Source organism: Aquitalea sp. ASV15 (assembly GCF_016429115.1).
Lineage (GTDB): Bacteria > Pseudomonadota > Gammaproteobacteria > Burkholderiales > Chromobacteriaceae > Aquitalea > Aquitalea magnusonii.
In genome coordinates this window covers 1-57,671 of sequence record NZ_JAELTZ010000021.1, presented here as the reverse complement: position 1 = coordinate 57,671, position 57,671 = coordinate 1, and the positions used below count along the sequence as shown (strand labels likewise).

54 protein-coding genes (1 of these 54 running past the window's edge) are annotated in these 57,671 nt (G+C 60.8%); 16 read left to right on the top strand and 38 right to left on the bottom strand.

Annotated elements, in window-relative coordinates; all coding sequences use genetic code 11:
- From JHD64_RS11475 to JHD64_RS11460, 4 genes are all read left to right on the top strand, one after another.
- Positions 1–203: the 3' end of an NUDIX hydrolase gene (locus JHD64_RS11475; RefSeq protein ID WP_059286799.1), read on the top strand. The gene continues 244 nt to the left of window position 1, outside the view; only the last 203 of its 447 coding nucleotides appear in the window; the start codon falls outside the window, past its left edge; its stop codon occupies positions 201–203.
- Positions 204–226: 23 nt separating this feature from the next.
- Positions 227–784 (top strand): hypothetical protein, encoded by a 558-nt coding sequence (locus JHD64_RS11470; RefSeq protein WP_146215978.1) that lies wholly within the window; start codon positions 227–229, stop codon positions 782–784.
- Complete coding sequence (mnmA, locus tag JHD64_RS11465) at positions 781–1,857, top strand: tRNA 2-thiouridine(34) synthase MnmA (RefSeq protein ID WP_059286801.1); 1,077 nt, start codon at positions 781–783, stop codon at positions 1,855–1,857. The genes JHD64_RS11470 and mnmA overlap by 4 nt, the downstream gene beginning before the upstream one ends.
- A 151-nt stretch (positions 1,858–2,008) precedes the next feature.
- The gene (locus tag JHD64_RS11460) at positions 2,009–2,491 is read left to right on the top strand and encodes a hypothetical protein (protein ID WP_199053305.1); all 483 of its coding nucleotides are present in this window, start codon (positions 2,009–2,011) and stop codon (positions 2,489–2,491) included.
- 103 nt (positions 2,492–2,594) lie between these two features.
- Here JHD64_RS11460 and JHD64_RS11455 read toward each other — a convergent pair whose 3' ends face one another.
- Complete coding sequence (locus JHD64_RS11455; RefSeq protein ID WP_199053304.1) at positions 2,595–3,371, bottom strand: helix-turn-helix transcriptional regulator; 777 nt, start codon at positions 3,369–3,371, stop codon at positions 2,595–2,597.
- A gap of 178 nt (positions 3,372–3,549) precedes the next feature.
- Here JHD64_RS11455 and JHD64_RS11450 point away from each other — a divergent pair, with 178 nt between their 5' ends.
- Together JHD64_RS11450 and JHD64_RS11445 are read left to right on the top strand one after the other, a co-directional pair.
- Positions 3,550–4,365, top strand: coding sequence for a carbon-nitrogen hydrolase family protein (locus tag JHD64_RS11450; protein ID WP_199053303.1), 816 nt, complete (start codon positions 3,550–3,552; stop codon positions 4,363–4,365).
- Between the two features lie 85 nt (positions 4,366–4,450).
- The gene (locus JHD64_RS11445) at positions 4,451–5,785 is read left to right on the top strand and encodes an APC family permease (protein ID WP_199053302.1); all 1,335 of its coding nucleotides are present in this window, start codon (positions 4,451–4,453) and stop codon (positions 5,783–5,785) included.
- 71 nt (positions 5,786–5,856) lie between these two features.
- Here JHD64_RS11445 and speA read toward each other — a convergent pair whose 3' ends face one another.
- The 5 genes from speA to JHD64_RS11420 form a co-directional block, all read right to left on the bottom strand.
- Positions 5,857–7,737, bottom strand: coding sequence for an arginine decarboxylase (speA, locus tag JHD64_RS11440; RefSeq protein ID WP_199053301.1), 1,881 nt, complete (start codon positions 7,735–7,737; stop codon positions 5,857–5,859).
- A gap of 462 nt (positions 7,738–8,199) precedes the next feature.
- Entirely contained in the window at positions 8,200–9,489 is a 1,290-nt protein-coding gene (locus tag JHD64_RS11435; protein WP_110313495.1) for an FAD-binding oxidoreductase, read from the bottom strand.
- A gap of 186 nt (positions 9,490–9,675) precedes the next feature.
- Positions 9,676–10,857, bottom strand: coding sequence for an ABC transporter ATP-binding protein (locus tag JHD64_RS11430; protein ID WP_110313494.1), 1,182 nt, complete (start codon positions 10,855–10,857; stop codon positions 9,676–9,678).
- Positions 10,858–10,969: 112 nt separating this feature from the next.
- Complete coding sequence (locus JHD64_RS11425) at positions 10,970–11,143, bottom strand: hypothetical protein (RefSeq protein WP_158527737.1); 174 nt, start codon at positions 11,141–11,143, stop codon at positions 10,970–10,972.
- 307 nt (positions 11,144–11,450) lie between these two features.
- Complete coding sequence (locus JHD64_RS11420; RefSeq protein ID WP_199053300.1) at positions 11,451–13,265, bottom strand: GGDEF domain-containing protein; 1,815 nt, start codon at positions 13,263–13,265, stop codon at positions 11,451–11,453.
- A gap of 197 nt (positions 13,266–13,462) precedes the next feature.
- On the opposite strand from JHD64_RS11420, the gene JHD64_RS11415 reads away from it, so the two are divergent.
- From JHD64_RS11415 to astE, 3 genes are all read left to right on the top strand, one after another.
- Complete coding sequence (locus JHD64_RS11415) at positions 13,463–14,251, top strand: alpha/beta fold hydrolase (RefSeq protein ID WP_059285856.1); 789 nt, start codon at positions 13,463–13,465, stop codon at positions 14,249–14,251.
- Positions 14,252–14,294: 43 nt separating this feature from the next.
- On the top strand, positions 14,295–15,080 hold the full coding sequence (locus JHD64_RS11410; RefSeq protein WP_059285857.1) for an enoyl-CoA hydratase-related protein: 786 nt from the start codon (positions 14,295–14,297) through the stop codon (positions 15,078–15,080).
- A 100-nt stretch (positions 15,081–15,180) separates the two neighbouring features.
- Positions 15,181–16,194: a succinylglutamate desuccinylase gene (gene astE, locus JHD64_RS11405; protein WP_199053299.1), complete on the top strand. Its 1,014-nt coding sequence runs from the start codon at positions 15,181–15,183 to the stop codon at positions 16,192–16,194.
- A gap of 75 nt (positions 16,195–16,269) precedes the next feature.
- Here the strand turns inward: astE and flgL are convergent, their stop codons facing one another.
- The 12 genes from flgL to JHD64_RS11345 form a co-directional block, all read right to left on the bottom strand.
- Positions 16,270–17,184, bottom strand: coding sequence for a flagellar hook-associated protein FlgL (flgL, locus tag JHD64_RS11400; protein WP_059285858.1), 915 nt, complete (start codon positions 17,182–17,184; stop codon positions 16,270–16,272).
- A 15-nt stretch (positions 17,185–17,199) separates the two neighbouring features.
- Positions 17,200–18,999: a flagellar hook-associated protein FlgK gene (flgK, locus tag JHD64_RS11395; RefSeq protein WP_199053298.1), complete on the bottom strand. Its 1,800-nt coding sequence runs from the start codon at positions 18,997–18,999 to the stop codon at positions 17,200–17,202.
- Between the two features lie 46 nt (positions 19,000–19,045).
- A complete protein-coding gene (gene flgJ / locus JHD64_RS11390; protein WP_199053297.1) occupies positions 19,046–20,005 on the bottom strand; it encodes a flagellar assembly peptidoglycan hydrolase FlgJ in 960 nt (319 codons plus the stop codon).
- A gap of 89 nt (positions 20,006–20,094) precedes the next feature.
- Positions 20,095–21,192 carry a flagellar basal body P-ring protein FlgI gene (locus tag JHD64_RS11385; protein ID WP_199053296.1) on the bottom strand — a complete coding sequence of 366 codons (1,098 nt, stop codon included), beginning with the start codon at positions 21,190–21,192 and terminating at the stop codon, positions 20,095–20,097.
- Between the two features lie 26 nt (positions 21,193–21,218).
- Entirely contained in the window at positions 21,219–21,902 is a 684-nt protein-coding gene (locus JHD64_RS11380; RefSeq protein ID WP_199053295.1) for a flagellar basal body L-ring protein FlgH, read from the bottom strand.
- An 80-nt stretch (positions 21,903–21,982) separates the two neighbouring features.
- A complete protein-coding gene (gene flgG / locus JHD64_RS11375; RefSeq protein ID WP_059285862.1) occupies positions 21,983–22,765 on the bottom strand; it encodes a flagellar basal-body rod protein FlgG in 783 nt (260 codons plus the stop codon).
- Positions 22,766–22,818: 53 nt separating this feature from the next.
- Entirely contained in the window at positions 22,819–23,559 is a 741-nt protein-coding gene (locus tag JHD64_RS11370; protein WP_199053294.1) for a flagellar basal body rod protein FlgF, read from the bottom strand.
- Positions 23,560–23,598: 39 nt separating this feature from the next.
- Positions 23,599–24,864 carry a flagellar hook protein FlgE gene (gene flgE, locus JHD64_RS11365; protein ID WP_059285864.1) on the bottom strand — a complete coding sequence of 422 codons (1,266 nt, stop codon included), beginning with the start codon at positions 24,862–24,864 and terminating at the stop codon, positions 23,599–23,601.
- A 41-nt stretch (positions 24,865–24,905) separates the two neighbouring features.
- A complete protein-coding gene (locus JHD64_RS11360) occupies positions 24,906–25,610 on the bottom strand; it encodes a flagellar hook assembly protein FlgD (RefSeq protein ID WP_082693428.1) in 705 nt (234 codons plus the stop codon).
- Between the two features lie 15 nt (positions 25,611–25,625).
- Entirely contained in the window at positions 25,626–26,036 is a 411-nt protein-coding gene (flgC, locus tag JHD64_RS11355) for a flagellar basal body rod protein FlgC (RefSeq protein WP_059285866.1), read from the bottom strand.
- A gap of 2 nt (positions 26,037–26,038) precedes the next feature.
- Positions 26,039–26,449: a flagellar basal body rod protein FlgB gene (flgB, locus tag JHD64_RS11350; RefSeq protein WP_059285867.1), complete on the bottom strand. Its 411-nt coding sequence runs from the start codon at positions 26,447–26,449 to the stop codon at positions 26,039–26,041.
- Positions 26,450–26,706: 257 nt separating this feature from the next.
- Positions 26,707–27,123 (bottom strand): OsmC family protein, encoded by a 417-nt coding sequence (locus tag JHD64_RS11345; protein WP_059285868.1) that lies wholly within the window; start codon positions 27,121–27,123, stop codon positions 26,707–26,709.
- A gap of 122 nt (positions 27,124–27,245) precedes the next feature.
- Here JHD64_RS11345 and tsaD point away from each other — a divergent pair, with 122 nt between their 5' ends.
- The 3 genes from tsaD (at position 27,246) to JHD64_RS11330 (ending at position 31,390) form a co-directional block, all read left to right on the top strand.
- Positions 27,246–28,271, top strand: a complete 1,026-nt coding sequence (gene tsaD / locus JHD64_RS11340; protein WP_199053293.1) for a tRNA (adenosine(37)-N6)-threonylcarbamoyltransferase complex transferase subunit TsaD — start codon at positions 27,246–27,248, stop codon at positions 28,269–28,271.
- A gap of 43 nt (positions 28,272–28,314) precedes the next feature.
- Entirely contained in the window at positions 28,315–30,231 is a 1,917-nt protein-coding gene (locus JHD64_RS11335) for an ATP-binding cassette domain-containing protein (protein WP_199053292.1), read from the top strand.
- A 433-nt stretch (positions 30,232–30,664) separates the two neighbouring features.
- Complete coding sequence (locus JHD64_RS11330) at positions 30,665–31,390, top strand: SDR family oxidoreductase (protein ID WP_199053291.1); 726 nt, start codon at positions 30,665–30,667, stop codon at positions 31,388–31,390.
- 73 nt (positions 31,391–31,463) lie between these two features.
- Here the strand turns inward: JHD64_RS11330 and JHD64_RS11325 are convergent, their stop codons facing one another.
- The 16 genes from JHD64_RS11325 to leuC form a co-directional block, all read right to left on the bottom strand.
- Positions 31,464–32,855: an FAD-binding oxidoreductase gene (locus tag JHD64_RS11325; RefSeq protein WP_199053290.1), complete on the bottom strand. Its 1,392-nt coding sequence runs from the start codon at positions 32,853–32,855 to the stop codon at positions 31,464–31,466.
- A gap of 119 nt (positions 32,856–32,974) precedes the next feature.
- Positions 32,975–33,844, bottom strand: a complete 870-nt coding sequence (gene accD / locus JHD64_RS11320) for an acetyl-CoA carboxylase, carboxyltransferase subunit beta (protein ID WP_059287192.1) — start codon at positions 33,842–33,844, stop codon at positions 32,975–32,977.
- 82 nt (positions 33,845–33,926) lie between these two features.
- A complete protein-coding gene (trpA, locus tag JHD64_RS11315; RefSeq protein ID WP_059287193.1) occupies positions 33,927–34,715 on the bottom strand; it encodes a tryptophan synthase subunit alpha in 789 nt (262 codons plus the stop codon).
- Positions 34,716–34,733: 18 nt separating this feature from the next.
- On the bottom strand, positions 34,734–35,936 hold the full coding sequence (gene trpB / locus JHD64_RS11310; protein WP_110313488.1) for a tryptophan synthase subunit beta: 1,203 nt from the start codon (positions 35,934–35,936) through the stop codon (positions 34,734–34,736).
- On the bottom strand, positions 35,923–36,546 hold the full coding sequence (locus JHD64_RS11305) for a phosphoribosylanthranilate isomerase (RefSeq protein ID WP_199053289.1): 624 nt from the start codon (positions 36,544–36,546) through the stop codon (positions 35,923–35,925). The genes trpB and JHD64_RS11305 overlap by 14 nt, the downstream gene beginning before the upstream one ends.
- Before the next feature lies 1 nt (position 36,547).
- Positions 36,548–37,336, bottom strand: a complete 789-nt coding sequence (gene truA / locus JHD64_RS11300; RefSeq protein ID WP_059287194.1) for a tRNA pseudouridine(38-40) synthase TruA — start codon at positions 37,334–37,336, stop codon at positions 36,548–36,550.
- A 225-nt stretch (positions 37,337–37,561) separates the two neighbouring features.
- Positions 37,562–40,225 (bottom strand): FimV family protein, encoded by a 2,664-nt coding sequence (locus JHD64_RS21990; protein WP_233170448.1) that lies wholly within the window; start codon positions 40,223–40,225, stop codon positions 37,562–37,564.
- Positions 40,226–40,374: 149 nt separating this feature from the next.
- Positions 40,375–42,720: a FimV/HubP family polar landmark protein gene (locus JHD64_RS11290; RefSeq protein ID WP_199053288.1), complete on the bottom strand. Its 2,346-nt coding sequence runs from the start codon at positions 42,718–42,720 to the stop codon at positions 40,375–40,377.
- A gap of 158 nt (positions 42,721–42,878) precedes the next feature.
- The gene (locus JHD64_RS11285; RefSeq protein WP_199053287.1) at positions 42,879–43,880 is read right to left on the bottom strand and encodes an aspartate-semialdehyde dehydrogenase; all 1,002 of its coding nucleotides are present in this window, start codon (positions 43,878–43,880) and stop codon (positions 42,879–42,881) included.
- A 136-nt stretch (positions 43,881–44,016) separates the two neighbouring features.
- The gene (gene asd, locus JHD64_RS11280) at positions 44,017–45,123 is read right to left on the bottom strand and encodes an aspartate-semialdehyde dehydrogenase (RefSeq protein ID WP_082693311.1); all 1,107 of its coding nucleotides are present in this window, start codon (positions 45,121–45,123) and stop codon (positions 44,017–44,019) included.
- A 142-nt stretch (positions 45,124–45,265) separates the two neighbouring features.
- The gene (gene leuB / locus JHD64_RS11275) at positions 45,266–46,330 is read right to left on the bottom strand and encodes a 3-isopropylmalate dehydrogenase (protein WP_059285085.1); all 1,065 of its coding nucleotides are present in this window, start codon (positions 46,328–46,330) and stop codon (positions 45,266–45,268) included.
- A gap of 70 nt (positions 46,331–46,400) precedes the next feature.
- A complete protein-coding gene (locus JHD64_RS11270; RefSeq protein WP_059285084.1) occupies positions 46,401–46,685 on the bottom strand; it encodes a hypothetical protein in 285 nt (94 codons plus the stop codon).
- Between the two features lie 19 nt (positions 46,686–46,704).
- Positions 46,705–47,265 (bottom strand): pyridoxamine 5'-phosphate oxidase family protein, encoded by a 561-nt coding sequence (locus tag JHD64_RS11265; protein ID WP_199053286.1) that lies wholly within the window; start codon positions 47,263–47,265, stop codon positions 46,705–46,707.
- Positions 47,266–47,280: 15 nt separating this feature from the next.
- Positions 47,281–47,919 carry a 3-isopropylmalate dehydratase small subunit gene (leuD, locus tag JHD64_RS11260; RefSeq protein WP_199053285.1) on the bottom strand — a complete coding sequence of 213 codons (639 nt, stop codon included), beginning with the start codon at positions 47,917–47,919 and terminating at the stop codon, positions 47,281–47,283.
- Positions 47,920–48,002: 83 nt separating this feature from the next.
- The gene (locus JHD64_RS11255; RefSeq protein ID WP_059285082.1) at positions 48,003–48,140 is read right to left on the bottom strand and encodes an entericidin A/B family lipoprotein; all 138 of its coding nucleotides are present in this window, start codon (positions 48,138–48,140) and stop codon (positions 48,003–48,005) included.
- Positions 48,141–48,159: 19 nt separating this feature from the next.
- Positions 48,160–49,566, bottom strand: coding sequence for a 3-isopropylmalate dehydratase large subunit (gene leuC, locus JHD64_RS11250; protein ID WP_059285081.1), 1,407 nt, complete (start codon positions 49,564–49,566; stop codon positions 48,160–48,162).
- Between the two features lie 232 nt (positions 49,567–49,798).
- On the opposite strand from leuC, the gene JHD64_RS11245 reads away from it, so the two are divergent.
- Positions 49,799–50,581 carry a helix-turn-helix transcriptional regulator gene (locus tag JHD64_RS11245; protein WP_199053284.1) on the top strand — a complete coding sequence of 261 codons (783 nt, stop codon included), beginning with the start codon at positions 49,799–49,801 and terminating at the stop codon, positions 50,579–50,581.
- On the opposite strand, the gene JHD64_RS11240 is transcribed toward JHD64_RS11245, so the two are convergent.
- Genes JHD64_RS11240 through JHD64_RS11230 form a run of 3 tightly spaced genes read right to left on the bottom strand, consistent with a single transcriptional unit; the run spans position 50,565 to position 52,869 of the window.
- A complete protein-coding gene (locus JHD64_RS11240; RefSeq protein WP_199053283.1) occupies positions 50,565–51,755 on the bottom strand; it encodes an MFS transporter in 1,191 nt (396 codons plus the stop codon). The two genes, JHD64_RS11245 and JHD64_RS11240, sit on opposite strands and share 17 nt — an antisense overlap.
- Positions 51,756–51,811: 56 nt before the next feature.
- On the bottom strand, positions 51,812–52,219 hold the full coding sequence (locus JHD64_RS11235; RefSeq protein ID WP_059285079.1) for an RNA-binding S4 domain-containing protein: 408 nt from the start codon (positions 52,217–52,219) through the stop codon (positions 51,812–51,814).
- Positions 52,216–52,869: a fumarylacetoacetate hydrolase family protein gene (locus JHD64_RS11230; protein ID WP_199053282.1), complete on the bottom strand. Its 654-nt coding sequence runs from the start codon at positions 52,867–52,869 to the stop codon at positions 52,216–52,218. The genes JHD64_RS11235 and JHD64_RS11230 overlap by 4 nt, the downstream gene beginning before the upstream one ends.
- A 446-nt stretch (positions 52,870–53,315) precedes the next feature.
- On the opposite strand from JHD64_RS11230, the gene JHD64_RS11225 reads away from it, so the two are divergent.
- Together JHD64_RS11225 and JHD64_RS11220 are read left to right on the top strand one after the other, a co-directional pair.
- Positions 53,316–55,019 (top strand): PHA/PHB synthase family protein, encoded by a 1,704-nt coding sequence (locus JHD64_RS11225; protein ID WP_370540953.1) that lies wholly within the window; start codon positions 53,316–53,318, stop codon positions 55,017–55,019.
- Between the two features lie 84 nt (positions 55,020–55,103).
- Positions 55,104–56,285 (top strand): acetyl-CoA C-acetyltransferase, encoded by a 1,182-nt coding sequence (locus JHD64_RS11220; protein ID WP_199053281.1) that lies wholly within the window; start codon positions 55,104–55,106, stop codon positions 56,283–56,285.
- A 229-nt stretch (positions 56,286–56,514) separates the two neighbouring features.
- Here JHD64_RS11220 and JHD64_RS11215 read toward each other — a convergent pair whose 3' ends face one another.
- Positions 56,515–56,862: a YkgJ family cysteine cluster protein gene (locus tag JHD64_RS11215; RefSeq protein WP_059285096.1), complete on the bottom strand. Its 348-nt coding sequence runs from the start codon at positions 56,860–56,862 to the stop codon at positions 56,515–56,517.
- A 76-nt stretch (positions 56,863–56,938) separates the two neighbouring features.
- Here JHD64_RS11215 and JHD64_RS11210 point away from each other — a divergent pair.
- The coding region (locus JHD64_RS11210) for an alkaline phosphatase family protein (protein ID WP_199053280.1) at positions 56,939–57,671 on the top strand (733 nt) is incomplete at its 3' end.

Sequence of the window (57,671 nt, the reverse complement as noted above, 5' to 3'; positions counted from 1 at the left end):
TGCGCTTTGCCTTTGCCGCCCGCGCCATTCGCCATCATCCGGCAGAAAAACTCGACACAGGCATTGTCAGCGCGCATTGGCTTACCTACGATGAGATCGCCGCCTGCGCATTGCAACACCGCAGCCCGGTGGTCATGCACTGTCTGGATGACTACCGGCTCGGTAAACGTTTCGACCTGGACCTGATCCACCATCAACCCTGAAACTGGCGGCAAGAGAGGAAACCTTGCCTCGACTTTGCCTGTTACTGCGCCACTGCCTGTGGCTGGCCATGCTGCTGGCGACCGGGACGCTACATGCGGAGCCCTTGCAGCTCTGTTATGATTACGGCTGCGCCAAACAGCTGGAAATGGAAATTTCCGGCGAGGCCCGCGACTGGCTGGCCGGACTGTTTGACGACCTGCATGACGCCACCATCGAACGCAGCCAGATCCAGCACGCAGTGCAGGCCCTGTATCTGCTGGCCGCCCAGGACAGCCCGCTATGGCACGACAAGGGGGGCGACCGCTTCGACAACGATGCCGATGGCCGCATGGACTGCATCGACCACAGCCATAACGACTCGGCCTTTCTGCACTATCTGGCGGCACAGGGCTGGCTGCATTATCACCGGGTCGACGACATCGTGCGCCGCACCCGCTATCTGGTGGCACAACATTTTGCCAGCCATATCACCGAGCAGGACACCGGCCAGGAATGGGTGGTGGACAGCTGGTTCAATTCATTCGGGGAACCACCCGTGGTGGTGCCCCTGGCTCTCTGGAAAGAAGGATTTTCCCCGTGACGGGTAAGAAACGTATTGTCGTCGGCATGTCCGGCGGTGTGGATTCGTCGGTAACCGCCTGGCTGCTCAAGCAACAGGGCCATGAAGTCATCGGCGTGTTCATGCAGAACTGGGAAGACGACAACGACGACGAATACTGCTCCATCAAGCAGGATGCGCTGGATGCCATGAGCGTGGCCGACATCGTCGGCATCGACATGGAAATCGTCAATTTCGCCAAGGAATACAAGGACCGGGTGTTCTCCTACTTCCTCAAGGAATACTCGGCCGGCCGCACGCCCAATCCGGACGTGCTGTGCAATGCCGAAATCAAGTTCAAGGCTTTTCTGGACTACGCGCTGGAACTGGGTGCCGACTGCATCGCCACCGGTCATTACGCCCGCAAGATGGAAAAGGACGGCCTGCACTACCTGATGAAGGCGGTGGACCACACCAAGGACCAGAGCTACTTCCTGTACCGCCTGCAGCAACACCAGCTGGCCAAAGCCATGTTCCCGCTGGGCGACATCCGCAAGACCGAAGTACGCAAGCTGGCCGAGGAAGCCGGGCTGCCTACCGCCGCCAAGAAGGACTCCACCGGCATCTGCTTTATCGGCGAACGCCCCTTCCGTGAGTTCCTGCAACGCTATCTGCCCACCCAGCCCGGCCAGATGATCTTGCCGGATGGCAAGGTGGTGGGCGAGCACATGGGCCTGATGTACTACACCCTCGGCCAGCGCAAGGGCCTGACCATCGGTGGCAGCAAGGATGGCAGTGGCGAGCCGTGGTTTGTTGCCGGCAAGGATATTCCGGGCAACAAGCTGATTGTGGTGCAGGGGCACGACCACCCGCTGCTGCTCAAGCCCACGCTGGCGATGAGCGATTTGTCGTGGACGCTGAATGGCGCGCCGGCTGCCGGCGAATACGCCGCCAAAAACCGCTACCGCATGGCCGATGCCGCCTGTTCGCTGTCGCCGGTGGTGGATGGCCAGGCCACCCTCACCTTCCGCGAAAAACAGTGGGCGGTGACGCCGGGCCAGTCGGCCGTGCTGTACGACGGGGACATCTGTCTGGGCGGCGGCATTATCCAGTAAGCAAGCCCGGCATCACCAGCTAAAAGCCATTGCCAAAATACGCAATGGCTATTTGTGTCATTGCGCATCGCTTCAATCATTGTTGAGAATCACTGATTCAATTGGCCACCACCACTCATGGTGGCGGTCCAATCATCACAATGGAGGCGATATGCTCAGAATACTCGTGGCGTTGCTTGCTGGCCTAACCAGCTCTGTTTTCGCAGGCAACGCTGGCAAGATGCAAATCTTCGCGACTGCCTTTCTGGATGTACAGGGTTTATTCCCGAATACGCTGCAATCCTGCTCAGACATTGCCCCGGCCAGCGTAGCCCCCTTGCAAGCCGCGTATGCACAATGGCAAGCAAAACACGGTGTATATCAACAGGAATTGCAGCAGATCATCCGCAAAAATCTGCTCCTTGAAGTTGGTGCGGAACAAACAGAACAGGCCATTGCCGCTTTCAGATATGCAGCAAGCCAACAAATCGCACCGATTCATTTCCCACAAAACTACCATTTCAAGGATGACTATTTCTGTACCCGTTCCTTACTCAGGGAATTTGCCGAAGGCACAGGTGATAGCGGTGGGCTCCCTTTGAAATTTGCCGACTATGTCAGGGAATGGAAGCAGCAATCGATACCGGCAAAATGATCAAGACTAGGTCTGGATAAGCCAATACGACATCTTTCTGGGCGGCGGCATTATCCAGTAAGCAAGCCCGGCATCACACCAAGCCTGCCACGCGCAGGCTTTTTCACGCCCGACTGGCGCGCAGGAACACCGAAAACAGCTCGGATTGCGAATTGATGCCCAGCTTGCTGTACAGGTGTTTCTTGTGCACGCGCACGGTTTCCACCGATATCTGCAAGCGCTGGGCAATCGCCTTGCTGGAATGACCACCCAGCATCAGCTGCGCCACCTCATTCTCGCGCAGGGTGAGGCCCTGCCCCTCCAGCCCGACCGGGGCTGCCTGCGGGGCGGCTACAGCAGGCTTGCTGGCCGCCAGTTGCTCGAAATGCAGGCGCTGGCGCATCAGGGCCAGCACCCAGGGCTGCAGCAGGCTGAGCGTGGCCATCTGCTCCGGCGCAAAACGCTGCCCCGCCCCCAGCGACAGGCACAGGGTGCTGCCCTCCTCGCCGGGCAGATTGAACTGCACCTCATCCTCCACAATGTTCAGGCGGAAATAGCGCTGGTAGTAATCGGTAAACGGAAAGCGGTCTGGCGCCACCTCATCCAGCCGCAACAGCCCGGCATGGCGGTACTCCAGGCTGGCGACATAAAACGGGTCCAGCCGGTACAGGCCCTGCAGATAATCCTGAAACAGCGTATCCACCCCGCCATCGGCCATGGCCTGCTCGGCCAGCACCGTGGGCGGGCGATCCGGGTAAAACAGCAGCACCACCCAGCTGTCAAAGGCCACGTAGTCGGCCAGCACGCCCAGCAAGGCTGGCCAGAACACCGGCTTGTCCAGCTGATCGATCAAACGCCCCACCGTGCGATGCCAGGCGATATCCTGTATTTCCAAAGCCACGACTACCCCAATCTGGTTACCCACTTGATGTAATTTTCATACGCAGGACAGCAACCGATACTGGGCCCTGTGCTGACAGCCCTCACGCTAGCACGCTTACCGACTTATCGACAGCCTGTTGCCCGTCACTGGTAGGCGCTGGCGATGTAGTCTGACAACAGTCAACCAAGGAGACAGCATGATTGTAGAACTGGCCCAGCTGCCCGGTGTCGATGGCGACATCCCGGCCAACACCGCCAGCGCCCTGGACGCCATCGCCCGTTGCGGGCCGGATACCCGCCTGCTGGTATTCCCGGAAACCTATCTCAGCGGCTTTCCCACGGCGGACAATATCGCCAGCCTGGCCCAGCCCATAGCCGGCCCGGCCATCCGCACCATCCAGCAGGCCGCCCGCGACAAGAACATCAGCATCGCCATCGGTTTTGCCGAGGCGCATGAGGGCCGCTATTACAACACCACCGCCCTGCTCACCCCGCACGGCGTGGCACTGGCCTACCGCAAAACCCATTTGTGGGCTTCCGACCACGGCATCTTCACCCCTGGCGATGCCTTGGTCAGCTGCGAATGGGAGGGTCTGCGCGTGGGCATCCTCATCTGTTACGACATCGAGTTTCCGGAAACCGCCCGCGCCCTGGCGCAGCAAGAGGTGGACCTGCTGATTGTCACCAACGGCAATATGGACCCTTACGGCCCGGTGCATCGTACCGCCATTACCGCGCGCGCCATGGAAAACCAGCTGTTCGCGGTGATGACCAACCGCTGCGGCAGTGGCGATGGCCTGCAATTTGCCGGTGAAAGCGCGGTGATCAACCCCTTCGGCCAAGTGGTAGCCAGCTGTGGCCGCGAACCGCAACAACTGCGCGTGGCACTGGACCTGGGCCAACTGGCAGCCAGCCGCCGCGATTACCGCTATCTGCACGACCGGCGCATTGCCCTGGCAGGTGAAGTCATCAACGGCGAAAACGGCCAGCGCAGCTTCCGTATCCGCCACTAGCCACGCGCTAGCAATCACCAGCAGTCAAAACAAAAGAGACAGGCTCATGACAACAAACACAAACATGAGCCGCAAAGGAGAAACAATGGAAACGAAACAACTGGAGCGCTCGCTGACGCTGGGCTCCGTGGTGCTGTTCGGGCTGGCCTACATGACGCCCATCATCGTACTGGGGACCTTCGGCATCCTGGCGCAAATGACCGATGGCATGGTGCCGGCCTCCTATCTGCTGGCACTGGTAGCCATGCTGTTTACAGCTTACAGCTATGGCCGCATGGCGGCGGCCTTTCCGGTGGCCGGTTCGGCCTATACCTACACCCGCAAATCCATTCACGCCAAGCTGGGCTTTCTGGTGGGCTGGGCGGTGCTGCTGGACTATCTGTTTTTACCGATGGCCATCTGGCTGATCGGCGCGGCCTATCTGGCGGCGGCCTTTCCCGGCATCCCGATGGCGGTGTGGGTGATTGCCTTCATCGTGCTGACCACGCTGATCAACATTGTCGGGCTGAAGATGGCCAATACCGTCAACTACCTGATGATGCTGCTGCAATTCCTGGTGCTGCTGGCCTTCGTCGCGCTATGCATCCACTATGTGGCGGGCGATGCCAGCAAGCCCTTGTGGAATCTGGCGCCCTTCTTCCGTGGCGATATGAAGCTGCCGATGATCATGGCCGGAGCTGCCGTGGCCTGTTATTCCTTTCTGGGTTTTGACGCGGTCAGCACGCTGACAGAAGAAACCCGTGATGCACGCCGCACCATTCCGCGCGCCATCATGTGGATTACCATCATCGGCGGGCTGATTTTCGTGGTGGCGTCCTATTTTGTGCAGCTGGCCCATCCCTCCAGCCAGTTCAAGAGCGTGGATGATGCCGCGTTCGAGATTGCCAAGAATATCGGTGGCGACCTGTTTGCCAGCATCTTCCTGATCGGCCTGATCATCGGCCAGTTTGCCTCCGGCCTGTCGGCACAAGCCAGCGCCTCACGCCTGCTGTACGCCATGGGTCGCGACGCGGTGCTGCCGCCGTCCATCTTCGGCAAGCTGCATGCGCGCTTTCGCACTCCGGTCAACAATCTGCTGATCTGCGGCGTGGTAGCGCTGCTGGCGCTGAAGCTGGATGTCACCACCTCCACCTCCTTTATCAACTTTGGAGCCTTCCTGGCCTTCAGCTTCGTTAACTTGTCGGTGATTGCCCACTACTACGTGCATCAGCGTCGTCGTGCGCCGCGTGACTTCTTCCTGTTCCTGCTGTTTCCGCTGATTGGCATGCTGGCCGACCTGTGGCTGCTGGTCAGCCTGGATAGCCGTGCCATCATGCTGGGCCTGATCTGGCTGGCGCTGGGCATTGCCTACCTGGCCAAGCTCACCGGCTTCTTCCGCCGCGAGCCGCCGGAGCTGGACTTTGTTGAAGCCGAAGGCTGATTGCTGAGCTAGCAACGCAAAAAAAGCCCTGATTTCTCAGGGCTTTTTCTTTTGCATCAGACCTGCGCGGCTTACACCGACAGATAGGACGACTGCTTCAGACCGCGGCAGAATTCGGCAAAGAACACATTGCGCTCATCGCTGGACAGGTCGGCCGCACGGGCCTTCTCTTCGTAGCGGTTGAGGATTTCCTCCGGCGACAGGTGCACATAGCGCAGCATGTCTTCGATGGTGTCATGCTCCTCGACACCGGCAAACTCCAGCTGGCCGTTGTCGCGCACATAGACGTTGACCGAGTCGGTATCGCCAAACAGATTGTGCATGTCACCCAGGATTTCCTGGTAAGCACCCACCATGAACACGGCGATCAGGTATTCCTTGCCCGGTTCGACATCATGCACCGACATGCTGGATTCGATGCTTTGCTGGTCGACATACTGCTTTACCTTGCCGTCCGAATCGCAGGTCAGGTCTTGCAGCACGGCGCGGCGGGTGGGCTGCTCATCCAGCCGGTGTACCGGCATGATGGGCAGGATCTGGTCGATGGCCCAGGTATCCGGCAGGCTCTGGAACACCGAGAAATTGCAGAAATACTTGTCGGCCAGCTTGTCGGTCAGCTCGTCATACACCTGACGCTGCGAACGCTGGCTGGCTTGCAGCTGGCGATGCAGGCGACGGCACAGCGTGGCGTGCACGTCTTCGGCCATGGCCTTTTCCTTCAGCGAAATGCGGCCGGCGGAGTACAAGTCGGACACATCAGAGGCGTAATGGCTGGCACGGTAATAGATTTCCGTCACCATTTCCTCGTCGGTCAGTTCCATCAGCTCGAACAGCTTGCGCACCGGCTTGGCCAGTACCGACAGGTCGGCCACTTCCGGCACGCTTTCCGGCAGGCGCTCCACGTCGGTCACATTCATGATCAGCACCGCGTGGTGGGCGGTCATGGCGCGGCCGGATTCGGACAGGATGCGCGGATGCGGAATGCCGTTTTCGTCGCAGAACTCGGCCAGCATGGACACGATGACCTGGGCGTATTCGTCCATGTCATAGTTGATGGAGCTGGCATTGCGCGAATGGGTGCCGTCGTAATCCACGCCCAGGCCACCGCCCACGTCGACGTGGTCGATGGGCAGGCCCAGCGCACGCAGTTCGGCAAAATAGCGCACGGCTTCGCGGAAGCCGGCGCGGTAGTCACCGATATTGGCAATCTGCGAACCCATGTGGAAGTGCATCAGGCGCACGCAGTCGGACATGCCGGCAGCGGCCAGCTTGTCGGCAGCGGAAATCAGCTGGGCCGCGGACAGGCCGAACTTGCCCTTGTCACCGCCGGTATCCGCCCATTTGCTGCTGGCCAGCGAGGACAGACGCACGCGCATGCCCAGCATCGGGCGCACGCCCAGCTTCTGGCTTTCTTCGATGGCCAGGTCGACTTCGGATTCTTTTTCGATGACGATGAATACCTGATGGCCCAGCTTCTGGCCAATCAGCGCCAGGCGCACGAATTCGCGGTCCTTGTAGCCATTGCAGATGATGGTGCCGCCCTTGGGGGCCAGCGCCAGCACGGCCATCAGTTCCGGCTTGGAGCCGGCTTCCAGGCCGATGGACACGTCGCGGGTGGCGATGATGCTTTTCACCACCGCTTCTTGCTGGTTGACCTTGATCGGGTAGATGGCCGTGTAGCGGTTGCCGTAATTCTGCGTGGCAATCGCGCTGTCGAAAGCGCGGCACAGGCGTGTCACGCGGTCCTGCAGGATGTCGGGAAAACGCACCAGCAGCGGCAGGTCCAGTCCCTTGGCGCCCAGCTGGCGGCTCAATTCGTGCAAATCGATACGCGTGTCGTGGCGCACATTGGGTTGCACCTGAATGCAGCCATTGTCGCCCACGTCAAAATAACCCGCCCCCCAATGCCGGATGCCGTACAGGCTCCGGCTATCAGCCACAGTCCAAGCCATGAGATTTTCCCTCAATGATTCGATGGATAACCCCGCTCCTTAGTGCGCGGCTTTCGGGCTACAAAGCTTTTATGTGGGCCTGGGATGTCGGAGCGAAACAATTGATTGTCAGTGTTTTGCATTGCAAAACGAGCGCGGATTTTAACAACATCACGCTGCTTGACAAGTAAAAGTTTGATGACGCGGCGCTACGTGCATTTTTTTGGACAAGGCGCATGGCATGACGGCCTTTTATGGCCGGCAATAAATGGCAGATGTGCTGCTGGCAGGCCGCATGGATGGCATATCTTCCATTCTGCGCCGGCAAGCAGGCCGTGGCCGCACTGTGCAAGATTTTCAACATTCAGCGCCCTGCCGCGCAGCCTTGCCAGACGCGGCACAATGCGTCAGCAGGCCGGCAACAAGCGGCCTGGAGCAGGCAGCGGAAAGGCCAGGACAAGGCCAAGAGGCGTACCGCGCTCCTTATAGCGCATCCAGCATGCGGTAATAGGCCATGCCCAGCACCAGTGCCGGGGTGCGCAACAGCTTGCCGCCAGGAAAATCACGGTGCTGCAGCCGGGCAAACAGGTCGAGCCGCCCGGCCGTGCCGGCAATGGCTTCGGCAATCACTTTGCCAGCGATGCCGGTGACATTGACGCCGTGGCCGGAAAAGCCCTGCATATAGTAGATATTGCCATCCAGCCGGCCCAGGTCCGGCGCCCGGTTGACGGTGATGTCGCAGAAGCCGCCCCAGGCATAGTCCACTTTCACATCGGCCAGCTGCGGAAACACGCGCAGCATGTCCTGGCGCATGGCCGCCGCCAGATTGTGCGGCTGCTTGCCGGAATAGCTGACCTTGCCGCCAAACAGCAAACGGTGATCGGCCGACAGGCGATAGTAGTCGAGCACGAAATTGGTGTCGCACACCGCCATATTGTTGGCGATCAGGCTGGCCGCGCGCTCGCGCCCCAGCGCTTCGGTGGCAATGACATAGGTGCCGGCCGGCATGATCTTGCGCTCCAGCTGCGGCACCAGCTGGCCGATATAGGCATTGCAGGCCAGCACCACATGGTCGCAGCTGATGGTGCCATGCTCGGCATGCACCTTGGGGCGGCTGCCGTGCTCCAGCCGCAGGACCGGTGTCTGCTCGTAAATGCGCACTCCGGCGGCCTGGGCGGCCCGCGCCAGCCCCAGCGCATAATTCAGCGGGTGCAGATGCCCGGAGCGCGGATCATACAGGCCACCCAGATAACGCTCGCTGCCCAGCTGCTGTGCCAGCCTGGCCTTGTCCCACAGTTCCATGCCGCCATAGCCGTATTCTTCCTCGGCTTCCTGCTGCCACTCTGCCAGCTCCTGCATGTGGCGTGGCTTGAGCGCGGCATTGCAAAAGCCGCGGGTCCAGTCGCAGTCTATGCCATGGCGCCGGACACGGTCGTCGATGATGTCGACCGCTTCCACCGACATATCCCACATCACCCGTGCCAGCTCAGCGCCCAGCTGCTCGCGCAGGGTATCGATGCCGCAGGCATAGCCGGCAATCACCTGGCCACCATTGCGGCCGGAAGCGCCAAAGCCGATGGCGCTGCCTTCCAGCAAGGCCACCGACAAGCCGCGTTCGGCCAGGTTGAGCGCCGCCGACAAGCCGGCCAGCCCGCCGCCCACCACGCAGACATCAACACTGGCCGAACCCTGCAGCTCGGGGCAGGCCTGCCAGGCATGGGCAGTGGCGCAATAGTAGGAAGGTGCGTGCGGCTGTCGGGCAAAGCGGAGCATAAGGACCTCGCGAACAAGGAAAGGGCAGGATGAATCTGGCGATCTGGCCGGATGATGACCGGTGCGGACGGAAAAAGAGCGGACACTCTTGCGAGTCATCCGCTCCTGGCCTGTGCGGGAGCCATTGCCTCCCACTCACAACACCCCGGCAGCCGCGGTGCAGCCGCCCGGCTCAGTGGGGGCCGCTTACTGGGTCAGCACCACCGGCACGTCGGCACGCCAGCTGACAAATACCGGATCACCCCAGGTCGGGGCGGTTTCATCGGCATCGTACCAGCGCGAGGACGGCACCACGCTCTTGATGATCTTGCCGCTGGCCAGCTTGACGTGGAAGATGGAATAGCTGCCCATGTAGGCGATGTTTTCCACCACACCGGCAGCCATGTTCGGGCCGGCAGTCACCGGCTTGCGATCCAGGCGGACATCTTCCGGGCGCACACTGGCCCAGACATGCATGCCCTTGGGGCCGGTAATGCCGTGGTCGATACGCACCACGCCACCCAGTTCCTGCGAGGTGATTTCCACGCGGTCAGCCTCATCCACCGTCACCGCGCCTTCGAACATATTGGTTTCACCGATGAATTCGGCGGTGAAACGACAGTTCGGGTAGTCGTAGATCTCGGTCGGCGTGCCCACTTGCAGCAGCTTGCCTTCGCTCATGATGCCGATGCGGTCGGCCATGGTCATGGCTTCTTCCTGATCATGGGTCACCATGATGCAGGTCACACCCACTTTTTCAATGGTGTTGGCCAGTTCCAGCTGGGTTTGCTGGCGCAGCTTCTTGTCCAGTGCGCCCAGCGGTTCATCCAGCAGCAACAGTTTCGGACGCTTGGCCAGACTGCGCGCCAGCGCCACACGCTGTTGCTGGCCGCCGGACAGCTGGTGCGGCTTGCGGTTGGCGTACTTGCGCATCTGTACCAGATCGAGCATTTCATCGACACGGGCACTGATTTCAGCCTTGGGCAGCTTGTCCTGCTTCAGACCAAAGGCGATGTTCTCGGCCACGGTCATGTGCGGAAACAGGGCATAGCTCTGGAACATCATGTTGACCGGGCGCTCATAGGGCTCCAGACCGATGATGTCTTCGCCATCCAGAACGATCTTGCCCGAGGTCGGGGAATCCATGCCCGCCAGCATGCGCAGCAGGGTGGACTTGCCGCAGCCGGAACTACCCAGCAGGGCGAAAATTTCGTGCTGTCGAATATCCAGATCGACATGGTCAACGGCAACGTTGTCGCCAAACTTCTTTACCACTCCGCTGATGCGCAGATAAGGTTTGTCATTGGCTTGCACGCTCTGAACCTGCTTGGCAGCCTGTGCGCCCGCAACTGATTGAACCGGCTTATTGGCCGCTACAGCATCCGTCATGATTTTGCTCCCTCCAACTATTCCAGCCTTGGCGGCTGATTTCGCGTGTTCGCGACCTGATTATCGGGTCAGCTTCCAGAAAGGGCAGCCGGGCTGCTCTTTCCACTCGCACCTAATCCGCTTTCAAAACAATACCAGCACCCAACCCGGATGGGCAGTAGCCAGCAAGGAAAAAAGCGGGAAAAACGATCAAATCGGAAACGATATCATTTCGAGGAGGCTGGCAGAAACAGGCGTGGCCTGTGCTGTCGTCACGGACGGCAATATCTGGTGTCGCGTATTTCATGCTGGCTCCTCCCCTACTCTCCCGTACGCGGTGGGGTGGACAGGCTTTCCCGGCCAGGGGCAAATCGCTTGCGCCCTGCAGGAATGCCTGCACCGTCACCCAGAGCAGTCTTTGCCGCTGCTCTTTTGCTGGAGAGAAGCCTAGCTTACGTTTAATAAATTTGACAAGCCTCAAAACGAAACTTGATCAAAAGTGACACTGCAATGTGGCTTCCCAGCCTCACAGCGCCTTTGTTTTGGTAAAAAACCCGCTATGGCAAAAAATATTTGATACAAAACAGGCAAATTTCTGCTGTTTGTTTAATTGATCAAACGCCCGCTGGCCGTGAGTCGTGCGGAGCAGGCAGCAGATGCCGCCGCTCGACGAACAAGGAGCTGCCGGGCTGCTTTTTGGCCTGTTTCTTGGCCTCGGCGGTGGCCGAGCCGACTTCATAGTGAGTGGGGTACTGACCCGGACTCACCCGCACCACGCCCACCGACAGGCTGGTGAGCGGAAAACTCATCTGCTCGCCGTTGCGCCCGGTCATTTCAAAACCGCCGGCGCCCAGATGCGCGGGATCAAAAAAACTGCGCACACTGTGGTCGAAAGCCTGCAGCATGCCCTGCAATTTTTCTTGCCAGTCTGCCGACTGGAATAACAGCGCAAAATCATCGCCACCGACATGGCCGACGAAATCACGGTCCGGGTCGGCGCACTCCACCAGCAAACGCCCCACCAGCTGAATCATTTCATCACCAGCCGCATAACCGTACAGGTCATTGAAGGGCTTGAAATTGTCCAGATCGGCATACGCCACCACAAAAGGCAGCCGGGCTTCCAGCAGGCGGTCGATGGCCTCGGACAAGGGCACATTGCCGGGCAGCCCGGTCAGGGGATTGGCATAGCGGGCGGCGGAAATCTGCAGCTCGGTCATCTTGCGCATCAGGGCAAAACCGGTGCCCATGCCCAGATAACGGCCGTTTTCGGTAATGATGAAGCCATCCACCAGGTAGCGCTGCTCGGAAGCCACCACCAGCGCCGACAGCTCATGCACATTGATGTCGGCACTGACGATCAGCGGCTGCTTGTCCATCATCATGGTGCAGGGCTTTTTACCGTACAACTCGCGATTGAAAGGCTTGGCAAAACTTTCCAGCAGGTGATGGCGGCGCAGCAGGCCGATGGGCACACCATTCTCCACCACCGGAATGGCAAAGCGTGCCGGGTCGCTGGCAAATATCCGGTAAGCCGCCTCATTGGGCAGCTTGGGCTCCAGATAGGGCACTTCCTGCAGCAGGTCACGCGCCACGGCAGGCACTTGCCATGGCAGCCGCGGCCGGCTGCCCGACCAGGCCACTCCCTTGACATGAATTTGCAGATCCAGTGCGGGCGCGGCATTAGGGCGGGCCAGCAGATAGCCCTGGCCGTAACGCACGCCCAGCCGCTGCAGGGTGCGCAGCTCGGCCACGGTTTCGATGCCCTCGGCCACCAGCATGGCGCCCGACTGGCGTGCGATATCCACCATGGAGCGCACGAACTGCTCCTTGAGCGGATCCAGATGCAGCTGCTGGACAAAGTGTTTGTCCAGCTTGACGAAGTCCGGCCGCAGCTCCGACCACAGTCTCAAATTGGAAAAACCTTCACCCAGATCATCCAGCGCAATACGGAAGCCGTGTTCGCGGTAATGCTCGGTGGCACAGCGCAAGGCGGTATAGCAGCCACTGGGGGTGGTTTCGGTGACTTCGATGATGATGCGCTCGGCTGCCAGTCCAATCTTTTCCAGAAAGGCCAGCGTTTCGCCATGGCGGTGCTCAGGTGCCAGCAAGGTGGCGGGGCAGATATTCAGGAACAGCAGACCGGACAGCGCCAGCTCGACAAAGCGTTCCATGGTGACCTGGCGGCAGGTACGATCCAGCATCACCGTCATATTGCAACGCTCGGCCTGGTCAAACAGGCTGACCGGTGCATGCAGCGGGCTGTTGGACGGGCCACGGATCAGCCCCTCGTAACCGAGGATGACGCCGCTTTCCAGATCAACAATGGGCTGAAACACCGGCTGCAATCGCCGTTCATTGATGATCAGCTCCAGCTCCTGACAGCGGGAGGCAAATTGCTCCAGCTCCGCCACTTCCGTCTGAGACATACAGTTCATACCCGATTATCAAGCTATCCCGCCATGAGGCCAGCCAGCACTTTAAACTGCGCAAATGACAGTCTGGTTACCCGGACCACCAAGGGCAACGCAAAATAACCCTGCCAACTGGCCTGCCAGACACAATGCAGCCTAGAATGAAGCAGAGTCGACGCCATCCGGCCGCACTCATGCCAGCGGAGTCGCCCATGCCACATATCACGCTCAACGGACATTCACTGTTCTACGAACTGACCGGACAAGGCCAGCACACCCTGCTGCTGTTCAATGGCATCACCATGTCCACCCCCGGCTGGACCTTGATGACACCGGCACTGGAAAGCCAGTACCGGCTGTTGCGGCTGGATTTTCTCGGCCAGGGCCAAAGCGACAAGCCTGTGGCAGAAAAGTACACACTGACCGAGCAGGCCGACCTGGCGGCCGCCCTGCTGGATGCCTTGCAGCTGGAAAAAGTCTATCTGGTGGGCCTGTCCTATGGCGGCATGGTGGCGCAGCACTTTGCCCACCGCCATGGCCAGCGCTTGCACAAGCTGCTGCTGGCCGCCACCCTGGCCTGGTCGGACGAAGTCAACAACCGCATCAGCCAGAGCTGGATCGAGTCCAATGCCATCGGCGGCCTCGACTTGCGATACAGCGCCAGCGTGCCCTGGCTGTTTTCCAGCCGTTTTCTGGCCGCCAATGCCGCCATGCTGGACGACATGAAGCTAATGGCCGGCATGGTGGACTGGGATGCCGTGATCCGGCTGATCAATGGCGTCAGGGAGCACGATGCGCGCAACTGGTTGCAGCAGATCAGGCTGCCCTGCCACATCCTGCTGGGCGAAGAAGACCGCCTGACGCCGCTTTACCAGGCACGACTGCTGCAAGAACGCATCAGCGGTGCCACGCTGGAGCTGCTGCCGCATGCCGCCCATGTGCTGCATATCGAAGCGGCCGAAGCCTTTGTGCGCAGCATTTTCCGTTTTTGCCAGCCCTAGAGCGCCCTGCGCCACAACAACAAGAAATACCGAGGAGAACCTGATGGAAGAAGCCGTACTGCTCAAGGTCAGCCCGCAGGGCATTGCGACCGTTACCCTGAATCGCGGCGAATTGCACAATGCCCTGGATGACAAGATGGTGGAATTGCTGACCGCCACCCTGCAAACCCTGGCAGAAGACGACAGCATCCGCGCCGTCATCCTGACCGGCGAAGGCATCAGCTTTTCCGCCGGCCATGACAGTGCCTGGATGCGTCGCCTGACCGACTTCGACGAAGCCCAGCTGCGGCGTGATGCCCAGCGCCTGTCCACCCTGCTGGAAACACTGGACCACCTGCCCAAACCCACCATCGCGCGGGTACAGGGTTCGGCCTTCGGCATTGGCGCGGCACTGGTCGCCTGCTGCGATGTGTCCATCAGCGTCGCCGAGGCGCTGTTCTGCTTTTCCGACGTCAAGCTGGGCATCATTCCGGCACTGGCCGCACCGTATATCGTGCGCGCCATCGGCCCACGCGCGGCGCGGCGCTACTTTGTTACCGCCGAGCGCATCAATGCCGGCAAGGCGCGCCGGCTGGGACTCATCCACCAGACCGTGGAAAACGACGAGCTGGATGACGCGGTCGCTCACATGTGCCGCCAGCTGCTGCTGAACGGCCCGCATGCCATGATTGCCGCCAAACAGCTGATCCGTGACATCGAACACCACGACATCGGCCCGGAAGTGATCGCGTTGACAGTGGACCGCATCGTCGCCCTGCGGCGCAGCGAGGAAGGCCAGGAAGGGGTAAAGGCTTTTCTGGAAATGCGCAAACCCGGCTGGATAGACTGAGTTTGCCCAGATACGGCATCCGCGTTCAAATGCGCGGCATGCCGGCTGCAAGCCATGCGGGAATGGTTACAATCAGCCCTTCCCTCCGCACGGATAGCCCATGACCACCTCGCATTCTCGTTTTCTGCAGCATGTGCTGCAGCCGGCAGCGCTGGCGGAAACCAGCTGGACTCTGGCGCACGGTGTCACCGCCTGCTGGCATGATGACAGCGCGGTCGAACTACGCCCGGCCACACCCGCTACCAACTGCAGCTACATCCTGCTGTCCTGCGGCATACACGGCAATGAAACCGCACCGGTGGAAGTGGTGGATGGCATCCTGTCCGACATCGCCAGCGGCCGGCTGCACTTGCACCACCCCTTGCTGGTGCTGTTCGGCAATCCACAAGCCATGCGCTGCGGTGAACGCTACCTGGATTACGATCTGAATCGCCTGTTCAATGGCGCCCATCAGCCACACGCCGGCTTGTACGAAGCGGAGCGCGCCGCACTGCTGGAACAACACGCCAGCCGCTTCTTTGCGCAGGCCGGCCCGGAGCATGGCAAATTGCATTACGACCTGCACACCGCCATTCGCGGTTCGGTCTACGAAAAATTTGCCATCTATCCCTTCTTGCATCAGCGCCCGCACCAACGCAGCCAGCTGGCCTGGCTGAAACATTGCGGTATCGAGGCGGTGTTGCTGCACAGCAAGCCGGCCAATACCTTCAGCTATTACACCAGCCAGCAACATCAGGCCGCTGCCTTCACGCTGGAGCTGGGCAAGGCCAGGCCCTTTGGCGAGAACGACCTCAGCCGCTTTGCCGGCATCGATCAGGCCCTGCGCCAGTTGCTGGACAACAGCACGCCCGCCCTGCCCGACTACCGCGATGGCGACTACCCGCTATTCCGTGCCAAATATGATCTGATCAAGCACAGCGAAGCTTTCCGCCTGCATCTGGCTGCCAGCGTGGAAAACTTCACCGTGCTGCCGGATGGCATGCTGATTGCCGAGGATGGCGCACAACGCTATGTGGCCAGCGGTGGCGAGGAGCGCATTCTGTTTCCCAACCCCGGCGTCAAACCGGGCCTGCGTGCCGGCATCGTGGTGGAGCCGGCCATGCTCGCGGTCTGATAGTGCATCCAGCATGAAAACGGCCGCCCAAGGGCGGCCGATTTCTCACTGAGCGATGCGACGGGGCTCAGGACATCAGGACATATAGTTGAACAGCGACAGGCTGCTCACCTTGTTGTATACCAGCTGGCTGTATTTCAATGAAGTCTGGGTCTGGGTAAAGCTGGTGATGGCACTGGGCATGTCCAGATCCTGCAAATCACTGATGCCGGTCTTGTACTGCAAGCCAAGCTGGGTGCCCATATCCTGCACACTCTGGTTTTCCTGGCGTCGTGCACCAATCGAGGCAATGCTGGTCGCCAGGTTTTTTTGCGCGGAATCCAGTGCTGAGACGATATTCCCCATATCAGTGCTATAGGTGGCCGGCTTTGGATTTTGCGCCAAGAGATCATTCAGCGACTTCAAGGCATCAAACACGGCGGTGGCACTGCTGGCATTGCCAAACACATTGCTGCCGGCATCGGAAATCTGCATGCTGCGCGAGGAGCTGATGGGCACATTGCGCTGGCCGGTATCGCCTTGATACGTGGCGGTGTAAGTGGCATCCAGCACATAGGGAGGAGTATCCACCTTGTTGCCGCTAAACAGGTAATTGCCCTTGCCATCGGTCGCATTGGCATAACCGGTCATTTCGGCAATGCCTTCCTGCACCTGTTTCTGGATCATCAGCAACTGGTCCGAGGTCAGGACGGTATTTCCCGCCTGAATGGCGACCGCCTTGATGCTGGTCAGCAGGTTGGAGGCATTGGTCAGCTGGGATTCGGCCAGCGACAAGGTCGATTCCACCGCCTTGGTATTGGTGACAAACTGGGTATTCATGCCATCGGACTGGCTCAGCTGCAAAATACGCGCAGCGGCAACCGGATCATCTGCCGGAGTCACCACCCGCTTCTGGGTATCCAGCTGGGTTTGCAGGGTCTGCAACTGCGACTGCAGCGATTGCATGTCGTAGGTGCCGGTCATATAGGATGTTGCGGTACTGATTCTCATGATTCAACCCTCGCCTCAGCCGCCCATTTGCAGGATCTGCTGGAAAATGGTTTGTGCAATCTGCAGCACCTTGCCAGATGCCTGATAAGCCTGTTGGTACTTGATCAGGTCTGCTGCTTCCTGATCCATGTTCACGCCACTGACATTGGAACGGGAGGTCGTGGCCTGTTGCAGCAAGGTGGTCTGCGACGAAGAGGCCAGGCTCACCGTATTGGTGGCATTGCCCACATAACTGACGGTGGTGGAGTAATAAGTCTGGAATGACTGCAAGCCGCCATTGCTGCCGTTCTTGTTTTCATCCACGATCTTGCGGGTTTGCAACGCCATCATCTCGCCCAGATTATTACCATTACCGATGACCGCGGTGCCGACCGGCACCGGCGCGACATTGATGGTCATGCCAGCCTGTATCTGGCCGGATAACTGGAACTTGATACCCAGATCATTGGCCGGGGTGGCACTGTCCACCAGTTTGTAGCCGTTGGAAACCGTTGGATCCGGCACGACATTGAAGGTCTGCCCATTATCCGGCCCGCCGGTCAGCTTGGCCGTAATGCTGGTGGCGGTAGTGGCATTGATGGTCATGCCGGTCAGACCGGTAACCGGGTGCGTCGCGGTAGTCGGCGGCGTGGTGGTGCTGCTCCAGCCATAGGTGCCGGGCAGGCTGGCCCAGACGCCGGACAAGGTGACACCGGTGCCGGCAGGGCTAATGCCACCGGCACCCAGCTGCAAGGACGAAGATGCCGCGAGCTTGGAAGGATCTGCCAGCAGCAACTGCATATTGGCCACGGCATCTTGCGGATGCGTGGCATAGCTGGTCATGTCGGCAAAAATCTTCCCGCCCTGGTTGCCCGAAAGGTCACGCCCCAGCTGGTTCTGATAATTCATCGCCGTGGTGAAGTCGATGACCAGCGTACCCAGCTTTTGCTGGGTGGTCAGCAGGGTGCCGTCGCGGAAAGACATATAACCGGCCAATTGCCCGCCTGACAGTACCGAACTGGAAATCACCGTGGCAGTGCCATTGGGATTGGGATAGGTCACCTGCACATTCTGCGGATTGGCCGGATCGGCCTGGGTAGCCAGCTTGCTGGCCTGGTTCCCGATCACCAGTGCCTGACCATTGCCGACGAACACGCTATAGGTCCCGTCCGACTGTGGCACTGCTTTGGCAGTCACCAGCTTGTTCAGCTGCTCCATGACCTGGTCGCGCTGATCCATCAGGTCATTGGGCTGCTGCTGGGTATTACTGGCCGCCGCCGCTGCGATCTGATGGTTCAGATCAGCGATGTTCTGGGTCAGCGCATTGATGCTGGTGACAGTGCTGGTAATCTGCGAATTGGCCCCGGCCTGCATCTGGGACAGATTGTTGCCGATGGCAGTGAAGTTGGACACCAGCGCCTGCGACATGTTGACCACGGTCTGCCGGCTGGGAATCGACGACGGATCCTGCGACAGCGTCTGCAGGCTGCTGTAAAAACTCTGGAAAGAATTATTCAGCCCGACGGTCGGATCAGCCAGCAGATTGTTGATCTGGTTCAGCTGCGACAACTGGCTGGAATAGAAGTTACTGCCGGCCTGCGCACTCAATACTTGCGAATCGAGATACTTGTCATAAATACGGCTGACACCGGTGATGTCCACCCCCTGCCCCAGGTAGCCGAAGCCTTCCTGCTGCGGCATGCGCGCCGCCTGACTCAGCACCTGGCGGTTGTAGCCCGGAGTATTGGCATTGGAAATATTCTGGCCGACAACAGAAAGCGCAGTTTGTGCTGCATTCAGGCCGCTTAGGCCAATGGAAAAAATGTTTGAGCCCATTATCGCCTCTCTGCTGTTTTATCGACCGCAACTGCTGAAACTTTAATCAAGAGCGCACCGCCTGCTGTGCCAGCGTAGCGGCCACATCCACCAGTTTGCGCGCATAGCGCGGATCGGTGGCATAGCCGCCGTTTTGCAAGCCCTGGGCGAAACCCAGCACATTGCGGCCCTGATTCAATGCGGCCTGGTAGCGCGGCGAATTCTTCAGCATGCTGGCGTAATCACTGAAGGCATCGGCATACGAATCATAAGAGCGGAATTTCTCCACCTTTTTCTGCGCACTACCGTTCACATATTCGGTGGTGGTGATGCTGGTGGACTTGCCTTGCCAGTCACCGGTGGCCTTGATGCCGAACAGGTTGTGTGAATTGCTGCCATCCGCATTGCGAATGGCACGCTTGCCCCAACCGCTTTCCAGCGCGGCATGGGCCACCACGAACTCCGGTGCCACACCAAGCTGGGACGCTGCATTGCGGGCATGCGGCAACATGCCCTGGATGAAGCTCTTGCCATCGCTGACGACGGTGCTGTCTGCCTGTGCCGTGGCCAGACCGGCGCTGGCTGCCTCGCTCTGGGCGGCCTGATAGGCTTTCACCCCGCTCGACTGGCTAAAGCGGGTGGGCAGTACCGGGCTGCTGGCCGCCGGACGCAGCTTGCTGGCATCGCTGCCGGTATCAAAACCGGATTGCTTGGCGATCTGCTTGTACACCAGATCGGCAATTCCCATGCCGCCGGCACGGCTCAGCGACTGCACCATCTGCTGGTCCAGCATGCCGCGGTAGGTATCCATGGCGGAGTCGCCCTCGTCGTCAAACTTGGTTTCACGCATGGTTTTCAGCATGGTTCCCATCAGCAGGGCTTCGAACTGCGACGCCGCTTCCTTGGCCGCCCCCTTGGGGTCCTTGGCCATGCGCGAACGCAGGCTGGACATCTGGGTGGGATCCACCGCCAGCTGCTGGTTCAGGGCATCGTTTGCTGTATAGGTACTGGAAAACTGCGTCGTCATTCTTCACTCCTCCACCCGGCTAAAAGCAAGAAGCGGGCCAACGCAAAAGGCCCCGTCGACGGGGCCTTTTTCAGCAAGAAAAACCGGGCTCAGATGATTTGCAAATCAGCCTTGAGCGATCCGGCAGCCTTCATTGCCTGCAAGATGGAAATCAGGTCTTGCGGCGTGGCACCCAGTGCATTCAGTGCCGAGACAACCTGGTTGAGATTGGCGCTCTTGGCCACTTTCAGCACCTTGCCGCCATCGCTGGTGACGCTGACATTAGCCTGATTGGTGGCCACCGTCTGGCCACCAGACAGCGCAGGGGGCTGACTGACCTGCGGGTTGTTACTGATGGTGACGGTAAGGTTGCCGTGGGCGATGGCGCAGGGTTCCAGCTGTACCGCCTGGTTCATCACGATGGAGCCGGTCCGGGCGTTGATGATGACCAGAGGGGAAACTTCTGCCGGGTCGACGGCAAGATTTTCCATCCGCGACAGAAACTGCACGCGCTGGTTGGAATCGAAGGGCGCACGTACTTCCACCAGGCCTCCGTCCACCGCACGGGCGGTGCCACTGCCAAATGCCTTGTTGATGGCCTGGACCACCCGGTTGGCCATGGTGAAATTGGCTTCCTGCAATTCCAGATTGATGAATTCGCCACTCCCCAGCGCCGTAGGCACTTCACGCTCCACCGTGGCACCACCGGCAATCCGCCCCACACTCAGCTGGTTGATCTGGGCCTTGCTGCCACCGGCCGCTGCGCCTGCACCGCCCACCAGCACATTACCCTGCGCCATGCCGTAAATCTGCCCGTCAGCCCCCTTGAGTGGCGACAGCAGCAAGGTCCCCCCGCGCAGACTCTTGGCATCGCCAATCGAGGAGACGGTGACATCCAGCGCCTGGCCTTTACGGGCGAAGGGCGGCAAGGTGGCGGTGAGGCTGACTGCCGCCACATTCTTGGGGTCGACCTTGGTTCCGGGCGGAATCTGCACGCCCAGCTGGGTCAGCATGTTCGACAGCGACTGACCGGTAAACGGCGAGGATGTCACCTTGTCGCCGCTGCCATCCAGACCCACCACCAGGCCGTAGCCCAGCAATTGGTTGGAGCGCACGCCGGCGATATTGGTAATGTCCTTGAGGCGGTCGGCCGCCAGCGCCTGCCCACCCAGCATCAGCAGCAATGCTGCCAGCAATAGTTTGTTCATCATGTCATCCAGCCCGAGCCGCATCGTCAGATGGGGATGATGCTCAGGAAAAATTTGGCCAGCCAGCCCGGCTCGTTGTACAGACGGTTATTACCCTTGGTTTCCTGCTCGATGCGGGCATCGGCCACCTTGAGCGAGGATACCGAGCGGTCGGCCGCGATATCACGCGGATTGACCACTCCGGACAGGCGGATGGATTCGGTATCGCCATTGATGCGCACCACTTTTTCACCACTGACCACCAGATTGCCATTGGCCAGCACTTCGATCACGGTCACGGTAATGGAGCTGACAAAGGTGGTGGCCACCTGGTTGGTGCCCTTGCCGGTATTGTTGGCCGAGCCGCTGCCGGTTATGGAAGCGCCGACACCCTTGCCCAGACTGCTAGGCACAAACGGCAGCTGGATGCCGCTGGACAGGCTTTCATTGAGCGCGGAAGAACGGGTGGCCGTGGTTTGTTCCGACTGCGAGGTGGAGGACTTTTCCTGAATCGAGATGGTCAGCGTGTCGCCCACCAGTGCCGGCATCTTGTCTTCGAACATGGCACGGTAACTGCCCGCTTGGAAGATAGAACCATTGGCCGGCAGGGTATTGGCTTGCGGTTGCGGCCGCGCAGTCATGGGCAGGGTCACCAGCGGCGGCTCCTGCGCCGCACAAGCGGCCAGCAGCAATGCCAGCATCCCCGGCATCATCCATTTCAGCATTTTCATTCCGCCCTCCTCACACCGCCAGCCGGCCATCAAGCAAAAACTGATTTTAGCGTTTAAATACCACCAGCAGAACCGGCAGCTTACATCTGCGTCAGCTTCTGCAGCATCTGGTCGGCCGTGGTGATCGCCTTGGAGTTCATTTCAAACGAACGCTGGGCGGTAATCATGTTGACCAGCTCCTCGGTCACATTGACGTTGGAGCCTTCCAGAAAACCCTGCATGACCAGACCACGGCTGTCCGTACCCGGATCGCCATCCTGCGGATCGCCGGAGGAGGCACTTTGCAGGTACAGATTATTGCCGACACTTTCCAGACCTTGCGGATTGATGAAGGTCGTCAGCTGGATGGTGCCGGCGGTTTGCGGTGCCGGATTGTTGGGCAGGAAGTACTGCACCACACCGGCGGTGGAAACGGTAATTTGCGAAGCCGTGCTGGGGATATTGATATTGGGGTTGAGCTGATAGCCATCCGAGGTGACGATGTCACCACTGGAGTTGCGCTTGAACTCACCATCACGGGTATAAGCCGTGGTGCCATCCGGGCGCAGGATACGGAAAAAGCCATCGCCGGTAATCGCCCAGTCCAGTGGCTGGCTGCTCTGCGTCATATTGCCCTGGGTGAAGTTCTTGGCGGTAGCCACTGCCGTGGCACCAGTACCAACCTGCAAACCGGTGGGCGTGGTGCTGCCATCTGCCAGCTGCGCACCCGGCTGGCGCAGGGTCTGATAGTAAAGATCTTCGAACACAGCGCGCCCGCGCTTGAAACCCACGGTGTTGACGTTGGCCAGGTTGTTGGAAATGACATCCAGATTGAACTGGCTGGAGTCCATCCCGGTCTTGGCAACATAAAGCGCACGCATCATGGCGGTGTTTCCTCAGAATTCTTGATTTGTTATGAGTATGGGAGCAGCCGGGCTTAGCCCATGGCCAGCAGCTGGGTGGCTTTCTGATCGTTCTGATCAGCATTGGTCATCAGCTTGATATTCATGTCGTACTGGCGACCGTGGGAGATCATCTGCACCAGGCTTTCCACCGCGTTGACATTGCTGGCTTCCAGCGTTTCCGGCACCAGTTTGACCGAGGTGTCGGCCGTGGCGGTATCGCCACTGTTCATGCGGAACAGCCCGTCCGGCCCCTTGTACACTTCCTTGGTAGCGGGATTGACCAGCTTGATCTGCCCCAGCAGTTGCGGGGTACGGTCCTTGCCGTTTTGCGGCACGCCGACAACCGAACCATCCTGACCCAGCTGCACCTGATAGCCGGTCGGCACGGTAATCGGGCCGCCATCCCCGGTGATGGGCAGGCCACTGCGGGTGCGCATCATGCCATTGGCGTCCAGCACGTAGCCGCCATCGCGGGTATAGGCTTCACTGCCATCCGAGGCCTGCACGGCGAAGAAACCGGGCGAACCCAGGGCAAAGTCACTGGGGCTGCCGGTATGCATCAGGCTGCCCTGGCTCATGTCATGGCCAATGGTGTTGTCCACCACATAAGTACGGGTCGGCGCACCGGGGCCCACTACCGGCAGCGCACGGAAGGAGGCCAGGTCGGCCTTGAAGGCATTGGTATTGGCATTGGACAGATTATTGGCCGTGGTGGCTTGCTGCAAATCGATGTGCTTGGCACCGGTCATGGCCAGGTACAGCATCTTATCCATTGCTTCCCCGCTTCCTTAGGCTGATCTGGCTGACATCAATCACAGATTGATGATGGTCTGCATCAAGGTGTCTTCGGTCTTGATGGTCTGGGCATTCGCCTGGTAGAAGCGCTGCGCGGTAATCATGTTGACCAGTTCCGCAGTCAGGTCGACGTTGGAATCTTCCAGTGCCTGCGACTGCACGGTACCGGCATTGCCGGAACCCGGGGCATTGTAGGCTGGCACGCCGGATTGCAGGGTCTGCTGCCAGCGGTTGCCGCCTTCATTTTGCAGGCCTTGCGAGTTGGTGAAGGTGGCCAGTGCCACTTGCCCGATGACTTTGTTCTGACCATTGGAAAAGCTGGCCATGATATTGCCGTGGGTGTCGATATTCATGCTGCTCAGCGTACCCGGGGCATAGCCATCCACTGTTTCGGTCGGGGTACCGGAAGCCTGCGCCACCTGGGTGGAACCGGTGTAATCCACGGTAAAGGTTACCGGTGCCGAAGAACCATTCACCGGCGTCGGGGAGAAGGTGACACTGAACGGTGCGATAGGCGTGGGAGGTGTGGTAGATGTAGTAGTGATCAGATTACCGGAGGTATCGTAGTTCATCGTGTAGGTATTGGTGCCGCTAGCCGGACTGCCATCGACATAGGCGGTTACCGTCCACGGCGTGCCGGTGGCGGTCGGCGTGCCCTTGACGTAGTACAGGGTCAGGTTGTGCTGATTACCCAGGCTGTCATACACCTGCGCGGCATTCGACCAGTTGAAACTATTGGTATTGGTCGGATTCAGCGGCGTCACCGTAGGGGCACTCAGGCGAGAGTCCAGATTGACCCCCATGGAGACCTTGGTAGTCGCTGCCGGCGAAATCAGGTTGGTTTGCAGTTTCAGGTCGGTTACCGGGCCCTGGGTCACCACGCCATTATTGGCCATCCAGCCTTGCAGGCGGTCGTTGCCATTGACGATGTAACCATCCTTGTCCACCTGGAACTGGCCATTACGGGTATAGGCCAGCGAGCCGGTGCTGGAGGTCGGGTTCTGCCGTACGATGAAAAAGCCGTTGTTATTGATGGCAAGGTCCAGGCTGCGACCGGTCGGGGTAATGTTGCCCGCGCTAAAGGACTGGGTGACTCCACTCACCTGCGAGCCGATACCGGCGCTGGTATTGGCCACACCATAAAAGCTGGTGGAGAACAGATCGCCAAACTCGGTGCGCGAACTCTTGAAACCGACGGTGCTGGCGTTGGATACGTTGTTACCGATGGTATCCAGCTGTGCAGACGCCGAATTCAGACCGCTCAAACCTTGTTGAAAACCCATGACACTACTCCCCGAAACCTGTTTGCGCTAATGACTTTTGATTAAGACAACTGGGCAATGCTGGCCAGCCCGACGCTGCTGCCGTCTTTCATGATCAGCTGCGGCGTGCCGCTGGCCCAGCTGACGGCAGTGACCGCCTGGTTGGCATACGGCGTGGCCGTTACCGCAGTACTGCTGGCACTGGTGGCCTTGGCGCTGAACGTGTATTTGCCGCTGGGCAGCTGGTTGCCGTTGGCATCCTTGCCGTCCCAGTTAAAGGAATTCAGACCGCTGCTGGGGCTTTTCACCGTCAGGGTATCCACCACATTGCCATTGGCGTCGGCAATGCTGACGGTGTAGTCGGTGGCAGCGCCACTCAGATTGACCGCACCTTGCACATTGGAACCGCTGGTCAGGCTCAGCGCATTGCCCGGTACCAGTGCCTGCTTGCCAATCATGGTGGCGGCCATCAAAGACTGGTTGGCGGCTTGCGATTGCACCAGGCTCTGCATGGCGGTGTTAAGCGTCTGCATGCCGGATACCTGGCTGATCTGCGCCATCTGGCTGGTGATCTGGCTGTTATCCATCGGATTCATCGGGTCCTGCGCCTGCAACTGCGTCACCAGCAGCTTGAGGAAGCGATCCTGGATACCCTGTGCGCTGGTATCAGTATTGGCATTGGTCGAGCTGGTGCTGCTGCCAGATGTGCTGGAGCTGCCGTTCAGCATCGCATACGGATTGGTCGAGGAATTAACCGAGCTGGTCATGGCTGCTGCCTTTCATCACTGTCCAAGCTGCAGGGTCTTCTGCAGCAAGGTTTTGGCGGTATTCATCATTTCCACATTGGTCTGATACGAGCGCGAGGCGGAAATCATGTCGGACATTTCCTCGACCGGATTGACATTGGGCATGTTGACGTAGCCCTTTTCGTCCGCCAGAGGGTTGCTGGGGTCGTACTTCAGCCGCGGCGGGGTCTGGTCTTCCACGATGGAAGTCACCCGCACCCCAGCCACTTGCGGCTGATCGGCGGTGACCGGCAGCGCGGTAAACACCACGTGGCGGCCCTTGTAAGGCTGACCGGTGGAGCTGGTGGCGCTTTCCGCGTTGGCGATATTGCTGGCCACCACGTTGAGACGCATGGACTGGGCTGTCAGTGCCGAACCGGAAATGGCAAAAATATTAGCGAGCGACATGTTTACTGACCTCCACCGGTGATGGCGCTATTCAGACTGGAAATACGCTTGCTCAGAAAGGTGAGCGTGGACTGGTACTGCAAGGCGTTATCGGCAAAGGCAGCGCGCTCCACATCCATGTCCACCGTGTTACCGTCCAGGCTTTGCTGTACCGCATTGCGATACTGCACAGCCGGTTTGCCGGCACTTCCGCCTGCGTTTCCAGCCAGATGACGCGCATCAGTCACATTCATCGCCAGCTTGCCTTGTCCATCCTGCGCAGACTGCAAGGCCTGCTTGAAATCGAAATCCACTGCCTTGTAATTGGGGGTATCGGCGTTGGCAATATTGCTGGCAATGACTTCCTGGCGGTATGCGCGCAAATTGAGCGCCCGCTGCTGAAAATCGAATTCCTTGCCAATCTTGTCCAACATGACCCTACCTCCCTGGATACGTCCCCATCATTAGCAGGAACCGTGCCAGGAAAAACCATCCATTCAGAGCATTGATTTTATTGGCTTCACCCCCTCCCCCCACCAGCAGACAGGTCGCGGCAAGCGGCAGGAGCGGCAAGTTTTGCCGCCGTGTCACCGCCACTGCCGCCAGCGGCAAAAACAAGACCGCCGCTACCGGATGGCAGCGGCGGTCTTGTTGACTACTGACAGGGCAGCCAGGCTGCCCGCCGAGGACATCAGCCCTCACGCACCTCGAAATCGTGGGTGATGTCGGCGGTCTTGCCCAGCATGATGGAGGCCGAGCAATATTTCTCGGCCGACAGCTTGATGGCCCGCTCCACCACTTCCGGCTTCAGCTCCCGCCCGGTCACCACAAAATGGAAATGGATTTTGGTGAACACCTTGGGTTCGGTCTCGGCACGCTCGGCCTCCATTTCCACCCAGCAGTCGGTCACTTGCTGGCGCGACTTTTTCAGGATGGAAATCACGTCATAGCTGGTACAACCGGCCGTGCCCAGCAACAGCAGCTCCATCGGGCGCGGCCCCAGATTACGGCCCCCCCCCTCCGGCGCGCCATCCATCACCACCGCGTGGCCGCTACCGCTCTCGCCCATGAAGCACACGCCATCCACCCATTTCAGTCTTGCTTTCACTGCTCCACCCTTCCGCTTTTGTTCAGCGCAAATCCGCTTGATCGCCACAGACTATCATTCCCGATTTGGGCAGACAAAGATTCACCGGTAAAATGGAAAGATTACCCTGTTATAAAGCCATCATGCTGGTACTTGGAATCGAATCATCGTGCGACGAAACCGGCGTTGCACTGTACGACCTGAAGGCGGGCCTCATCGCCCACCATCTGCATACGCAAATGGCCATGCACGCCGAATACGGTGGCGTGGTGCCCGAACTGGCCAGCCGCGACCACATCCGCCGGGTCATCCCGCTCACCGAAGCCTGTCTGGCCGAAGTCGGCAAGACCCTGGCCGATGTGGACGCCATCGCCTACACCCAGGGTCCCGGCCTTGGCGGGGCGCTGCTGGTGGGGGCCAGCGTGGCCAATGCACTGGCCTTTGGCCTGAACATTCCGGTGATCGGCGTTCATCATCTGGAAGGCCATCTGCTGTCGCCACTGCTGGCAGAGCCACGGCCAGACTTTCCCTTTATCGCCCTGCTGGTTTCTGGCGGCCACACCCAGCTGATGGCGGTACGCGGCATCGGCCAGTACGAGGTACTGGGTGAAACGCTGGACGACGCGGCCGGCGAAGCCTTCGACAAAACCGCCAAACTGCTGGGCCTGCCCTACCCTGGCGGCCCCTTGCTGTCGAAACTGGCAGAAGAAGGCGACCCGGCACGCTTTAGCCTGCCACGCCCCATGCTGCACAGTGACAACCTGGACATGAGCTTTTCCGGCCTGAAAACCGCCGTGCTGACACTCAGCAAACAGGTGGAAGCCGAGCATGGCCAGATTGACGAGCAAACCCGCAAGGACATCTGCCGCGCCTTTCAGGAGGCCATTGTCGAAGTGCTGGTCAGCAAATCGCTCAAGGCGCTGAAACAGACCGGCATGAAAAAACTGGTGGTGGCCGGTGGCGTGGGGGCCAACAAGCAGCTGCGCGCCGCGCTGGATCAGGCCGCCCTGCGGCGCAAGCTGCAGGTGTACTACCCGCCACTGGCGCTGTGTACCGACAACGGCGCCATGATTGCCTTTGCCGGCGCCATGCGGCTGCAATACGCCACGGCACCGGGTAGCTATTCGATCAAACCGCGCTGGGACCTGTCCACCCTGCCCGCCGCCTGAACCAACCACGCCGGGTGCCACGCATCCGGCCAGCCTGCCTAACATGATCCAACTGAAAAACCTCAGCCTGCGTCGCGGCCTGAAAGAATTGCTGGTCAACGCCAGCCTTACCCTGAATCCCGGCTACAAGACCGGCCTGGTCGGTGCCAATGGCGTGGGCAAATCCAGCCTGTTTGCCCTGCTCAAGGGCGAGCTGCACGCCGATGGCGGTGACGCCGACATCCCCAGGCAATGGGTGATGGCCCATGTGGCACAGGAAACCCCGGCACTGGATACCGCTGCCATCGATTACGTGCTGGATGGCGACCACGAACTGCGCCAGCTGGAAGCCGAACTGGCGGCCGCAGAAGCGCGTGACGATGGCAGCGCCATCGGCCATCTGCACGGCGAACTGGCCCGCATCGAGGCCTACTCTGCCCCGGCCCGCGCCGCCAAGCTGCTGACTGGCCTGGGCTTTGCCACCGAAGCACACCAGCAGCCGGTCAAGAGCTTTTCCGGTGGCTGGCGCATGCGGCTGAACCTGGCGCAGGCGCTGATGTGCCGCTCCGACCTGCTGCTGCTGGACGAACCCACCAACCATCTGGATCTGGAAACCGTGCTGTGGCTGGAAGACTGGCTGCAAAGCTATCCCGGCACCTTGCTGATCATCTCGCACGACCGTGACTTCCTCGACAGTATTTGCAGTCATATCGCCGAAGTAGCCAACCAGACCCTGACGCTGTACACCGGCAATTACAGCCAGTTTGAAACCATGCGTGCGGAAAAGCTGGCGCGCCAGCAGGGCGAGTTTGACAAGCAGCAACGCCAGATTGCCCATCTGGAGTCCTTCATCACCCGCTTCAAGGCCAAGGCGACCAAGGCCAAGCAGGCACAAAGCCGGGTGAAGGCGCTGGAAAAGCTGGAGCGCATCGCCCCGGCCCATGTCGCCTCGCCCTTCGATTTTCACTTCGACAGCCCGGACAATCTGCCCAATCCACTACTGCGGCTGGACAAGGTGGATATCGGCTACGGCAGCACCACCATTCTGCGCGGCCTGTCGCTGTCGGTGGAAGCCGGCAGCCGCATCGGCCTGCTGGGGGTGAATGGTGCCGGCAAATCGACGCTGGTGAAGCTGCTGGCGGGCGATCTGCCGGCACAGGCAGGCGAACTGATCAAGGCACAAACGCTGAAGATAGGCTATTTCGCCCAGCACCAGCTGGAAACCCTGCGCGTGGATGAGTCGCCGCTGCAGCATATGCAGCGACTGGCACCTGGCGCCCGCGAGCTGGAGTTGCGCAGCTTCCTCGGCGGCTTCAATTTCCGTGGCGACAATGCCACCGATCTGGTCGGCCCGATGTCCGGCGGCGAAAAGGCCCGGCTGGCCCTGGCCATGATCGTCTGGCAAAAGCCCAATCTCTTGCTGCTGGACGAACCCACCAACCACCTGGACCTGGAAATGCGCCATGCGCTGACGCTGGCCTTGCAGGACTTCTCCGGCGCGCTGATCGTGGTATCCCACGACCGCAGCCTGCTGGAGTCCACCACCGACCTGTTCTGGCTGGTCAGCGGCGGCACCGTCACGCCCTTTGATGGCGATCTGGAAGACTATCGCCAATGGCGGCTGGCCCAGCTGGCGGAAAGCGGCAAACCCTCCACGGGTGACGCCCAAAGCGTCAACCGCAAGGAGCAGAAACGCCAGGAGGCCGAAGCCCGCCAGAAGCTGGCCCAGCTGAAAAAGCCGCTACTGAGCCAGCTCGCCAAGCTGGAAAAGCAGCTGGAACAGCTCAGCAGCGAAAAAAACCAGCTGGATGCCTTTATGTCCGGCGAGGACGCCTATAGCGAGGCCAACAAGGGCAGGCTGGCCGAGGCGGTCAAACGGCTGGGCGTGGTCAGCAGTGAACTGGCTCAAGTAGAAGAAGACTGGATGCTGCTGCAAGAACAGCTGGAGGCACTGGAAAACAGCATGGACAGCCCGGACTGACCACCCGCACAGCAAGAGCGGGCCGGCAAACACCGCCCCGCCTCTTGCTGCCGGCTGCAATTATCCACAGCAATCAGAGGATAAAGCTGTGGATAAGCTTTGAACAAAGCAAAAAACCCTTTGCCGTAGAAATACTTGCAGTCATCGCTCAGAAAAGGGGCAAATGCGCTGTCGCAAAGGCATGCGACGCACGGCAGGCTGCCAGACCCTCGGCCAGCTCACACCGACCACGACAGCCTGCCCTGGCGCGGCTCACCGGTCAATAGTGCCGCCGCCGGCCAGCGCAGGATAGGCCACGGCTCGGTCAGCGCCACACCCCCTGCCGGGCTGCAGGCGATAGCCCCGGATATTGCCACGGTAGTTAAGGAAATATCTGGTTTCAGCCAGGCCAACTCCGCTCTAGCATCGCTCTTTTAGCCAATTCGGAGGGCGTATGCGCACCAGGCACAGCTTGCAGGACCAAACAGTCGTGATCATCGGCGGCAGCTCCGGACTGGGACTGGCCAGTGCGCAAGCAGCCATCCACGCCGGTGCCAGGGTCATCATCGGCTCCTCCAGCACAGACAAGCTGCAACAGGCAGTGCACAGCCTGGGGCAACAGGCCAGCAGCCACCCCGTCGACGTACTGGACGCCGCTTCCATTCAAGCCTTTTTCGCCGCCATCCCGGCGCTGGATCACTTGCTGATCACCGCCGCCGTGATCCGCCCCGGCTTGTTGCTGGAGGCAGACATCACCGCACTGCAAACCAATCTGGACAGCCGCTTCTGGGGTAGCGTGCACAGCATCCGCGCCGCAGCACCCCGGCTGGCCGCCAGTGGCTCCATCACCCTGACCTCCGGCATGGTCACGCAGCGGCCACAGCCGGGCAAGGCGCTGGCCGCCGTGGCCGCCGGTGCGGTGGAAACGCTGGCGCACAGCCTGGTGGCGGAGCTGGCACCCCGCCGCATCAATGTGATCAGCCCCGGCCCCATGCATACGCCGCTGCTGAGCGGGGCGCTGGGTAACGATGCCACGCGACTGCAAGCCCTGGCCCATACCCTGCCCTTGAAACGGCTGGGCGAGGCCAGCGAGTTTGCCGAAGCGGCACTGTTCCTGATGGCCAACCCGGGGATGAATGGCGAGGTGCTGCATCTGAATGGCGGCGCCGCCTGGGCCTGAGCCTGGCGCAGCCGGCACTTCACCAGTGTGCCTGCCACCCGCTGCTGGCGGGCGGTGGCAGGCAAACCCCTGCTCAAACCAGCAGCTTGCCCGGATTCATGATGTTATTGGGATCGAAAACCGCCTTGACCCCACGCATCAGCGCCCTATCTGCCGCGCTACGTGTCACGCCCAGATAATCGCGCTTGAGCAAGCCCACACCATGCTCGGCCGACATGCTGCCGGCAAACTCCGCCACCAGGGCAAATACCTGCTCGTTGACCGCCTCGCAGGCGCGCCGGAAATCTGCCAGCGCCCAACTGGCCGGCTTCAGCACATTGATATGCAGATTGCCATCGCCGATATGGCCATACCACAGCACCTCGAAATCCGGATAGTCGTGCTCCAGCAAGGCCTGCAAGCGCTCCACGAAGGCGGGCAGCCGGCTGATCACCACCGAGATGTCGTTCTTGTACGGGGTATAGGGGGTGATGGCGGCACTGATACCCTCGCGCAAGCGCCATAGCGCACCGGCCTGCTGCGCGGACTGGGCCAGCACGCCATCGGCCACCCAGCCTTGCTCCAGGCAATGTTCAAATGCCTGCAAGACCAGCGCATCGTCAGCCGATGGCGGCAATTCGCACTCCAGCAGCACATAAAAAGGCTGGCGCTGTGCCAGTGGCGGCCTGGCCTGCTCGGCCGCCAGCACATGGCTCAAGGCCTGGTCGGAGAAAAACTCGAAGGCTTGCAAGGTGAGCCGGCTGCGAAAGGCATGGAACACCGCCATGATGTCGGCCAATTGCGGCACGGCCAGCAACAGCACTGCGCTTGGCGGTGCCGGATCACACAAGCGCACCGTCGCCTCCACCACCAGCCCCAGCGTGCCCTCGGAGCCGATGAACAGGTGGCGGAAGTCATAGCCGCTATTGTTCTTGTTCAGCCCCAGATTGCACTGCAGCAACTCGCCACTGCCGGTCACCACCGTCAGTCCGGCGATCCAGTCACGGGTCATGCCATAGCGCACCACGCGGATGCCACCGGCGTTGGTGGCGATATTGCCGCCGATCTGGCTGGAGCCGCTGGCGGCAAAGTCCACCGGATACAGCAGCCCCTGCTCGCGGGCAAAGGCCTGCAGCGCCGCGGTGACCACGCCCGCCTGGCAACGTACGGTGCGCGCCAGCGGGTCGAACTGGTCGATACGGTTCATCCGCTCGAAGGACACCACCACTTCGCCGTGCGCCGCCACGGCTCCGCCGGACAGGCCGGTGCGACCACCGGATGGCACAATGGCCACCCTATGCGCATTGGCCCAGCACACCACGGCCTGCACCTCCTCGACACCGCGTGGAAACACCACCGCCGCCGCTTGCGGCTTGGTATAGCGCGTCCAGTCCTGGCCGTAGCGCTCCAGCGTAGCGGCATCGTCATGAATGCGTTCGGCCGGGATGAGGGTTTGCAAGGCAGCGAGTTGGGATGGGGTGAGCACGGCAGGATCCAGGCAATAAAGAGGGCAGCGACTACCTTAGCACGCGGCCAGGCAAATAAAAAAGCCGCTTACCTTAGCAAGGGAAGCGGCCTGCATCACATCGTGACGGTCAGCAAGATTCAGGCAACAGCCGCCTGTTTTTGCAGCATGGACACCAGCTCGGCAATCTTGCGCTTGAGTTCGCGGCGATCGACGATCATGTCGATGGCACCCTTTTCCAGCAGGAATTCCGAACGCTGGAAGCCTTCCGGCAGGGTTTCGCGCACGGTTTGCTCGATCACGCGCGGGCCGGCAAAGCCGATCAGCGCACCCGGCTCGCCAATCACCACATCGCCCAGGAAGGCGAAGGAGGCAGACACGCCGCCCATGGTGGGATCGGTCAGTACCGAGATGAACGGCAGCTGGTGATCGGTCAGCAATTGCAGCGCGGCACTGGTCTTGGCCATCTGCATCAGCGAGTTCAGGCCCTCCTGCATGCGCGCACCACCGGATGCCGCCACGCAGATGAACGGCGCCTTGGCTTCGATGGCAGCCTGTACGCCACGCACGAAACGCTCGCCCACCACCGAACCCATGGAGCCGCCGATAAAGCGGAACTCAAAGGCGGCGACGACAGCCGGCATGGAATGGATGCTGCCTTGCATCACCACCAGCGCATCATCTTCGCCGGTGCTGCTTTGCGCCGCTGCCAGGCGGTCGGGATAGCGCTTGCCATCCTTGAACTTGAGAATATCCACCGGCTTGACCTCGGCACCGATTTCACGGCGGCCTTCGTCATCCAGCAACATGTGCAGCCGCTGACGGGCATTCAGCGGGTGGTGGTGATTACATTTGGGACATACCTGCAGATTGCTCTCCAGGTCGGTGTAATACAGTACGGCTTCACATGCCGGGCACTTGCTCCACAGCCCCTCCGGTACCGCTGAAGGCTTGTCAGCGCGGGAATCGCGCTTGATCTTCGGCGGCAGGAGCTTGTTCAACCAGCTCATGCTGACTCCTTGCTCAACGCAGTCCGGCAGGCTATGCCGGACTGACAATAAAACGGGGTGTTGTCACCCCGTTTGCGTGTCCTTAAAGAATGGCAGCTTTCAATTCTGCTACCAGACCGGTCAACCGCTCTTTGGCGGTTTGTTCTGTAGCCGCCTCGATTTCCTGCACCAGCCGGCTCCCCACCACCACGGCATCGGCCGTCACTGAGATGGCCTTGGCGGTGGCGGCATCGCGAATGCCGAAGCCAACGCCGATGGGAACCTGAATATGTGCTCTAAGGGCGGCAATTTTACGCGCTACATCGTCAATGTCCAGATTTCCTGCACCGGTGACGCCTTTCAGCGACACATAGTAGACATAACCACGGGCGTGACGGGCGATTTCACGCACCCGTGCCTCTGGCGTGGTCGGGGCAATCAGGAATACCGGGTCCAGATCCGCCGCGATCAGCGCAGCAGACAGTTCCGCCGCTTCTTCCGGCGGGCAATCCACCGTCAGCACGCCATCTACGCCAGCTTCGCGCGCTTGCGCGGCGAAGCTGGCATAACCCATGACGAAGACCGGGTTGAGATAGCCCATCAGCACCACCGGCGTGGTGGTATTGGTCTGGCGGAACTGGGCCACCATGGCCAGTACATCGCGCAGACCCACCTTGTGCAGCAGTGCGCGCTCGGAGGCACGCTGGATGACCGGGCCATCGGCCATCGGATCGGAAAACGGCACGCCCAGTTCGATGATGTCGGCACCGCCATCCACCAGGCCGTGCATCAGCTCCACCGTAAGCGCAGGGTGCGGGTCGCCGGCGGTGATAAAGGGAATCAGCGCCTTCTTGCCATCCAGCCGGGCAAAACATGCAGCAATACGTGACATAAGCCTTCCTTAGCCTGGTTAGAGCGTGATACCGGCAAGACCGGCCACGGTATTGATGTCCTTGTCGCCACGACCGGACAGGTTGACCAGAATCACCTTGTCCTTGCCCATGGTCGGCGCCACCTTGGCGGCCCAGGCCAGCGCATGGCTGGATTCCAGTGCCGGGATGATGCCTTCCAGATGACAGCAGTCGTGGAAGGCGCTCAGGGCTTCCTGGTCGTCGATGGCGACATATTCGGCGCGGCCGATGTCTTTCAGGTAGCTATGCTCCGGGCCGACACCAGGGTAATCCAGGCCAGCCGACACCGAGTGGGTTTCCACTACCTGGCCGTTGGCATCCTGCATCAGATAGCTCTTGGCACCGTGCAGCACCCCCACGCCGGCACCACCGGACAGCGGAGCGGCATGCATGCCGCTGGCAATGCCATGGCCACCGGCCTCGACACCCACCATGCGCACACCGTCCACATTGATATAGGGATAGAACATGCCGATGGCGTTGGAACCGCCACCCACGCAGGCCACCACCACATCCGGCTGACGACCGGCTACTTCCGGCATCTGTTCTTTGGATTCCTCGCCGATCACCGACAGGAAGTCGCGCACCATCATCGGATACGGGTGCGGACCGGCCGCCGTGCCCAGAATGTAGAAGGTGCTGTCGACATTGGTCACCCAGTCGCGCATGGCTTCGTTCAGCGCGTCTTTCAGGGTCTTGGAGCCGGACTCCACCGGCACCACGGTGGCACCAAGCAGTTTCATGCGGAAGACATTGGGCGACTGGCGCTTGATGTCCTCTGCCCCCATGTAGACAAAGCATTCCATGCCGTAGCGGGCAGCCACGGTGGCAGTGGCTACGCCATGCTGGCCGGCACCGGTCTCCGCAATCACCCGCTTCTTGCCCATGCGGCGGGCAAGCAGGGCCTGGCCGATGGCATTGCTGATCTTGTGCGCACCAGTGTGGTTGAGGTCTTCACGCTTGAAGAAAATCTGTGCACCACCCAGTTGCTCCGACCAGCGCCTGGCGTGGTAGATGGGACTGGGGCGGCCCACATAGTGTTTCAGCTCGTGGCGAAACTCTTCCCAGAAAGTCGGATCGGCCTTGACGCGCTCGTATTCGTTCTTGAGTTCGTCCAGTGCCGCCATCAAGGTTTCGGCAACATAGACGCCACCATACGGTCCGAAGTGGCCGTTTGCATCCGGAAGATCATACCGCTCCATGCCTTGCTCCTGATATGAACGCTGCCATTCTGGCAGCATCTTTGATTCCCTTGGCTGCTTCCACACCGCTGGAAACATCCACTGCCGCCGGCCGCACAGCGGCCACGGCTTGCTTGATATTCTGGTCGTCCAGCCCGCCGGACAAAATCAGCGGCAGGGGCAGGTCTGCTGGCAACAAGGTCCAGTCAAAGGTGGTCCCGGTACCACCGTGCGCGCCTTCGACAAAGGCGTCGGTCAGCAGGCCGCGGGCGTCCGGGTATTGGGTGGTGGCGGCTGTCAGGTCCAGTCCGGGCTTCACCCGTACCGCCTTGAGATAGGGACGGCGGAAGGAGCGGCAGAATTCCGCGCTTTCTTCACCGTGGAATTGCAGCATGTCGATGCTGCACGCCGCCAGCACTTCTTCCACCCATTCGCGCTCCGGATTGACGAACAGCGCCACCACGCTGACAAAGGGCGGCAAGGCGGCAATCACCGCCTGCGCCTGCACCAGGCTGACATTGCGCGGGCTTTTCGGGTAAAACACCAGGCCGATGGCATCGGCGCCCAGGCGGGCGGCTTCCGCGCCATCCTCCGGCCGGGTAATGCCGCAAATCTTGATTCTGATGCTCACATCATCTCCACAGCGCCAGGCGGGCCGGTGCGGCCTGCGATGGCAATTGATACTGTGCCGGATAACCGACTCCGGTCAGGTACAGCCCGTCCGGCATGAAAGTTGGCGGTGCACGGGTACGATCCTGTGCGGCAAGCAGCGCCTCAAGATCAGCCGCATCCAGGCTGCCCTTGCCCACATACACCAGTGCACCAACGATATTGCGCACCATGTGGTGCAGGAAGGCATCGGCCAGCAGATCGAAACGGATCAGCCCGCCCGCCTCGCTGATCTCCAGTTGCTGCAGGTGTTTGACCGGGCTTTTCGCCTGGCATTCTGCCGCACGAAAACTGGAAAAATCATGCTGCCCCAGCAAGATGGTGGCAGCCTGGCGCATGGCCTCGACATCCAGCGGCTGGTGATACCAGCCCACCTTGCCGGCCAGCAGACAGGGGCGCACCGGATGCGTCAGCAGGAAGTAGCTGTAGGCGCGGGAAAAGGCGGAGAAACGGGCATGGAAATCCTCGTCCACCTCGCGTGCCCACACCACGGCCACCTCGGGCGGCAGATGGGCATTCACCCCGCGCACCCAGGCATTGAGCGGGCGCGCAATCGGGCTGTCGAAGTGCACCACCTGCATGGCCGCATGCACACCGGCATCGGTACGGCCGGCGGCCAGGGTTGTAATGTCTTGTCCGGCGATCTGGCTCAGGGCCTGGTTCAATCTGTCCTGGACGGTATTGCCATGCGGCTGAGTCTGCCAGCCGGAAAAAGCCCGGCCGTCATACTCGATGCCGAGCGCTATTCTCATGCCCACACCTTGCTTGCAACATCCTCCGCTGCCGCAGCCTTGGCCGACAACAACGGACGCTAAAACAACAACTCTACCCTATCCGGCGGGGTTTACGCCATGCCGTCTTGCATGATAAGCCTGCCGCCGCGCGGCGACAGCAGCACAAAATAATCCCCGTGGCAGCGGACCATGCAAAACGGGGGAGCATTGGCTCCCCCGTTTTGCATGGCCTGGCCGTCCGCACTACACGGTTTGGCCGGCTTCCTTCATCAAGGCTGCTGCCGTTTCCTTGTCACCCATTTCCAGGTAAAGCTTGGCCAGTTCCATCTTGTCATTGGCCTCGGACTGCGCCTTGCCTTGGGCTGCGGCCGGCGCTGGCGATGCCGGCGGCGGCGGTGGATCCACCTTGACCGATTCCGGCAGGTCAGACAGGAAATCCATGCTCAACATGGGCTCGGGCGCCTGCTTTACCGCATTTTCCAGCTCCTGCTCACCCAGCGAGGCAAAGGCATCCAGGCCGCTCAAGGCCGGATTGGGCTCGGCAGCCGGCGGCAGCGGCGCGGGCCCGGCGGATGGTTTGTCGAGGAAATCCATGGCCAATGGCGCTTCCGGCTCGGGCTCAAGCGCCCCCAGCTCGGCAGCCAGATCCAGCGGTGGCACATGCTGCGGCAGCGCCTCGGCCATCGCGGCCGGGGCCGCGGCCGCGGCAGCGGAATTGACGCGCACCGGCTCCAGGTCGAGCGGCGAGGCGGCCGGGACCGGCTTGGCATCAAACAGCGGATGCTCCGGTGCCAGCGTGCGGCCCAGTTCGCACACCCGCATCCACAGGGTGCTGTCCTTGCCGAAAATACCCCGCGCCGTGGTCGCTTCGGCGATGAAGCCGTCCTTGTCCGGCTGCATCGCCAATACTTCCAGCAGCTTGTAGCGCAGATCCTGCCGCATCGGTTCGCGCACCAGACCTTCACGCAGGATTTCCAGCGCCTGGTCGATGCGACCGTAGGCAAGGTAAACCTCCGCCTCGGCAATCAGGTCGACCGAAGCCAGATCAATCCCTTCCCCGCGCTTGATGCCACTCATCAGCGTGGTCAACGGCCCCATGGTCAGCATGGAGGCATTATCCGCAGCCGCCTTGCTCGCAGGCTTGCCCGCCGATTCGGCGGCCTTGCGCTGGCGCAGGCGCTGTGCCACCAGCAGCGCACCCAGGCCGACAGCGGCGGCGGCGCCGCCATACATCAGCGCACCGCTATTGCGCAGGCTGTCCAGCACATCATCCACCATGGATGGCGCTGGCGCAGCCTCGACTGCGGGCTTGGGCGGCGCTGCCTTGACCGGCGGATGAGCCGGCTCGGCCGGTTTCACCGGCTGCGCTGCCGGTGCCGATGCCACGGCAGCGACCGGCTGGCTGGCGACGGCCACTACGGCGACGGCTGGCTGACTGGCAACAGCAGCCACCGCGGGCTGGCTGGCCGCAGCATGGGTTTCGCCAGCAGCCGTGCTGGCTGCTGCGGCTTTGGCAATTTGCAGATTGCGGATTTTCTGCTCCAGCTCCAGCGCCTTTTGCTGGGCCTGCAGCAAGGCCTGATCCTGTTTTTGCAGAATGGTCTTCAGGCGATCTTCCTGCGCAGCTTCAGCCCCACCGGCGGCCACGGCCTTGACCGCAGTCACCTGGGGTGCCGAGGCTGCCGGCTTGGCCGCTGCATGCGCTGCTTCGGCCACCGGCTTGCTCATGGGTTTGAGGGTGGCGACGGCATCCGGCTTGGCCGGGGCCTTGACTGCCGGCGCCGGCGGTTCCGGGGCTGCAGCAGGCTGCGCGACACTGCTCTGGGCATTATCCGCAGCCAGACGCCAGTCGGCCGGATATTTCAGGGCCGCCCCCGCGCGCAGGCGATTGACATCCCCCGCGATGAACGCATCCGGATTACTCCGATACAAGCGTCTGGCGACATCGGCCTGACTGCCGGCACCCTTTACCCTGGCGGCGATCAGCGACAAGGTATCGCCATGCAGAACCCGGTACACCTTCAGCGGTTGCACCTTGTCTGCGCCATGCACGTTCTTGCGCACACCAACGGAGTCGACGGCACGCTCTTCAACGGTGTAGCCATTGGGATCCAGCAACAGATTGTAATGTTTCTGCGCATGGACATTGCCGGCACCGACTTCCAGGCGGAAAGCCAGCACCGGGTCGTTCATCGGCTGGCTGCTGCGCAGCAACAGCATGGATTTGCCGGCTGGCGACTTGCTGATCTGGTGCGAGATGGAGGCAATCAGCTGCAACTGCTCGCCGCTGGGCGCACCCTGCAGGCTATCTGCAGACAGCGCCACCCTGACATTGTCTGTCTGCTTGACTGCCGTACCGAACAATTCCAGCTCGGCCACCAGTGGCTCGCCCAGTTTGGATTTAACCTTGAGTTCACCCAGGCCCAGGCTGCTCAGACGGGGCATCTGGTCTGGCGAGACGACGTTTTTCTTGACCGTGTCGTCATGAACCGGCTGTTTGTCCTTGCGCGGCGGGCCATCCCGCAGGTAATCGACCTCGAACTCCCGCACCAGGCGGCCGGCCGGCCAGCTCATTTCCACCGCGAAACGCAGCAAGGGCTCATCGAAATGGCTGGGCCCCTTGACCAGGATCTTCTGGATACCGCCATCCGGCTTGCGGATGGCGGAAAACTTCAGCACCGGCGCCGACTGGCTATATGTCGACACCAGCGGATATTTGTTGCGATCAGCCAGGCTGACCAGCACATTCCCTTGCGGCTCTTCGTCCACCACGGGAATTTCCGCTTCAAAAGGCTGACCTTCCGAAGACAGGACATGAATCGGCCCCAGGCCGGCGAAGGCCGATCCTGCAGAGCCCATGCCGGCCAACAAGATGGCGAGCAAGGTCATGCTATGTTTTGAAGCCATGATCTGGACTTCCCCGATTCCTGCTAAGGCAGGTTTTATTGCTAATGAACTACCCGGCTAAAACGTGTGCCATTCAATAGTAAAACCGACAATATTGCAAAACAGCGCGGCTGGCACCACAAAACTGGACCTGATCGACAAGCTCGGCATCAGCTGCTGATTTTGGTAAGCAAAGCCTGGGCTTCCTCTTTCAAACTTCCGTGTGCTTCTCCAACCAGATCCTGCAACACTTCCCGGGCACCATCACGGTCGCCCATGTCCAGATAGACCTTGGCCAGATCAAGCTTGGTGGACAAAGGATCATCCAGCAGGGTCATGCCTTCGGCCACTACCGGGGCGGGTTCAGCTGCAGGCGCGGCCACGGCGGCAGCACTGGCTGCCGGTGCAGCGGCCGGTGTGGCCGCCACCATGTCTTCGTACAGCGATTCAAAACCATCCGTGCTGGCCGCAGAGGCCGGCAGCTCGAGGGTGCCGGTTTCCGGCTGGCCATGATTGTCGGCAGCCATTTCAGCCGCCAGACCATCCAGGTTGAAATCGAAATCCAGCAAATTGCTCTCCGCCGCGGCCGGTTCGGCCGGGCTTGGCGTGGCAACCGGCTCGGCCTGCGGCGCGGCAGCCAGTTCGGCATCCAGATCAAAATCCAGCATATTGGCTTCGGCCAGGGCCGGCTCGGCTGCGGGGGCTTCTTCTTCGAACAAGGCTGCGCGCAAGGGATCTGCCGCCGGTTCCGGCTCAAGCGTAGCGGGCGCCTGGGCTGGCTCTGCCTGCAGATCGCCAAACAACTCACGATCCAGATCGATGATGCCGTCGTCAACGGCGGCAGGACTTTCCACCGGGGCGGCGTCTTCCGGCAGCTGGTACAGCGCATTGGTCGGGTCAATGCCCAGGCCCATGGCGGCCACTCTGGCCCAGGCCTGGCCCTTGCCATCAGTCGTGGCATGGAACTCGCGTGCCAGCTTTTCGAAATTGGCCGCATCCGGGCGTGCCGCATACAGTTCAAGCAATTTCTGGCGCACTTCCTGTCGTGACGGATCCTTGGCCAGGGCATCCTTGAGGATTTCTTCGGCCTGTGCGTCGCGCCCGTAGGCCATGTATACCTCGGCCTCGGCCACCGGATCGACTTCGGCAGCATCGATATCACCCGATGCCTGGGTGAAATTGGTCATGAAGGAATGAGCGCCACTGACGGTGTGCGGGCCACTGCCGACTGCGTTCCGTCCCAGCACGGCGTTATTGGTCTGGGTGGACAGCTGTAGCGAAGTGGCGGTGCCCGCCTTGCGGCGGCGGGCAATCAATGCGCCGAGCAGCCCCAGCAGGCCGACACCGGCCACGCCGCCACCAACCAGCGGCAGGTTGTCGATGAGCCGGTCCAGCAGGGAAGGCTCTGGCGGGGGGGGCGGAGGCGGAGGTGCCAGCGGCTTGTGTACCACGGCAGGTTTTGCTGCAGGGGCAGCTTCGGCAAGCGGCATGCTGGCCGGCTGCGGCGGTGCAGCGGTGGCCGGACTCGAAGCGGCAGCAAGGGGTTCGGCCTGCGGCTGGGAGGCCTGCGGCTTGCCGCTTTGCATGGCCTTGAGCTGCTGCTCGAGGGCCGAGATGCGGGCCTCGGCGTCCTTCAGGGATTGTTCACGCGCGGAAACCTGTTGTTCCAGTACGGAAAGCTTGGCGCTGGACTGGCTGGCCGGGGCATCCGGCGGCAGCACCTTGAGCACATCCTCACCCTGGCCGTGCGCTGGCGACTTGGCCTCTGCCGCTGCACCGTCGGGATGCAGGATGGCATTGACCCGTGCTGCAGATAGCGACTTGATCTTGGCGGCGGGCGGAATTTTCAGGGTTACGCCCGACTTCAGCGTATTGGGATTGCCATCGCTGAAAGCATGCGGATTGGCCTGTACCAGTGCGGCCATGGTCTGCTCCAGCGTGGCGCCCGGCGGGACGGCCTTGGCGGCCATGCCGCGCAGGGTAGAGCCGGTACGGGTCTGCAGTACGCCACGGCCGGCATTGCGGCTGGCCTTGCCCGTCTTGCCCTGGTAACGGCTGGACAGGTTTTCATCGGCATATTGCGGTACATCCTGCACGATGGATTTGGATGCCGGCGCATTATAGCTGGCCGGATCGAGCAGCACGGTATATTCGCGCACCGAGCGGCCGGAGCTGGTTTTGGCCTCTACCACAAAGCGCAAATAGGGATCATTGATGGGTACGGCAGAGCTGACGCGAACAATGGCACCATGTGCCGAGGGCGCCAGCTGAAAGCGCAGTGCCGACATGGTGCTGGCATAATCGACATTCAGGTCACGGAAGGTATCGGGACTGGCCAGGCCGACGCGGGCGCCTTCCAGTTCGTTCGAGCGCACCCCGGTCAGCTCGATGTCCGCGTGAAAGGTTTCCCCCAGGAAGGATCGCACATTGATCCTGCCAAGTCCGGCCCATACATTTGCCGAGCAAACCACCGCTACCGCCAGCACGCTCAGCTTGAATTTTGCCTGATTATTCACAGTCTACCTTCCGGCACTTATTTATCTTGATCTTATTCGCTCGGTTTGCCCTCGCAGGCAAAGAGCTGGCAACTAGTGCCATCTTAGGCCCTAGCCAAGCTTTTAGCTAGATTACATAACAACAAAACCCCGGATGAACCGGGGCTTTACATTTATTCTTATTCAAACACGCCTGCTTTATACATGGCCTCGGCAACCAGCACGCAATTCAATGCGGCACCGACACGGACATTATCTGCCGCCAGCCAGAACTGAATGGTATTTGCGGTTTTGCGCAGGCGGCTGATCCATATGCCGTCATTACCGGTTGCTTCCATTGGCGTAATATAACCGCCGTGCTGCTCGGCGGTGACGCATTGCAATCCTGCCGCCAACAGACGGTTTCTGACTTGCACCAGATCAATATCGGCAGCGACTTCCAGGCTGACCGCCCAGGCGTGTCCGAAGAAAACCGGCACACGCACTGCGCTGGCCTCAATCGGCAATTGCGGCTGTTGCAACAGGCGACGCAATTCCAGCACGATCGAACGCTCTTCTTCGGCCATACCGTCTTCATCCAGTGCACCAATCTGCGGCAGCACATTAAAGGCGATACGCTTTTCAAATACGACATTTTCCGATTCGCGTTGCGAGAACAAGGCGGTGGTTTGCTCGGCCAGTTCTTCCAGCGCCTTTTGACCCGCGCCGGAAACCGACTGGTAAGTTGCCACGGTCAGACGCTTGGGCTGCAAGGGCAGCAAGGGACGCAGCGCCATGGCCAGCGGCGTGACGGTGCAGTTGGGCGCAGCCACCAGCGCACCGGCTTCCAGATCTTGCAGCTGGTCGCCATTGACAGACGGCACCACCAGCGGCACTTCCGCATCCAGCCGGTAGGCATCGCTGAAGTCAATCACGGTCACACCGGCGGCGCGGGCTTGCGGAACATATTCGCGCGCCACATCGCTGCCGGCGACAAAGATGGCCAGCGCCACATTCTCGAAACCGAATTCATCCAGCTGACGGATATCCAGTTCCAGATTGCCATAGCTGACGGTAGACGCTTCATGCTCCGGGCCATCCACGGCAAACACCCGCTCCGCCGGGAACTGGCGCTGGGCCAGCAGTTCGAGAACAGATTGGCCGACCAGGCCAGCGGCACCTACCACAGCAAGCTGCATCATCCGAATAAATCCTTACATTCTTGGAAAAGGCTGATTGTACCTCAGCCAAAAGCAAAGGGCGCGTTAAGGCGCCCTTTGCAGTGTAGTCGATTCCGGCGACAGTCCGGTTAAAGCCTTAAGTCTATTTCAAGCTGAATCAGCGCTCGATCAGGATGCGCAGCATGCGGCGCAGCGGTTCGGCCGCACCCCACAGCAGCTGGTCACCGATGACGAAGGCCGACAGGTATTCGCCACCCATGTTCAGCTTGCGCACGCGACCAACACCGACTTCCAGGCCACCGGTGATGGCGGCCGGGGTCAGTTCCTTGACGCTGATTTCGCGGTCGTTCGGCACCCACTTCACCCAGTCGTTGCCGGACTTGATGATGGCTTCGATTTCTGCCAGCGGCAGGTCTTTTTTCAGTTTCACGGTCAGTGCCAGGCTATGGCAACGCATGGCGCCGATGCGCACGCACAGGCCGTCCACCGGAATGGTGGCGTCGGTACCCAGGATCTTGTTGACCTCGGCCTGGCCCTTCCATTCTTCCTTGGACTGGCCGTTATCCAGCTGCTTGTCGATCCACGGGATCAGACCACCAGCCAGCGGTGCGCCAAAGAATTCGGTCGGCACGTCTTCGCGGATGGCGGCAGCCACCTTGCGGTCGATTTCCAGAATGGCGGAAGACGGGGTAGCCAGCTCGTCGGCCACGGCAGCGTGTACCACGCCCATGCCCTTGATCAGCTCGCGCATGTGGTTGGCACCACCGCCGGAAGCAGCCTGGTAGGTCATGGAGGAAACCCATTCCACCAGACCTTCGCGGAACAGACCGCCCATACCCATCAGCATGATGGAGTTGGTACAGTTGCCGCCGATATAATCTTTCACGCCCTTGGCCAGTGCGCTGTCAATCACGTTGCGGTTGACCGGGTCCAGCACGATGACGGCATCGTCAGCCATGCGCAGGGTGGAAGCGGCGTCGATCCAGTAGCCATTCCAGCCGGCAGCACGCAGTTTCGGATAGATGTCGCTGGTGTAGTCGCCGCCCTGACAGGTGACGATGGCATCCATGGCCTTCAGTTCGTCGATGTTCTTGGCGTCTTTCAATGCCGGTACGTCACGGCCGATGTCCGGGCCCTTGCCGCCGACATTGGAAGTGGTGAAGAACACCGGTTCGTTGATGACAGCGAAATCGTTCTCTTCACGCATACGTTGCATCAGCACGGAACCAACCATGCCACGCCAGCCTACAAAGCCTACTTTCACGGGTTTCTCCTGGGATCTGTCTCTAAAGTTGCGATTGGCCCGTCAACGCAAGCGTTAGCGGGCCAAGTATTTTTATTACTCCATTGTGCAGCGCGATAGCGCAGGAGGCAATGGGGTCAACCCTATCCGGGTGAAGTTTTTTTTACAGCGCCGCCACCACGGCATCGCCCATGCCGGAGCAGCTGACTTTCTCGCAGCCGGCCTCGAAGATGTCACCGGTACGGTAGCCCTGGGCCAGTACGGTCTTGACGGCATTTTCCACACGCTGGGCGGCTTCTTCCTGGGCAAAGGTGTAGCGCAGCATCATGGCGGCCGACAGGATGGTGGCCAGCGGATTGGCCAGGTTCTTGCCGGCGATGTCCGGGGCAGAACCATGCGAAGGCTCGTACAGGCCCTTGTTGTTCTGGTCGAGCGAGGCCGATGGCAGCATGCCGATGGAGCCGGTGAGCATGGAGGCTTCGTCGGACAGGATGTCGCCAAAGATATTGCCGGTCACCATCACGTCGAATTGCTTGGGATTGCGCACCAGCTGCATGGCGGCATTGTCCACATACATATGGCTCAGCTCCACCTGCGGGTAGTCGCGCGCCACGTCGATCATGATTTCTTTCCAGAACTCGGTGGTTTCCAGCACATTGGCCTTGTCCACCGAACACAGCTTCTTGTTGCGCTTCATGGCGATGCCAAAGGCCACATGGGCGATGCGGCGGATTTCGCTCTCGCTGTAGCGCATGGTGTTGTAGGCTTCGCGCTCGCCCAGTTCATTGACGGCAATGCCGCGCGGCTGGCCGAAGTAGATGTCACCGGTGAGTTCGCGCACGATCATGATGTCCAGGCCCGACACCACTTCCGGCTTCAGCGTGGAGGCATTGGCCAGCTCCGGATACAGGATGGCCGGGCGCAGGTTGGCAAACAGGTTCAGGTCCTTGCGGATGGCCAGCAGGCCGCGCTCCGGGCGCAGCGGGCGATCCAGCTTGTCATATTGCGGGCCGCCCACGGCGCCCAGCAATACGGCGTCGGCTGCGCGGCACAGATTCTGGGTGAATTCCGGATACGGCACGCCATAGGCATCGTAGCCGGCACCGCCCAGCGGGGCTTCTTCCAGCTCGATGGGCAGGCCATCCTGACGCAGCACGTCCAGCACGCGGCGTGCCTGGGCAATGATTTCCGGACCAATGCCGTCACCCGGCAATACGGCGATTTTCATGATGATTCCTTCTTTATCCCTGGATTATTGACGGACAAGTCCGGGGGCGGCCCGGCACTGCCCACTCCGTCTAATTGTCATGCCGCCGGGTGAGGCTCTCCACCAGCACCCGCTCACAGCATTTGAACACGATATACATCAGCATGGCGGCATACCCCAGCCCCAGCAGTTGCAATAACTGGCTCAGGGCCCCATCCATGGCAGCCTGCCAGCCTACATCCAGCCACAAATGGATGTTCAGGTTCAGCAAGATGGCCAGATTGACGGTGGCTGCGCCAAACATTAAAAAACTCAGGCCCAGCAGGACAAAGGTGAGCAGCAGATGGCGATACAGAAACCCCATATTGGCTCGCATTTTGTGCTCCCCCTCCCCGTCAGCGCTGCTGGCGACTCTTTTCCACAATTCCGCTGGCCACGCCATCCAGACTGGTCTGGTTGCGGTCCTGCCAGTACTGCCGAATGCCTTCCGGGCCTTTGGCTTTCGCCCAGTCATTCAGCTGTTCGCGCTCGCCCTGGTAATCCATGAATGGCACCGACATGCCGCAGGATGACTGCACCAGCTCCACGGTCAGGTCAAATAGCTGGCGCGCACCGGGCAAGGCGGGGAGCAAGGCCGCCAGCGCCTCCCACTCGGCATCGCCCTGGTGGATGGCCCTGGCCTGACCATACAGGCGGAGGATCAACGGCTTGCCAGCAAAGGCGCAGAACATCAGGGTCATGCGCGGGTTGTGTTGCAGGTGTGTCGCCGTTTCATTACCGCTGCCGGTGACATTCAGCCACAGCACCCGCTCCGGCGACAGTACCCGCAAGGCGTCCATGCCCTTGGGGGACAGGTTGACCCGACCGTCCGCCATGGCTGTCGCCACGAAAAACAGGTGCTGCTCTTCGATGAAACGGACATGGCCATCATTCAGTGCCGGGTAACGCTGTCCCATTAGGCGGTCCTCTTGTCAGGCAAACAACCAGGGCTGTGCTTGACGGCGCGCCGCCTCGTAGGCCTTGATCTGCTCGGCATGCTGCAAGGTGAGGCCGATTTCATCCAGGCCACCCAGCAGACAGTGCTTGCGGTGCTCGGTGATGTCGAAGCTGAACACCTGCCCCGTCGGGGTAGTGATGGTTTGCGCCGCCAGATCCACGGTCAGGGTATAGCCTTCCTGCGCTTCACATTCGCGGAACAACTGATCCACCACCTCGGCCGGCTGAACAATCGGCAGCAGGCCGTTCTTGTAGCAGTTATTGAAGAAGATGTCGGCAAAGCTGGGGGCGATCACCACGCGGAAGCCCTGGTCATCCAGCGCCCACGGCGCATGTTCGCGACTGGAGCCACAGCCGAAGTTTTCACGCGCCAACAGCACTTGTGCCCCCTGGTAGCGCGGGAAGTTCAGCACGAAATCCGGATTGAGCGGGCGCACGCTGTTGTCCATGCCCGGTTCGCCGTGGTCCAGATAGCGCCACTCGTCGAACAGGTTGGGGCCAAAGCCGGAACGCTTGATCGATTTCAGAAACTGCTTGGGGATGATCGCGTCGGTATCAACATTGGCGCGGTCAAGCGGACAAACCAGTCCGCTCAGGGTAGTAAATGCTTTCATCGCTATGCCATTTCACGGGCAGCAAAGCCCATCGCTTGTATTCGGCAAGGCGGAGCAACGGTTTGCCCCGCGCTTTGGCCAATCTACATTTTATTGGAAACATCCTTGGCGGCGTTTTCAATCGCCTGCCCACCCTTGGAAACATCCTGGCCTATGCCACGCATGGTATTGCAGGCAGTGAGGGCCAATGTCGCCAGTACAATCAGCAACCACTGTTTCATATCGGAACTCCTCTCGTACTTACAGGCTACGGATATCAACAAAATGACCGGCAATGCCCGCCGCGGCAGCCATGGCCGGGCTCACCAGATGGGTACGTCCACCCTGGCCCTGACGGCCTTCGAAGTTGCGGTTCGAGGTAGAGGCGCAACGCTCGCCCGGTTGCAGGCGGTCGGCATTCATCGCCAGACACATGGAGCAACCCGGCTCACGCCATTCGAAACCGGCCTCGATGAAAATCTTGTCCAGCCCTTCGGCTTCAGCCTGGGCCTTGACCAGGCCGGAACCCGGCACCACCAGCACCTGCTTCACACTGGCGGCCTTTTTACGGCCACGGGCTACCGCAGCAGCTTCGCGCAGGTCTTCGATACGGGAGTTGGTACAGGAGCCGATAAACACGATGTCGACCGGAATGTCTTTCACCGGGGTATTGGCGGTCAGGCCCATATAGGACAGTGCGCGTTCAATACTGCCCTTCTTGACCGGATCGGCTTCGGCGGCCGGGTCCGGCACGCTGCCATCGATGTCGGTGACCATTTCCGGCGAGGTGCCCCAGGTGACTTGCGGCTTGATTTCACTGGCATCCAGCTCGACAACAGCGTCGAAATGCGCGCCCTCATCCGAGTGCAGGGTTTTCCAGTAGGCCACGGCGGCATCCCAGTCGGCCACGCCAGGGGCAAACGGGCGGCCCTTGACGTAGTCGATGGTCTTGTCATCCACCGCCACCATGCCGGAGCGGGCGCCGGCTTCGATGGCCATATTGCACAAGGTCATGCGGCCTTCCATCGACAGGCTGCGAATGGCTTCGCCACCGAATTCGATGGCATAGCCGGTGCCGCCAGCAGTACCGATCTTGCCGATGATGGCCAGCGCCACATCCTTGCCGGTGATGCCGGCTGCCAGCGGGCCATTCACTTTCACCAGCATGTTCTTGGATTTCTTGGCTACCAGACACTGGGTGGCCATGACGTGCTCCACTTCCGAGGTGCCGATGCCGTGCGCCAGTGCGCCGAAAGCACCATGGGTGGAGGTATGGCTGTCGCCACAGACCACGGTCATGCCCGGCAGGGTGGCACCTTGCTCCGGCCCCATCACATGCACGATGCCCTGCCCCTTGTCCTTGAACGGGAAGTAAGCCAGCGCGCCAAAGGACTTGATATTGGCGTCCAGGGTTTCTACCTGCTGGCGCGAGATCGGGTCCTTGATGCCTTCGTCCCAATGGTCGGTCGGGGTATTGTGGTCGGCAGTGGACACCACCGAATCGACCCGCCACAGGCCGCGCCCGGCCAGTTTCAGCCCTTCAAAGGCTTGCGGACTGGTGACTTCATGCACCAGGTGGCGATCGATATACAGAAGTACGGTGCCGTCGGCCTCTTCCCGCACTACATGGCTGGACCAGAGCTTGTCGTAAAGAGTTTGTGCTGTCATGGCTTCCTGCTCGTTGATGGCGGCAGCGCCGCCGGTTTGCCGGATTTGCAGTCATTCTGTCACGCTGCCAGCGCGCACTACAAGGCGGATGAGCCCGGCCTCATGCATCTGGCAGCCGTGATGATGCTTGCTGTTGCCTGACATCATGTCTCAGCTTTTTTCCTAGTACAAGATAAGCATTTATACTAGTACTGGCACTACCACGTTGAGCTTGTCTTCAAAGGGAAACCGCATGAGCAGCAGCAAGACCAGCAGCCCGCTGGGTGAATTCATCCGCGCCCACCGCGAGCGCCTCAGCCCGCAACAAGCCGGCCTGCCCGCCGGGGTGCGCCGTCGCGCCAAGGGTTTGCGGCGCGAGGAAGTGGCCGCCCTGTGCGGCATCAGCCCCACCTGGCTGACCTGGATCGAACAAGGCCGCAGCCAGTCGGTATCGGCACCCACGCTGTCGCGGCTGGCCGATGCCCTGCTGCTGACCCATGCCGAACGTGATTATCTGTTCAAGCTGGCCGGGCTGAAAAACCCGCAGGAACGGCCGGCCGAGCGCAATCCGCAGGCACGCGAGGCACTGGCTGCAGCCGTCAGCGTGATCACCAGCCCCGCCTATGTGCTGGATGGCCACTGGAATGCCCTGGCCTGGAATGCCCTGGCGCAGGATTTGTTCTGTGGCTGGCTGGACCAGCCGCTGGCGCGGCACAATCTGCTGGATTTCATGTTCCTGCAGCCGGCCTCGCGCCTGCTGGTGGAAGACTGGCCGACCCGGGCCCGGCGCATGGTGGCGGAATTTCGCGCGGATGCCGGCGAGCGGCTGGAGGAAAGCACCATCCAGCAATGGGTGGACACGCTGCGCCTGGGCAGCGCCGAGTTCGACAGCTTGTGGCAACAACACGATGTGCAAGGCCGCGAAGGCGGCGAGCGCGCCTTCAACCATCCGCAGCGTGGCCGGCTGGTCTACCAGCAACTGACACTCAATCTGGCGGCCTCGCCCGAACTGAAGCTCATCATGCTGCTGCAGTAAGCCTTGCCGGCTGGGGCCGCAAATAGCGCCAGCACAGCAGCACACCCAGCGCCGCCGCCAGCACCGACATGCCAAAGGTGGGCAGCATGCCGCCATGCGGCCACAACAGGCCGCCCACCAGCCCGCCGGTGCTGCCGCCAATGCCGAAGGAGGCGATGATGTACAGCCCCTGCGCCCGGCCCTGGTGCTGTTCGGCAAACAAGCGGTGAATCAGCCCGACCGAGGTGGCGTGATGCAGGCCAAAAGTCAGCGCATGCATGCTTTGCGCCAGAACCGCCCATGCCGGATGCCCGACCACCGTGGCAATCAGCAGGAAGCGCAACACCGCGGTGAGCAAGGACACCAGCATCAGCCGCTCCAGCGAAAAGCGGCCCATGATGCGCGGCATCAACAGGAATACCAGGATTTCGCTGATCACCCCCACCGACCACAACAGGCCGATGGCCCCCTTGTCGTAGCCGGCATGGCGCAGACCGATGGAGTAAAAGGTGTAATAAGGCCCGTGCGCATACGCCATCAGGAAGCAACACCCGAAGAGCGCCAGCACCCTGGGCTGGCGCAGCGTGTGCCAGATGGGCGCGACAGCCGCCTGCTCGCGCTGCGCAGTCACATCCGGCACCAGCCAGCCGGCCAGCACAATCAGCACCAGCAAGCACAGCAGCGCCCACGGCAGATTGGCCAGATGAATCAGATCCAGCACATAGCCGCCCACCATGGACAGGCAGACAAAGCCGATCGACCCCCATACCCGCACCCGGCTGTAGCGCCCAGGCTGTGCCCGTGTCAGGTAGGCGGTACTGGCCTCGACCAGCGGCAAGGCGCCGGCCCAGAAAAAGTGCGACACAGCCAGGCTGATGAAAATCCACCAGAAGCCCTGCCCCAGTCCGACAAAGGCAAAAGCCAGTGCCGAGCACAGCGAAGTGCTGATGATGATGGCGCGGCGACGTCCCTGGCGGTCGGCCAACCAGCCCCAGAAACCGGGTGCGGCAATACGCGCCAGCGTGGACAGCGCCATCAGCACGGAAATCTGCAATGCCGAGAAGGACAGGGACTCCAGATACAGGCCCCAGAACGGCCCGAACAGGCCCTGAAAGGCGAAATAGGCAAAATAGAACAGCGCAAACGGTCGCAGCGAAGGGGTGGCAACACCGGAAACAGCAGATGGAGCGGACATCAGAGCACAATCAGACAGGCAACACACCATGCCGGCCCGGCATGGTGTACTCGCGATTACAGGGTGCCCTTGAAGCGCGTGATATCGCGCCGGGCTTTCTTGGTGGGTCGGCCGTCGCCATGCGGAAAACTGGCATGTTCGGCCTTGAGCAGCAGCATGCGCTCTTCGCGTGCCTGCCGCCCCGCCTCGTCTTCACGGTAGAGCAACACCGCCTCTTTGGCTGGCCGGCGCTGGGTGGCCAGCTGCAACACGGTGACATGGTATTCCAGCTGGTTGATACGCAGCAGCAAGGCATCGCCTTCACGCACAATGCGCGAAGCCTTGACCCGCTCGCCATTCACCAGCACCCGCCCCAGCTCCAGCGCCTCGTGCGCCAGCTGGCGGGTTTTGTAAAAACGGGCAGCCCACAGCCACTTGTCCAGCCGCACCTTGTCATCGTCTTCTGCCTGGGTTGGCCGGCTCATGCTGCCACCGTCCACTCGGCAGTCACCAGGCCATCCAGCTGCGCCCGCACGGCATCGCCCGGCCGCAGCGCTGCCACGCCCTGCGGGGTACCGGTATAGATCAGGTCACCGTCGGACAAGCCATAAATCCGTGACAGATAGCTGATGATGGTGGCCAGCGGAAACAGCATCAGGCTGGTATCGCCGCGCTGGCGGACAGTGCCGTTCACTTGCAGGCTGAAGGTGAAGGGCTGGCCGGCCTCGACGGCCGCCGCCGCGACAAAATCCGACACGCAGGCCGCATGGCGAAAACCCTTGGCCTTGGTCCACGGCTTGCCGCCATTTTTGGCCTCGCTCTGTACATCGCGCGCCGTCAGGTCCAGGCCAATACCGAGGCCGGCAATGTGGGACAAGGCGTCTACTTCGGGAATGTCATTGCCACCCTTGCCAATCAGCAGCACCAGCTCACACTCATGGTGAACATCTGCAGAATAGGCTGGCAGCACGATGTCCTGCCCGCTCAGCGTAAGAGCGGAAGTGGGCTTGAGAAACACCAGCGGTTCTTCTTCCTGCTGATTGCCCAGTTCGGCCACATGGGCGGCGTAATTGCGTCCGATGCAGAAAATATTGCCGACACCTTGCTCGACGCCATTGAGTCTGACCACTGCCATAGTGAAATCCTCCCGGTTCAGGACCGCAATTATCCCAGATGTAGCCCCGCTTGGGCTAATGCGCAATTTATCCTTTTGTCATTTAGCGCGCGTATTCTGTTAGCATGCAGCACCTTGGCGTTTCTGCCGGTACTGTCGCCAGCTGTAAGCAGGGCCCATGCTTTGGGGCAATTGGGTTAAGGACATGGACATGATTTGTGCATCGCCGCAACAGCCCTTCCCCTGCTGTGGATTTTTTCCATCCGGCCTACCTTCACCCGGTGAAAATGTCATACAGTCCTGTTACAGTCAGCGAGTACCCCCCGGCGGCGGCACCCCCGACCAGCCAGGGCAGGACGTATCCATCCACCTCTCACGGCATGTTAAGGAGATTTACCTTGACTCAGGACACGACCACTTCCCTGGAGAGCTTCTTCTCCAGCCTCTCCGAGGCCAATCAGCAGTGGATGCAGCAGTTTGTCAATTCGATGACCGCAGGCATGCCGCTGGATGCGGCAGCCAATCCGATTTCCGGCGCCTGGAACCAGATGGTGAACAACACCAATCAGCTGCTGGCCATGCAAACCAATCTGTACCAGCAGCAGATGAATATGTGGATGCAGTTTCTGGGCCAGAAGGCTCCTGCCGCCGGCGCTGCCCCGGCCGCAGCGGCCGGTGACCGTCGCTTCGCGGCGCCGGAATGGAACGAGCATCCCTTCTACAGCTTCCTCAAGCAAAGCTATCTGCAGACTTCCAAATGGATGACCGAGCTGGTCGACCAGGCGCAATTGGAAGAGGAATCCAAGGAAAAACTGGCTTTTGCCACCCGTCAGTACCTGGATGCCATGGCCCCCACCAACTTCATGCTGACCAACCCGGAAGTCATCAAGCGGGCGCTGGAAACCAAGGGCGAAAGCCTGGTGGAAGGCATGAAGAACATGGCCGAGGACTTCCAGAAGGGCCATATCTCGATGTCGGACGAAAGCAAGTTCGAGATCGGCAAGAATATCGCCACCACCCCGGGCGAAGTCATTTTCCGCAACGACCTGATCGAACTGATCCAGTACACGCCGACCACCGCCGAAGTGTACGAAAAGCCGCTGCTGATCGTGCCGCCCTGCATCAACAAGTACTACCTGATGGACCTGCAGCCGGACAACTCCATGGTGCGCCACTTTGTCGCCCAGGGTTACAAGGTGTTCCTGATCAGCTGGCGCTCGGCCGTACCGGAAATGAAGCATTTCACCTGGGAAAGCTATATCGAGCAGGGCGTGATCGCCGCGGCCGAGACCGTGAAGAAGATCACCAAACAGCCCAGCATGAATGCACTGGGCTTCTGCGTGGGCGGCGTCATCCTCAACACCTCGCTGTGCGTGATGCAGGCCAAGGGCATCAAGCTGATCGACAGCGCCACCTTCATGACCTCGCTGATCGATCACGAAGATCCGGGCGAAATCAAGGTGTTCATCGACGAAAACCTGGTCAAGAGCCGTGAGGCCAAGCTGGCTCATGGCGGCATCATCAGCGGCAAGGAAATCGGCCGTACCTTTGCCAGCCTGCGCGCCAACGACCTGGTATGGAACTACGTGGTCAACAACTACCTGATGGGCAAGACCCCGGCACCGTTCGACCTCTTGTACTGGAACAACGACGCCGTCGACCTGCCGCTGCCGATGCATACCTTCTTCCTGCGCCAGTTCTACCTGAACAATGCACTGGTGAAGAAAAACGCCATCACCCTGTGTGGTGTGCCCATCGACATCAGCAAGCTGGACATTCCGCTGTACGTGTTTGCCGCGCGCGAAGACCACATCGTACCGTGGAAGTCTGCCTTCTCCGGCATCAAGTACCTGACCGGTGCCCCGTCGCGCCGCTTCGTGCTGGGTGCGTCCGGCCACATCGCCGGCTCCATCAACCCGGTGACCAAGGACAAGCGCAACTACTGGGTGAATGAAAACCTGCCGGAAGATCCGGAAGCCTGGCTGGAAGGTGCGGAAAGCCGCCCGGGCAGCTGGTGGAAAGACTGGGACAGCTGGCTGGCCCCGCAATCCGGCAAAAAGGTTGCCGCCCCCAAGACCGCCGGCAGCAAGGAGTTCCCGGCGCTGGTGGCCGCACCTGGCACTTACGTCCTGGCCAAGGCCATGCCCAGCACGGTAGCCAGCCTGCAATAATCACCTGATGCCCGGCGCATGGACGCCGGGCACTGGCTCCAGACAGGGGCCACCCCACCCCAAAACCATAACGGAGAATTAACTATGCAAGATGTCGTAATTGTTGCAGCCCTGCGTACTGCCGTAGGCAGCTTTGGTGGTGCACTGGCCAAGGTTCCGGCTCCGGAACTGGGCGCGACCGTCATCAAGGGCCTGCTGGCCCAGACCGGCGTCAAGCCGGAAGACGTCAGCGAAGTGATTCTGGGTCAGGTGCTCACCGCCGGTGTCGGCCAGAACCCGGCCCGCCAGGCCCTGATCAAGGCTGGCTTGCCCATCTCCACCCCGGCCACCACCCTCAATGTGGTGTGCGGCTCCGGCCTGCGCGCCGTGCATCTGGCTGCCCAGGCCATTGCCAATGGCGATGCCGAAATCGTGATTGCCGGTGGTCAGGAAAGCATGTCGCTGTCGCCGCACATCCTGCCGGGCTCGCGTGACGGCTTCCGCATGGGCAATGCCCAGCTGGTGGACACCATGGTGGCCGACGGTCTGACCGATGTGTACAACCAGTACCACATGGGCATCACTGCCGAAAACGTGGCAGAGAAATACGGCATCAGCCGCGAAGAGCAGGACGCACTGGCCCTGGCATCGCAAAATCGTGCCGAAGCCGCCCAGAAGGCTGGCAAGTTCAAGGATGAGATCGTTCCGGTACTGGTACCGCAGCGCAAGGGCGATCCGGTGGCCGTCGATACCGACGAATACATCAAGGCCGGCACCACCGCCGAAACCCTGGCCAAGCTGCGCCCGGCCTTCAAGAAAGACGGTACTGTCACTGCCGGCAACGCTTCCGGCATCAATGACGGCGCTGCTGCCGTGATGCTGATGACGGCCGCCAAGGCTGATCAGCTGGGGCTGAAGCCGCTGGCGGTGATCCGTGGCTACGCCCTGACCGGCTGCGCTCCGGAAATCATGGGTATCGGCCCGGTTGCCGCCACCCGCAAGGCGGTGGAAAAAGCTGGCTGGACCGTGGAAGAGCTGGACCTGGTGGAAGCCAACGAAGCCTTTGCCGCACAAGCATTGGGTGTGGCACGCGAGCTGGGCTGGTCTGCCGACAAGGTCAACGTCAATGGTGGCGCCATTGCCCTGGGTCACCCGATTGGCGCATCCGGCTGCCGCGTACTGGTTACCCTGCTGCACGAAATGCAGCGTCGTGATGCCAAGAAAGGCCTGGCTACCCTGTGTATCGGTGGCGGCATGGGTGTTGCACTGGCAGTGGAACGTCCGTAAACAGCTGTCTTGTCTGCACTGCAAACCGGGCCTTCCGCCCGGTTTTTTCATTGTGGCGCATCACAAAAAAGCCCCGACGCGCTGGCCGGGGCAGGTTCGGTCAACCGCCCTGCTGGCTGACCGAGGTGGAGACTTCGCACCACCAGACAATCCGCTCTGCAATACTGCCTGGAAGGTTTCTTCAGCATAGATGCGGTCGGGAAATTTCCTAGTGCGACATGACCGGCCTTCAGTCCAGTTGCAATGGCGGCAAGCCATGTTGGGCACGCGCCCGGTTACATGCTGTTTCGTAGATTCCGATGCTGGCCCGCGCACCGAATTCGCGACAGGGAGACGGCCGCTCGCTATAGATGCCACAGCTGACCGACTCCCCCACCCGGCCGATCAGGGCGATGCAGCGCGGGCGGGCATAATCGGTTCCACGCATGCGCACCGTGCTGGCGGTTTCCTCATCGGCCAGACGCGCCGGCACCCGGCCACCCGGTTCACTATCCAGCTCGGAATGATGAAAACTGACGCGAAATGCAGCGCAACAAGCGCCGCAGCGTTGACAGATGTTTTGCTCGGATGAGGACATGGCGGAAAACAGAAAATGCAAGAGGCCACAGTATGCCTGTAAGCTGGGGGAAATTCAGCAGCCTTGCGAACCTTGCATGCCCTCCTTGCTTTCCACTCTCTGCCCCGGCAGTTACTGGCCTGATTATCAGGGTGGTAGCCTGCTCAACCTGTGCGCCAGCCTGAGCGCCGGACTGGGCGGCCCACAAACCGGCATGCCGGAACTCTGCCCACCATGGCTGGCCGGTATTGGCCGGCATCGCCATGTGGTAGTGATCCTGATCGACGGGCTGGGCAGTCAGCAGCTGGCCAGACTGGGGCCGCACAGCCAGCTGTACCAACATCAGCTTGCCAAGCTGACTTCAGTCTTTCCGGCCACCACCGCAGCGGCGATTACCAGCCTGATGACCGGCCAGTCGCCCGCCAGCCATGGCCTGGTGGGTTGGCATTTGTATAGCGACAGTGGCAGCAATGCACCAGCAGAAATCGTCGCCCCGCTGCCGCTCACCGTGCGCCACCCGGCAGCCAGCAGCAGTACCCCGCAGCAACTGGCCAGTCGCCTGCTGGTTTGTCCGCCCCTGCTGCCGCAGCTTGGCCGCCAGGTGCAGATACTGCAGCCACACTACATTGCCGATTCTCCCTACAGCCTGCACCATGCCGGCTCGGCCGACCGTCACAGCTACCGCAGCATGGACGAGGCTTTCCAGTGGCTGGCCAGCTGCCTGCAAACAGCAGGCAGGCCAGGCTTCCACTATCTGTATCTGCCGCAACTGGACAGCCTGATGCACCGCCAAGGCACGCAAAGCCAGGCGGTCCGCACGCTGTTCGCGC

Bases quoted from the DNA above. Each gene is read 5' to 3' on its own strand.
- JHD64_RS11460 (WP_199053305.1), top strand. From the start codon at position 2,009: ATGCTCAGAATACTCGTGGCGTTGCTTGCTGGCCTAACCAGCTCTGTT.
- JHD64_RS11450 (WP_199053303.1), top strand. From the start codon at position 3,550: ATGATTGTAGAACTGGCCCAGCTGCCCGGTGTCGATGGCGACATCCCG.
- JHD64_RS11445 (WP_199053302.1), top strand. From the start codon at position 4,451: ATGGAAACGAAACAACTGGAGCGCTCGCTGACGCTGGGCTCCGTGGTG.
- speA (WP_199053301.1), bottom strand. From the start codon at position 7,737: ATGGCTTGGACTGTGGCTGATAGCCGGAGCCTGTACGGCATCCGGCAT.
- JHD64_RS11435 (WP_110313495.1), bottom strand. From the start codon at position 9,489: ATGCTCCGCTTTGCCCGACAGCCGCACGCACCTTCCTACTATTGCGCC.
- JHD64_RS11430 (WP_110313494.1), bottom strand. From the start codon at position 10,857: ATGACGGATGCTGTAGCGGCCAATAAGCCGGTTCAATCAGTTGCGGGC.
- JHD64_RS11425 (WP_158527737.1), bottom strand. From the start codon at position 11,143: ATGAAATACGCGACACCAGATATTGCCGTCCGTGACGACAGCACAGGC.
- JHD64_RS11420 (WP_199053300.1), bottom strand. From the start codon at position 13,265: ATGTCTCAGACGGAAGTGGCGGAGCTGGAGCAATTTGCCTCCCGCTGT.
- JHD64_RS11415 (WP_059285856.1), top strand. From the start codon at position 13,463: ATGCCACATATCACGCTCAACGGACATTCACTGTTCTACGAACTGACC.
- JHD64_RS11410 (WP_059285857.1), top strand. From the start codon at position 14,295: ATGGAAGAAGCCGTACTGCTCAAGGTCAGCCCGCAGGGCATTGCGACC.
- astE (WP_199053299.1), top strand. From the start codon at position 15,181: ATGACCACCTCGCATTCTCGTTTTCTGCAGCATGTGCTGCAGCCGGCA.
- flgL (WP_059285858.1), bottom strand. From the start codon at position 17,184: ATGAGAATCAGTACCGCAACATCCTATATGACCGGCACCTACGACATG.
- flgK (WP_199053298.1), bottom strand. From the start codon at position 18,999: ATGGGCTCAAACATTTTTTCCATTGGCCTAAGCGGCCTGAATGCAGCA.
- flgJ (WP_199053297.1), bottom strand. From the start codon at position 20,005: ATGACGACGCAGTTTTCCAGTACCTATACAGCAAACGATGCCCTGAAC.
- JHD64_RS11385 (WP_199053296.1), bottom strand. From the start codon at position 21,192: ATGAACAAACTATTGCTGGCAGCATTGCTGCTGATGCTGGGTGGGCAG.
- JHD64_RS11380 (WP_199053295.1), bottom strand. From the start codon at position 21,902: ATGAAAATGCTGAAATGGATGATGCCGGGGATGCTGGCATTGCTGCTG.
- flgG (WP_059285862.1), bottom strand. From the start codon at position 22,765: ATGATGCGTGCGCTTTATGTTGCCAAGACCGGGATGGACTCCAGCCAG.
- JHD64_RS11370 (WP_199053294.1), bottom strand. From the start codon at position 23,559: ATGGATAAGATGCTGTACCTGGCCATGACCGGTGCCAAGCACATCGAT.
- flgE (WP_059285864.1), bottom strand. From the start codon at position 24,864: ATGGGTTTTCAACAAGGTTTGAGCGGTCTGAATTCGGCGTCTGCACAG.
- JHD64_RS11360 (WP_082693428.1), bottom strand. From the start codon at position 25,610: ATGACCAGCTCGGTTAATTCCTCGACCAATCCGTATGCGATGCTGAAC.
- flgC (WP_059285866.1), bottom strand. From the start codon at position 26,036: ATGTCGCTCGCTAATATTTTTGCCATTTCCGGTTCGGCACTGACAGCC.
- flgB (WP_059285867.1), bottom strand. From the start codon at position 26,449: ATGTTGGACAAGATTGGCAAGGAATTCGATTTTCAGCAGCGGGCGCTC.
- tsaD (WP_199053293.1), top strand. From the start codon at position 27,246: ATGCTGGTACTTGGAATCGAATCATCGTGCGACGAAACCGGCGTTGCA.
- JHD64_RS11335 (WP_199053292.1), top strand. From the start codon at position 28,315: ATGATCCAACTGAAAAACCTCAGCCTGCGTCGCGGCCTGAAAGAATTG.
- JHD64_RS11330 (WP_199053291.1), top strand. From the start codon at position 30,665: ATGCGCACCAGGCACAGCTTGCAGGACCAAACAGTCGTGATCATCGGC.
- accD (WP_059287192.1), bottom strand. From the start codon at position 33,844: ATGAGCTGGTTGAACAAGCTCCTGCCGCCGAAGATCAAGCGCGATTCC.
- trpA (WP_059287193.1), bottom strand. From the start codon at position 34,715: ATGTCACGTATTGCTGCATGTTTTGCCCGGCTGGATGGCAAGAAGGCG.
- trpB (WP_110313488.1), bottom strand. From the start codon at position 35,936: ATGGAGCGGTATGATCTTCCGGATGCAAACGGCCACTTCGGACCGTAT.
- truA (WP_059287194.1), bottom strand. From the start codon at position 37,336: ATGAGAATAGCGCTCGGCATCGAGTATGACGGCCGGGCTTTTTCCGGC.
- JHD64_RS21990 (WP_233170448.1), bottom strand. From the start codon at position 40,225: ATGGCTTCAAAACATAGCATGACCTTGCTCGCCATCTTGTTGGCCGGC.
- JHD64_RS11285 (WP_199053287.1), bottom strand. From the start codon at position 43,880: ATGATGCAGCTTGCTGTGGTAGGTGCCGCTGGCCTGGTCGGCCAATCT.
- leuB (WP_059285085.1), bottom strand. From the start codon at position 46,330: ATGAAAATCGCCGTATTGCCGGGTGACGGCATTGGTCCGGAAATCATT.
- JHD64_RS11270 (WP_059285084.1), bottom strand. From the start codon at position 46,685: ATGCGAGCCAATATGGGGTTTCTGTATCGCCATCTGCTGCTCACCTTT.
- JHD64_RS11265 (WP_199053286.1), bottom strand. From the start codon at position 47,265: ATGGGACAGCGTTACCCGGCACTGAATGATGGCCATGTCCGTTTCATC.
- leuD (WP_199053285.1), bottom strand. From the start codon at position 47,919: ATGAAAGCATTTACTACCCTGAGCGGACTGGTTTGTCCGCTTGACCGC.
- JHD64_RS11255 (WP_059285082.1), bottom strand. From the start codon at position 48,140: ATGAAACAGTGGTTGCTGATTGTACTGGCGACATTGGCCCTCACTGCC.
- leuC (WP_059285081.1), bottom strand. From the start codon at position 49,566: ATGACAGCACAAACTCTTTACGACAAGCTCTGGTCCAGCCATGTAGTG.
- JHD64_RS11245 (WP_199053284.1), top strand. From the start codon at position 49,799: ATGAGCAGCAGCAAGACCAGCAGCCCGCTGGGTGAATTCATCCGCGCC.
- JHD64_RS11240 (WP_199053283.1), bottom strand. From the start codon at position 51,755: ATGTCCGCTCCATCTGCTGTTTCCGGTGTTGCCACCCCTTCGCTGCGA.
- JHD64_RS11235 (WP_059285079.1), bottom strand. From the start codon at position 52,219: ATGAGCCGGCCAACCCAGGCAGAAGACGATGACAAGGTGCGGCTGGAC.
- JHD64_RS11230 (WP_199053282.1), bottom strand. From the start codon at position 52,869: ATGGCAGTGGTCAGACTCAATGGCGTCGAGCAAGGTGTCGGCAATATT.
- JHD64_RS11225 (WP_370540953.1), top strand. From the start codon at position 53,316: ATGCAGCAGTTTGTCAATTCGATGACCGCAGGCATGCCGCTGGATGCG.
- JHD64_RS11220 (WP_199053281.1), top strand. From the start codon at position 55,104: ATGCAAGATGTCGTAATTGTTGCAGCCCTGCGTACTGCCGTAGGCAGC.
- JHD64_RS11215 (WP_059285096.1), bottom strand. From the start codon at position 56,862: ATGTCCTCATCCGAGCAAAACATCTGTCAACGCTGCGGCGCTTGTTGC.